This is a genomic window from Serratia quinivorans, from assembly GCF_946227985.1.
Lineage (GTDB): Bacteria > Pseudomonadota > Gammaproteobacteria > Enterobacterales > Enterobacteriaceae > Serratia > Serratia quinivorans_A.
The window spans coordinates 112,362-167,059 of the sequence record NZ_CAMKGL010000010.1 but is presented as its reverse complement, the minus strand read 5'-3'; the positions used below and the strand labels follow the sequence as shown (position 1 = coordinate 167,059).

At 55.4% G+C, this 54,698-nt stretch carries 46 protein-coding genes (1 of these 46 only partly in view); 14 read left to right on the top strand and 32 right to left on the bottom strand.

Annotation, left to right across the window (positions count from 1 at the left end):
• Window positions 1-605 precede the first annotated feature (605 nt).
• The 8 genes from sucD to sdhC form a co-directional block, all read right to left on the bottom strand.
• Window positions 606-1,478 carry a succinate--CoA ligase subunit alpha gene (sucD, locus tag OCH02_RS20820; protein ID WP_012005705.1) on the bottom strand — a complete coding sequence of 291 codons (873 nt, stop codon included), beginning with the start codon at window positions 1,476-1,478 and terminating at the stop codon, window positions 606-608.
• A complete protein-coding gene (gene sucC, locus OCH02_RS20815) occupies window positions 1,478-2,644 on the bottom strand; it encodes an ADP-forming succinate--CoA ligase subunit beta (protein ID WP_012005704.1) in 1,167 nt (388 codons plus the stop codon). The genes sucD and sucC overlap by 1 nt, the downstream gene beginning before the upstream one ends.
• A gap of 238 nt (window positions 2,645-2,882) precedes the next feature.
• Complete coding sequence (gene odhB, locus OCH02_RS20810) at window positions 2,883-4,097, bottom strand: 2-oxoglutarate dehydrogenase complex dihydrolipoyllysine-residue succinyltransferase (RefSeq protein WP_261107665.1); 1,215 nt, start codon at window positions 4,095-4,097, stop codon at window positions 2,883-2,885.
• An 11-nt stretch (window positions 4,098-4,108) separates the two neighbouring features.
• The gene (gene sucA / locus OCH02_RS20805; RefSeq protein WP_261432776.1) at window positions 4,109-6,922 is read right to left on the bottom strand and encodes a 2-oxoglutarate dehydrogenase E1 component; all 2,814 of its coding nucleotides are present in this window, start codon (window positions 6,920-6,922) and stop codon (window positions 4,109-4,111) included.
• Window positions 6,923-7,198: 276 nt separating this feature from the next.
• Window positions 7,199-7,915 (bottom strand): succinate dehydrogenase iron-sulfur subunit, encoded by a 717-nt coding sequence (locus OCH02_RS20800; RefSeq protein WP_012005701.1) that lies wholly within the window; start codon window positions 7,913-7,915, stop codon window positions 7,199-7,201.
• Between the two features lie 16 nt (window positions 7,916-7,931).
• A complete protein-coding gene (gene sdhA / locus OCH02_RS20795) occupies window positions 7,932-9,698 on the bottom strand; it encodes a succinate dehydrogenase flavoprotein subunit (protein WP_261432771.1) in 1,767 nt (588 codons plus the stop codon).
• A 1-nt stretch (window position 9,699) separates the two neighbouring features.
• Window positions 9,700-10,047: a succinate dehydrogenase membrane anchor subunit gene (sdhD, locus tag OCH02_RS20790; RefSeq protein WP_012005699.1), complete on the bottom strand. Its 348-nt coding sequence runs from the start codon at window positions 10,045-10,047 to the stop codon at window positions 9,700-9,702.
• Entirely contained in the window at window positions 10,041-10,430 is a 390-nt protein-coding gene (gene sdhC, locus OCH02_RS20785; protein WP_004949747.1) for a succinate dehydrogenase cytochrome b556 subunit, read from the bottom strand. Before sdhC ends, sdhD begins: the two co-directional genes overlap by 7 nt.
• Window positions 10,431-11,163: 733 nt before the next feature.
• On the opposite strand from sdhC, the gene OCH02_RS20780 reads away from it, so the two are divergent.
• Window positions 11,164-12,456 (top strand): citrate synthase, encoded by a 1,293-nt coding sequence (locus OCH02_RS20780; RefSeq protein WP_153857678.1) that lies wholly within the window; start codon window positions 11,164-11,166, stop codon window positions 12,454-12,456.
• A 105-nt stretch (window positions 12,457-12,561) separates the two neighbouring features.
• On the opposite strand, the gene nei is transcribed toward OCH02_RS20780, so the two are convergent.
• The 12 genes from nei to OCH02_RS20720 form a co-directional block, all read right to left on the bottom strand.
• Window positions 12,562-13,353 (bottom strand): endonuclease VIII, encoded by a 792-nt coding sequence (gene nei, locus OCH02_RS20775; protein ID WP_261432770.1) that lies wholly within the window; start codon window positions 13,351-13,353, stop codon window positions 12,562-12,564.
• 56 nt (window positions 13,354-13,409) lie between these two features.
• The gene (gene pcp / locus OCH02_RS20770) at window positions 13,410-14,054 is read right to left on the bottom strand and encodes a pyroglutamyl-peptidase I (RefSeq protein WP_261432769.1); all 645 of its coding nucleotides are present in this window, start codon (window positions 14,052-14,054) and stop codon (window positions 13,410-13,412) included.
• A gap of 9 nt (window positions 14,055-14,063) precedes the next feature.
• Window positions 14,064-15,083: a DUF979 domain-containing protein gene (locus tag OCH02_RS20765; RefSeq protein ID WP_261432768.1), complete on the bottom strand. Its 1,020-nt coding sequence runs from the start codon at window positions 15,081-15,083 to the stop codon at window positions 14,064-14,066.
• A complete protein-coding gene (locus tag OCH02_RS20760) occupies window positions 15,080-15,811 on the bottom strand; it encodes a DUF969 domain-containing protein (protein ID WP_012005694.1) in 732 nt (243 codons plus the stop codon). The genes OCH02_RS20765 and OCH02_RS20760 overlap by 4 nt, the downstream gene beginning before the upstream one ends.
• Before the next feature lie 111 nt (window positions 15,812-15,922).
• Window positions 15,923-16,660 carry a 5-oxoprolinase subunit PxpA gene (gene pxpA / locus OCH02_RS20755; protein ID WP_261432767.1) on the bottom strand — a complete coding sequence of 246 codons (738 nt, stop codon included), beginning with the start codon at window positions 16,658-16,660 and terminating at the stop codon, window positions 15,923-15,925.
• Window positions 16,650-17,582: a 5-oxoprolinase subunit PxpC gene (pxpC, locus tag OCH02_RS20750; protein WP_261432766.1), complete on the bottom strand. Its 933-nt coding sequence runs from the start codon at window positions 17,580-17,582 to the stop codon at window positions 16,650-16,652. Before pxpC ends, pxpA begins: the two co-directional genes overlap by 11 nt.
• Entirely contained in the window at window positions 17,576-18,232 is a 657-nt protein-coding gene (gene pxpB / locus OCH02_RS20745) for a 5-oxoprolinase subunit PxpB (RefSeq protein ID WP_261432765.1), read from the bottom strand. Before pxpB ends, pxpC begins: the two co-directional genes overlap by 7 nt.
• Window positions 18,233-18,384: 152 nt before the next feature.
• The gene (locus tag OCH02_RS20740; RefSeq protein WP_261432764.1) at window positions 18,385-19,128 is read right to left on the bottom strand and encodes a type 2 GTP cyclohydrolase I; all 744 of its coding nucleotides are present in this window, start codon (window positions 19,126-19,128) and stop codon (window positions 18,385-18,387) included.
• 17 nt (window positions 19,129-19,145) lie between these two features.
• A complete protein-coding gene (locus OCH02_RS20735; RefSeq protein ID WP_261432763.1) occupies window positions 19,146-20,126 on the bottom strand; it encodes an MBL fold metallo-hydrolase in 981 nt (326 codons plus the stop codon).
• Window positions 20,127-20,148: 22 nt separating this feature from the next.
• The gene (phrB, locus tag OCH02_RS20730) at window positions 20,149-21,579 is read right to left on the bottom strand and encodes a deoxyribodipyrimidine photo-lyase (RefSeq protein ID WP_261432762.1); all 1,431 of its coding nucleotides are present in this window, start codon (window positions 21,577-21,579) and stop codon (window positions 20,149-20,151) included.
• A 15-nt stretch (window positions 21,580-21,594) separates the two neighbouring features.
• A complete protein-coding gene (locus OCH02_RS20725; protein WP_261432761.1) occupies window positions 21,595-22,548 on the bottom strand; it encodes a YbgA family protein in 954 nt (317 codons plus the stop codon).
• Between the two features lie 143 nt (window positions 22,549-22,691).
• On the bottom strand, window positions 22,692-22,898 hold the full coding sequence (locus tag OCH02_RS20720; RefSeq protein WP_261432760.1) for a YbfA family protein: 207 nt from the start codon (window positions 22,896-22,898) through the stop codon (window positions 22,692-22,694).
• 445 nt (window positions 22,899-23,343) lie between these two features.
• On the opposite strand from OCH02_RS20720, the gene OCH02_RS20715 reads away from it, so the two are divergent.
• The 6 genes from OCH02_RS20715 to kdpE all read left to right on the top strand — a co-directional run bounded on the left by OCH02_RS20715 (window position 23,344) and on the right by kdpE (window position 31,613).
• Entirely contained in the window at window positions 23,344-23,433 is a 90-nt protein-coding gene (locus OCH02_RS20715; protein WP_004949718.1) for a K(+)-transporting ATPase subunit F, read from the top strand.
• The gene (gene kdpA / locus OCH02_RS20710) at window positions 23,433-25,121 is read left to right on the top strand and encodes a potassium-transporting ATPase subunit KdpA (protein WP_261432759.1); all 1,689 of its coding nucleotides are present in this window, start codon (window positions 23,433-23,435) and stop codon (window positions 25,119-25,121) included. The genes OCH02_RS20715 and kdpA overlap by 1 nt, the downstream gene beginning before the upstream one ends.
• 230 nt (window positions 25,122-25,351) lie before the next feature.
• On the top strand, window positions 25,352-27,421 hold the full coding sequence (kdpB, locus tag OCH02_RS20705; protein WP_261432757.1) for a potassium-transporting ATPase subunit KdpB: 2,070 nt from the start codon (window positions 25,352-25,354) through the stop codon (window positions 27,419-27,421).
• Between the two features lie 144 nt (window positions 27,422-27,565).
• Window positions 27,566-28,135 carry a potassium-transporting ATPase subunit KdpC gene (gene kdpC, locus OCH02_RS20700; protein ID WP_261432756.1) on the top strand — a complete coding sequence of 190 codons (570 nt, stop codon included), beginning with the start codon at window positions 27,566-27,568 and terminating at the stop codon, window positions 28,133-28,135.
• Between the two features lie 76 nt (window positions 28,136-28,211).
• Window positions 28,212-30,905 (top strand): two-component system sensor histidine kinase KdpD, encoded by a 2,694-nt coding sequence (gene kdpD, locus OCH02_RS20695; protein WP_261432755.1) that lies wholly within the window; start codon window positions 28,212-28,214, stop codon window positions 30,903-30,905.
• An 18-nt stretch (window positions 30,906-30,923) separates the two neighbouring features.
• Complete coding sequence (gene kdpE / locus OCH02_RS20690) at window positions 30,924-31,613, top strand: two-component system response regulator KdpE (protein WP_153857690.1); 690 nt, start codon at window positions 30,924-30,926, stop codon at window positions 31,611-31,613.
• A gap of 27 nt (window positions 31,614-31,640) precedes the next feature.
• Here the strand turns inward: kdpE and OCH02_RS20685 are convergent, their stop codons facing one another.
• From OCH02_RS20685 to seqA, 4 genes are all read right to left on the bottom strand, one after another.
• Window positions 31,641-31,940: a DUF3861 domain-containing protein gene (locus OCH02_RS20685; protein WP_135315530.1), complete on the bottom strand. Its 300-nt coding sequence runs from the start codon at window positions 31,938-31,940 to the stop codon at window positions 31,641-31,643.
• On the bottom strand, window positions 31,940-32,596 hold the full coding sequence (locus tag OCH02_RS20680; RefSeq protein ID WP_261432754.1) for a PadR family transcriptional regulator: 657 nt from the start codon (window positions 32,594-32,596) through the stop codon (window positions 31,940-31,942). The genes OCH02_RS20685 and OCH02_RS20680 overlap by 1 nt, the downstream gene beginning before the upstream one ends.
• A 185-nt stretch (window positions 32,597-32,781) precedes the next feature.
• Window positions 32,782-34,425: a phosphoglucomutase (alpha-D-glucose-1,6-bisphosphate-dependent) gene (gene pgm / locus OCH02_RS20675; protein ID WP_261432753.1), complete on the bottom strand. Its 1,644-nt coding sequence runs from the start codon at window positions 34,423-34,425 to the stop codon at window positions 32,782-32,784.
• 77 nt (window positions 34,426-34,502) lie between these two features.
• The gene (seqA, locus tag OCH02_RS20670) at window positions 34,503-35,042 is read right to left on the bottom strand and encodes a replication initiation negative regulator SeqA (RefSeq protein ID WP_261432752.1); all 540 of its coding nucleotides are present in this window, start codon (window positions 35,040-35,042) and stop codon (window positions 34,503-34,505) included.
• Between the two features lie 300 nt (window positions 35,043-35,342).
• Between seqA and ybfF the strand changes: the two genes are divergently transcribed.
• From ybfF to fur, 4 genes are all read left to right on the top strand, one after another.
• The gene (ybfF, locus tag OCH02_RS20665) at window positions 35,343-36,116 is read left to right on the top strand and encodes an esterase (RefSeq protein ID WP_261432751.1); all 774 of its coding nucleotides are present in this window, start codon (window positions 35,343-35,345) and stop codon (window positions 36,114-36,116) included.
• 292 nt (window positions 36,117-36,408) lie between these two features.
• Window positions 36,409-36,696 (top strand): LexA regulated protein, encoded by a 288-nt coding sequence (gene ybfE / locus OCH02_RS20660; RefSeq protein WP_012005675.1) that lies wholly within the window; start codon window positions 36,409-36,411, stop codon window positions 36,694-36,696.
• Window positions 36,697-36,924: 228 nt separating this feature from the next.
• Window positions 36,925-37,464, top strand: a complete 540-nt coding sequence (fldA, locus tag OCH02_RS20655) for a flavodoxin FldA (RefSeq protein WP_012005674.1) — start codon at window positions 36,925-36,927, stop codon at window positions 37,462-37,464.
• A 320-nt stretch (window positions 37,465-37,784) separates the two neighbouring features.
• On the top strand, window positions 37,785-38,231 hold the full coding sequence (gene fur, locus OCH02_RS20650; RefSeq protein WP_012005673.1) for a ferric iron uptake transcriptional regulator: 447 nt from the start codon (window positions 37,785-37,787) through the stop codon (window positions 38,229-38,231).
• A 207-nt stretch (window positions 38,232-38,438) separates the two neighbouring features.
• Here fur and OCH02_RS20645 read toward each other — a convergent pair whose 3' ends face one another.
• The 8 genes from OCH02_RS20645 to nagE form a co-directional block, all read right to left on the bottom strand.
• A complete protein-coding gene (locus OCH02_RS20645; RefSeq protein WP_261432750.1) occupies window positions 38,439-40,400 on the bottom strand; it encodes a TcdB toxin N-terminal helical domain-containing protein in 1,962 nt (653 codons plus the stop codon).
• Complete coding sequence (galE, locus tag OCH02_RS20640; protein WP_261432775.1) at window positions 40,390-41,442, bottom strand: UDP-glucose 4-epimerase GalE; 1,053 nt, start codon at window positions 41,440-41,442, stop codon at window positions 40,390-40,392. The genes OCH02_RS20645 and galE overlap by 11 nt, the downstream gene beginning before the upstream one ends.
• Window positions 41,443-41,491: 49 nt before the next feature.
• Window positions 41,492-42,637 carry an MFS transporter gene (locus OCH02_RS20635; RefSeq protein WP_261432749.1) on the bottom strand — a complete coding sequence of 382 codons (1,146 nt, stop codon included), beginning with the start codon at window positions 42,635-42,637 and terminating at the stop codon, window positions 41,492-41,494.
• A gap of 76 nt (window positions 42,638-42,713) precedes the next feature.
• A complete protein-coding gene (locus OCH02_RS20630) occupies window positions 42,714-45,371 on the bottom strand; it encodes a beta-N-acetylhexosaminidase (RefSeq protein WP_261432747.1) in 2,658 nt (885 codons plus the stop codon).
• Window positions 45,372-45,385: 14 nt separating this feature from the next.
• Window positions 45,386-45,712, bottom strand: coding sequence for a ChiQ/YbfN family lipoprotein (gene chiQ / locus OCH02_RS20625; RefSeq protein ID WP_261432746.1), 327 nt, complete (start codon window positions 45,710-45,712; stop codon window positions 45,386-45,388).
• Between the two features lie 59 nt (window positions 45,713-45,771).
• Window positions 45,772-47,175 (bottom strand): chitoporin ChiP, encoded by a 1,404-nt coding sequence (gene chiP / locus OCH02_RS20620; protein ID WP_261432745.1) that lies wholly within the window; start codon window positions 47,173-47,175, stop codon window positions 45,772-45,774.
• A 579-nt stretch (window positions 47,176-47,754) separates the two neighbouring features.
• Window positions 47,755-49,419 (bottom strand): glutamine--tRNA ligase, encoded by a 1,665-nt coding sequence (gene glnS / locus OCH02_RS20615; RefSeq protein ID WP_261432744.1) that lies wholly within the window; start codon window positions 49,417-49,419, stop codon window positions 47,755-47,757.
• Between the two features lie 251 nt (window positions 49,420-49,670).
• On the bottom strand, window positions 49,671-51,617 hold the full coding sequence (nagE, locus tag OCH02_RS20610) for a PTS N-acetyl glucosamine transporter subunit IIABC (RefSeq protein WP_261432743.1): 1,947 nt from the start codon (window positions 51,615-51,617) through the stop codon (window positions 49,671-49,673).
• 334 nt (window positions 51,618-51,951) lie between these two features.
• On the opposite strand from nagE, the gene nagB reads away from it, so the two are divergent.
• The 3 genes in view from nagB to OCH02_RS20595 are tightly spaced (at most 27 nt apart) and all read left to right on the top strand, a layout consistent with a single transcriptional unit that may run on beyond the window.
• The gene (gene nagB / locus OCH02_RS20605) at window positions 51,952-52,752 is read left to right on the top strand and encodes a glucosamine-6-phosphate deaminase (protein WP_012005664.1); all 801 of its coding nucleotides are present in this window, start codon (window positions 51,952-51,954) and stop codon (window positions 52,750-52,752) included.
• An 18-nt stretch (window positions 52,753-52,770) separates the two neighbouring features.
• A complete protein-coding gene (gene nagA / locus OCH02_RS20600) occupies window positions 52,771-53,910 on the top strand; it encodes an N-acetylglucosamine-6-phosphate deacetylase (RefSeq protein WP_261432742.1) in 1,140 nt (379 codons plus the stop codon).
• A gap of 27 nt (window positions 53,911-53,937) precedes the next feature.
• On the top strand, window positions 53,938-54,698 hold the 5' portion of the coding sequence (locus tag OCH02_RS20595; protein WP_126501385.1) for an N-acetylglucosamine repressor. Its footprint extends 460 nt past the window's final position; the window shows 761 of its 1,221 coding nt (coding positions 1-761); it begins with the start codon at window positions 53,938-53,940; its stop codon lies beyond the right edge, outside the window.

Genomic DNA, 54,698 nt, shown 5'->3' with positions numbered 1-54,698 from the left:
CTGTTGGTCGGAAAAACGCTTCTTCATGGGGATGTCCTCATGTGGCTTATGAAGACATTACTAACATCGGGGTGTACTAATCAACTGGGAGCAGGTCATATGGGTTAGACTTTGGGTTACAGGTCAAATTTTCCCCCAAAGAGGTATTCAGGCGTAATTTGATCTGAAACAATTTAAGCCTATCCGGATTTTATTTCCAGATTCAGCTCACAATTTCTCATAATTATCTTGTGGTTATGTTACACAATGGTTTCGTAGTCTCTGTACGTAGCCTTTGTGTTAAATAGATGTGATATTTAATGATTGTTTGTATTTAAATCGAAGTTGGCCTGTGACTAATGTTAGCTTTAATTAACCTGACTACAGGACAAGCTTAGCTTATTTTTTTACTCTGATAATTTCTGACCATAAAAAAGAAAATTTATTGGTTAAAACCCCCCGCATATACACCAGCCACCTATCCTCATTCCCCCACCTAATGTCTACTGTGCTGACGTTCGTTACCACAAGATTTGGCCAGACGCACTGGTTTACCACAAGCAAAAAAAACGGGGCCAGACGCGTGGTCTGGCCCCGTTTAAATAGGGCTTACTGCAGGCGGTAAATTAGCGATTCAGAACCGCTTTTACTGCCTCGCCGATGTCAGCCAGGCTGCGTACGGTTTTAACCCCTGCCGCTTCCAGCGCCGCAAACTTCTCGTCTGCAGTACCTTTGCCGCCGGCAATGATGGCACCGGCGTGGCCCATACGTTTGCCTTTAGGCGCGGTAACACCCGCGATATAGCCAACCACTGGCTTGGTCACGTGCTCTTTGATATAGGCTGCCGCTTCTTCTTCAGCGCTACCGCCAATCTCACCGATCATGACGATCGCTTCAGTCTGCGGATCTTCCTGGAACAGTTTCAGGATATCGATGAAGTTGGAGCCAGGGATCGGGTCACCGCCAATGCCCACACAGGTAGACTGGCCCAGACCGGTATCGGTAGTTTGTTTTACCGCTTCGTAGGTCAGGGTGCCAGAGCGGGAAACGATGCCCACTTTGCCCGGCAGGTGGATGTGGCCAGGCATGATGCCGATTTTGCACTCGCCCGGGGTGATAACACCTGGGCAGTTCGGGCCAATCATGCGCACGCCGGCTTCATCCAGCTTCACTTTCACGGTCAGCATATCCAGCGTCGGGATGCCTTCGGTAATGGTGATGATCAGTTTGATGCCTGCATCGATAGCTTCCAGAATGGAGTCTTTGCAGAACGGAGCCGGGACATAGATAACGGATGCGGTGGCACCGGTCGCTTCTACTGCTTCACGCACGGTGTTGAACACCGGCAGGCCCAGGTGCTCAGTGCCGCCTTTGCCCGGCGTTACACCACCGACCATTTTGGTACCGTAAGCGATAGCCTGTTCGGAGTGGAAAGTCCCCTGGCTACCGGTGAAGCCCTGACAAATTACTTTGGTGTTTTTATCGATTAAAATGGACATTATTTGCTCCCCACTGCCGCAACAACTTGCTGAGCCGCATCAGTCAGGCTGGTCGCAGCAATGATATTCAGACCGCTGTCCGCCAGTTTCTTGGCGCCCAGCTCGGCGTTATTCCCTTCCAGACGCACCACCACCGGGACGTTAACGCCCACTTCAGCTACTGCGCCAATGATACCGTCAGCGATCAGGTCGCAACGCACGATACCGCCGAAAATGTTAACCAGAACCGCTTTCACCTTGTCGTCAGACAGGATGATTTTGAAGGCTTCGGTCACGCGCTCTTTGGTTGCGCCGCCGCCCACATCGAGGAAGTTGGCCGGTTCGCCGCCGTGCAGTTTAACGATGTCCATGGTCCCCATCGCCAGGCCTGCGCCATTCACCATGCAACCGATGTTGCCGTCGAGAGCAACATAGTTCAGCTCCCACTGTGCCGCACGGGATTCACGCTCATCTTCCTGAGAAAGGTCGCGCATTTCACGCAGCTCAGGCTGGCGGAACAGGGCGTTGCCGTCAGCGCCCAGTTTGCCGTCCAGACAGATCAGATCGCCCTGCTTGGTCACCACCAGCGGGTTGATCTCAACCATGGCCAGGTCACGCTCCAGGAACAAGGTCGCCAGACCCATGAAGATTTTGGCGAACTGGCCGACTTGCTTGCCGGTCAGACCCAGTTTGAAAGCCAGTTCACGGCCCTGGTAAGGCTGTGGGCCTGCCAGTGGATCGATGGTCATTTTATGGATCAGTTCCGGGGTTTCTTCCGCAACTTTCTCGATTTCAACGCCACCTTCGGTGGATGCCATGAACACCACGCGACGGCTGGCACGGTCAACAACCGCACCCAGATACAGTTCTTTATCGATGTCGGTCGCCGCTTCTACCAGGATCTGGTGAACCGGTTGGCCCAGCGCATCAGTCTGGTAGGTCACCAGACGCTTGCCCAGCCAGGCTTCAGCGAAAGCACGGATGTCTTCCTTGCTGTTAACCACTTTAACGCCACCAGCTTTACCGCGACCGCCAGCATGAACCTGACATTTAACCACCCACGGGCCGGAGCCGATTTTGGATGCGGCTTCTTCCGCTTCACGCGGTGTGGTACAGGCATAACCGGTTGGTGCCGGCATACCATACCGAGCAAACAGCTGTTTTGCCTGATATTCGTGTAAATTCATGATGTTCTATCCATTCAGTTCTGAAGGTTTTAGCCGAGCCATTTTGGCGGAAAACCGCATGACTTTAGTCGGCCACATAGCACAGAGTGTGGGCGCGGCGTACCCGTCATACTTGAAGCCGCATCTTTGTTGGCTGCCTTCTCTCACCCCAATCACATAGTTCGCTATGTTCCTGGGGATTCGTTCAGTTGCCGCCGCGATGCAACTCCAATTATTTAAGGTACCGCGCCCATCAGGGTTATACGTCCAGCAGCAGACGGGCCGGATCTTCTAGCATCTCTTTAACCGTCACCAGATAACCCACGGATTCTTTACCGTCGATCAGGCGATGGTCGTAAGACAGAGCCAGATACATCATCGGCTGGATCACAACCTGGCCTTTCACCGCCATTGGGCGATCTTTAATGGCGTGCATGCCCAGGATGGCGCTCTGCGGTGGGTTGATGATCGGGGTAGACATCAGTGAACCGAATACGCCGCCGTTGGTAATGGTGAAGTTACCGCCGGTCAACTCTTCCACAGTCAATTTGCCATCACGGCCTTTGACTGCCAGTTCTTTGATTTTCTTCTCGATGTCCGCCATGCTCATGCTGTCTACATCGCGCAGCACCGGGGTCACCAGGCCACGAGGAGTAGATACCGCAATGCTGATATCGAAATAGTTGTGGTACACCACGTCGGTGCCGTCGATAGAAGCGTTCACTTCCGGGAAGCGTTTCAGTGCTTCAACCACCGCCTTGATGTAGAAGGACATGAAGCCCAAACGTACACCGTGGCGTTTTTCGAAGGCTTCGCCGTACTGCTTGCGCATGTCCATGATCGGCTGCATGTTGATTTCGTTGAAGGTGGTCAGCATCGCAGTGCTGTTCTTCGCTTCCAACAGGCGCTCCGCTACGCGCTTGCGCAGACGGGTCATAGGGACACGCTTCTCGCTGCGACCGCTCAGAGCAGGCTGCGGAGCGGCTTCAACGGCGGCAGGCTTGTCGGCTTTCTTGCCGTTGGCCAGGTGCGCTTCCACGTCTTCACGGGTGATACGGCCACCCACGCCGCTGCCTTTGATGGCAGCTGCATCGAGGTCGTGTTCAGCAATCAGGCGGCGGATAGCCGGGCTGAGTGCGTCGTTGCTCTCTTCTTCCAGGCTGGCGGTTGCGCGCTGGGCTGGAGTGGCTTCTTTAGCCTGGCTTTTTTCTTCGGTCGGCTTGCCAGAGCTGTCGCCTGGACGAATACGGCCAAGGATCTGGCGAGAAAGCACGGTTGCGCCCTCTTCTTCCACGATCGCATCCAGAATGCCTGCTTCGCTGGCCGGAACTTCCAGCACCACTTTGTCAGTTTCGATTTCAACCAGAACTTCGTCACGCTGGACGCTGTCACCTGGTTTCTTGTGCCAGGTGGCGACGGTCGCATCGGCAACCGATTCAGGAAGGTCAGGAACCAGAATATCTACGCTACTCATTTAGCTTTCCCTTAATCTTTAACAATATTCAGCGCGTCATTAACCAGAGCCTGTTGCTGCTTCTGGTGTACGGACATATAACCTACTGCCGGAGAGGCAGAGGCTGGTCGTCCGGCGTAACGTAAAGAAGCCCCGAACGGCACCACTTCACGGAAGTTGTGTTGGCTGCAGTACCAGGCACCCTGGTTCAGCGGCTCTTCCTGACACCAGACGAAATCATGCACGTGAGCATACTTCTCCAGCACCGCCTGAAGGGCCTGATGCGGGAACGGGTACAGTTGCTCAATACGTACGATGGCGACGTCTTTCTGGTCGTTCTTGCGACGCTGTTCCAGCAGATCGTAATAGACCTTACCGGAGCACAGCACCACGCGTTTGACTTCTTTCGGATCCAGATCGTCAATTTCACCAATCGCCGGCAGGAAGGTGCCGTTAGCCAGTTCATCCAGAGACGACGTCGCCAGCGGGTGACGCAGCAGAGATTTCGGTGACATCACCACCAACGGACGGCGCATACCGCGCAGCGCCTGACGACGCAGCATGTGGTAAACCTGTGCCGGGGTAGACGGGATGCACACCTGCATATTCTGCTCGGCGCACAGCTGCAGGTAACGTTCCAGACGCGCAGAGGAGTGCTCTGGGCCCTGGCCTTCGTAACCGTGCGGCAGCAGCATCACCAGGCCACACATACGGCCCCATTTCTGCTCGCCGGAGCTGATGAACTGGTCGATCACCACCTGAGCGCCGTTGGCGAAGTCACCGAACTGCGCTTCCCAGATGGTCAGGGTGCGAGGTTCTGCGGTGGCATAGCCATATTCGAACGCCAGAACGGCTTCTTCAGACAGTACGGAGTCCCAAACCTTGAACTCGCCCTGTCCGCTGTGGACATTGGCCAGCGGCACGTAGACCGAACCGTTTTTCTGGTTGTGCACTACCGCATGACGGTGGAAGAAGGTACCGCGACCGGCATCTTCACCGGAAAGGCGGATTGGAATACCTTCGTCAACCAGGGTGGCATAAGCCAGCGCTTCCGCCGCGCCCCAGTCGAACGCCTTATTGCCTGCAGCCATCTCTGCGCGATCACCGTAGATTTTCGCTACGCGTGACTGCATTTCAATAGCTTCCGGCGCGGTGCTGATGCGACGGGCCAGTTCCTGCAGGCGCTTCATTTCAACCTTGCTTGGGTACTCTTCGTCCCACTCGTGGTTGAGGTACGGCGACCAGGTAAAGGAGTGCAGGTTCATCGGACGCCATTCTTCAACCACGCAATCACCGCGGTCGAGTGCATCACGGTACAGGTTGACCATTTCCGTGGCATCTTCCAGGCTGGCGACTTTTTGTTCGGTCAGCACGTCAGCATAAATCTTGCGCGGCGTTGGGTGTTTCTTGATCTTCTGGTACATCACCGGCTGGGTTGCACTTGGCTCATCGGCCTCGTTATGCCCGTGGCGACGGTAGCAGACCAGATCGATCATCACGTCACGTTTGAAGGTGTTACGGAAATCCAACGCCAGACGGGTAACAAAGGCCACCGCTTCCGGATCGTCAGCATTGACGTGGAAGATCGGCGACTGCACCATCTTGGCGATGTCAGTACAGTATTCGGTAGAACGCGCATCCAGCGGGTTGGAAGTGGTGAAACCAACCTGGTTGTTGATCACGATACGCACGGTGCCGCCCACTTCGTAACCGCGAGCCTGCGACATGTTCAGCGTTTCCTGAACCACGCCCTGGCCGGTAATGGCGGCGTCACCGTGGATGGTGATTGGCAGTACCATGTTGCTGCGCGCTTCGTCCAGACGGTCACGACGGGCACGTACAGAACCCATAACTACCGGGCTGACGATCTCCAGGTGCGACGGGTTAAACGCCAGCGCCAGGTGAACCATGCCGCCTTCGGTTTCTACGTCGGAGGAGAAGCCCTGGTGATATTTCACGTCACCGGTGCCGAGGTGTTCTTTATGCTTGCCGGCAAACTCGTCGAACAGGTCGGCAGGTTTTTTACCCAGCACGTTGATCAACACGTTCAGACGACCGCGGTGGGCCATGCCCAACACCACTTCGCGCGTGCCGTTCTTACCGGCGTGGCGCACCATCTCTTTGAGCATTGGCACCAGCGCATCGCCACCTTCCAGCGAGAAGCGTTTTGCCCCTGGGAATTTGGCGCCGAGGTAGCGTTCCAGACCTTCCGCTGCGGTCAGCTCGTTCAGGAAACGGCGCTTCTCGTCATGGGTAAAGCTGGCGTGCCCCACCACCGATTCAATGCGCTGTTGGATCCAGCGTTTCTCTTCGGTATTGGTGATGTGCATGTATTCCGCACCGATCGAGCCGCAGTAGGTCTGCTTCAGCGCAGCGTACAGGTCGCCCAGCTTCATGGTTTCTTTGCCGATGGCGAAAGAACCCACGTTGAAGGTTTCCTGGAAGTCGGCTTCGGTCAGGTTGTGGTAGGCGGGTTCAAGGTCAGGAACTTGCTCACGCTGCCACAGACCGAGCGGATCGAGGTTGGCATGCTGATGTCCGCGGAAACGGAAGGCGTTAATCAGCTGCAGTACCTTGACCTGTTTGGCGTCGGTGTCTGGATCGTTGATGGTGGTGTTGTAACGCGCGGAGTCTTTCGCCAGGCGGCGGAAGTAGTCACGCGTTTGAGAGTGAAGCTGATCGGGTTTTACACCCGCGGTTGGTAGCTGTTGAAAAATGGAACGCCAGCTATCTTCAACGGAGCCCGGATCGGTTAAGAAGTCTTCATAGAGCTGTTCTATGTAAGACTGGTTCGCGCCCGCCAGATAGGAGGAATCCAGCCAGGCCTTCATTGCGCCGTTCTGCATCATGATCCCTTAAGCTTTGAAGCTTTAGTTTTCGCCGTGGTTAACATAATTACCGTGATGGATACGGTTTGCCGTAGAAACGGTTCACTCGACGTACTTTTAGCCAAAAGAAAGGCACGGTACGTTCTGCTATGGACCTTGCGGTCCCTTACAAGGAACCTCTAAAAACCGGCGGGCGAACCAGGCTGCTTAGCGCCGCAGCCGCGGGTCAGTTTTTAGAGGTTCCCTCCTCGTTGATGTGCGCCGGAAACTGCCCGGCGCAGCATCTCATTCCATTTATGCGCCGCGTTGCAGCAGCATAGACTTGATATGACCGATTGCACGGGTCGGATTCAAGCCCTTAGGACATACACTGACACAATTCATAATGCTATGGCAGCGGAAAACACTGAAAGCGTCGTCCAGATCGTCTAAACGTTCTTCCGTTTCCGTATCACGGCTGTCAATCAGGAAGCGGTACGCCGCCAACAGGCCAGCCGGGCCGATAAACTTGTCAGGATTCCACCAGAATGACGGGCAAGAGGTCGAACAACAAGCGCATAAAATGCACTCGTACAGACCATCCAACTTGGCACGCTCTTCCGGTGATTGCAGGTGCTCACGCGCCGGCGGATTCTTGCCGTCGTTCTGCAGGAAAGGCTTGATCTTTTCATACTGGGTGTAGAACTGCCCCATATCGACCACCAGATCGCGCACTACCGGCAAGCCCGGCAACGGACGGATCACAATCTTTTTGTTGCCTTTGGTCAGCGACGACACCGGTGTGATACAGGCCAGGCCGTTTTTACCGTTCATGTTGATCCCATCGGAACCACACACGCCTTCACGGCAGGAACGACGGAACGACAGGCTTGGATCTTTTTCTTTCAGCTGGATCAACGCATCCAGCAACATCATGTCGCGACCTTCTTCCGCTTCCAGGCTGTAGTCCTGCATGTGCGGAGCGTCATCAACATCCGGATTGTAGCGATAAATTGAAAATTCGAGTTTCATCAATCGATCTCCGCAATTAGTAAGAACGCACTTTCGGCGGGAATGCCGGGCGCAGCTTCGGTTGCATGTTCACTTCACGACGCGTCATGCTTTCCGATTGCGGCTGATACAGCGAGTGACACAGCCAGTTGGCATCATCACGTTCCGGGAAGTCGAAGCGGCTATGCGCGCCACGGCTCTCGGTACGGAAGTTGGCCGACACGGCGGTGGAAAACGCGGTCTCCATCAGGTTATCCAACTCCAGGCATTCGATGCGCTGGGTGTTGAATTCGCTGGAGGTATCGTCCAGACGTGCGTTCTTCAGACGTTCACGGATCTCTTTCAGTTCTTCCAGCCCTTTCGCCATCGCATCACCTTCACGGAATACCGAGAAGTTGTGTTGCATACAGGCTTGCAGCGCCTTGCGGATTTCAACCGGATCTTCACCTGAACGGGTGTTGTTCCAGCGGTTCAGACGATCCAGCGACGCTTCTACATCGGACTCGCTGGCTTCACGGCTGGCGCCCTGCTCCAGGATGGACTCCTGCAGATGCATGCCCGCGGCACGACCGAACACCACCAGATCCAGCAGCGAGTTGCCGCCCAGACGGTTGGCGCCGTGCACCGATACGCAGGCAATTTCACCCACGGCGAACAGCCCCGGGATCACTACGTCTTCGCCTTTCTCGTTCACGGTCAACGCCTGGCCGGTCACTTTGGTCGGAATACCGCCCATCATGTAGTGGCAGGTTGGAATAACCGGGATAGGCTCTTTCACTGGATCGACGTGCGCGAAGGTGCGCGACAGTTCCAGAATGCCCGGCAGGCGGGATTCCAGCACGTCTTTACCCAGGTGATCCAGCTTCAGCTTAACGTGTGGGCCCCACGGACCGTCACAACCACGGCCTTCGCGGATTTCAATCATGATCGAACGGGCGACGACATCACGGCCCGCCAGGTCTTTGGCGTTCGGCGCATAACGCTCCATGAAACGCTCACCGTGTTTGTTCAGCAGATAACCGCCTTCACCACGACAACCTTCGGTCACCAGAACCCCGGCGCCGGCGATACCGGTCGGGTGGAACTGCCACATTTCCATGTCCTGCACCGGCACGCCGGCGCGCAGCGCCATGCCGACACCGTCACCGGTGTTGATATGGGCGTTGGTGGTGGACTGGTAAATACGGCCTGCACCGCCGGTCGCCAGCACGGTGGCTTTGGCTTTGAAGTAAACCACTTCACCGGTTTCAATGCAGATAGCCGTGGTGCCGACCACCGCGCCATCCTGGTTTTTCACCAGATCCAGCGCATACCACTCGGAGAAGATAGTGGTGTGATTTTTCAGGTTCTGTTGATACAGGGTGTGCAGCAGGGCATGACCGGTACGGTCAGCCGCCGCAGCGGTACGTGCCGCCTGCTCGCCACCGAAATTCAGTGACTGGCCGCCGAATGGGCGCTGATAGATGCGACCATCGTCGGTACGGGAGAACGGCAGACCCATATGCTCCAGCTCCAGAACCGCTTCCGGGCCGGTTTTACACATATACTCAATGGCGTCCTGGTCACCGATATAATCGGAACCTTTCACCGTGTCATACATATGCCATTCCCAGTTATCTTCGTGATTGTTACCCAGGGCTACGGTAATGCCGCCCTGTGCAGACACGGTATGGGAACGGGTCGGGAATACTTTGGACAGCAGGGCACAAGAAGAACCCGCTTGAGAAATTTGCAGTGCCGCGCGCATACCTGCGCCGCCTGCACCGATAACTACAGCATCAAACTCTCTGACCGGCAGTTTCATCTTACGCACCCCACACTACGATTGTTCCGTACAGTAAATAGACCAGCAACACGACAACGATCGCCAGTTGCAACACCAGACGTACCGCTACCGGCTTGACGTAATCCGTCAGCACCTGCCACAGACCGATCCAGGCGTGAGCCAGAATCGACAGCAGCGTCAACAGCGTGAACACTTTCGTAATAGAGGTGGCGAAGAAGCCGCGCCAGATTTCATAGGTGAGATCCGGAGCCGTGACAAAGAAGCCCAGGATATACAGAACATACAGGGTGATGACGATAGCGGAAGCACGCAGTAACAACCAATCGTGTACGCCGTTGCGTCCTAATGCAGAAACATTGTTTACCATACGAGGACTCCAGCCAGAACTGACAGCACGACGGTCAGACCGATTGCCACCTGGGCAGAACGGGTACCGGCGGCTAAACTCTCTTCGATATAGCCAAAATCCATTAACAAGTGGCGAATGCCACCGCAAATGTGATAGGCCAGCGCAGTGAGGATGCCCCAGAATATGAATTTGACAACGAAGCTATTCATGATGGCAGCAGCCTGCATGAAACCCTCTTGGGAAGAGAGTGACAGGCCCAGCAGCCAGAGGAGGATACCCACGGCAACGAAGGTAATTACGCCAGAGACTCGGTGTAAGATGGACGCTATCGCAGTTACGGGAAACTGAATCGTTTGCAGATCCAGGTTGACAGGTCTTTGTTTTTTCACGTTTTTGCCCACACAGCTCTTATTATTTTCCTTCCTCCGGCCTGGGCGGGGATCAGACAGCGTTAAGAGCCAAAACCCTCACACGTCACGCGCTCAAACAACAACATCCTCTGTGCTTAAACGGCGCGTAGTTATAACGCTGGGTGCTCCTACTTCAGGGTATCCCGGAGACCTGGCGGCAGTATAGGAGGATCACATTCTGATTACAATTCCCATACAATCCCTTTGGTAACATTTCCCCCGAACAGTGATTTAGATCACGGATTTCACAATTAGCATAAAATTAATTATCTGATTTGACAAGAGATCAACAATTCCATTACATATAGGGGCACAAACGGCCCTATGATGCGCTATAGGTCAGCAGATACACTTCCCCCGATGTTCAGGATGTGCAACAGTGTATTTGAAAGAACCTATCCCAATGGCGGTTTTTGCCGGTCACGTTTGCAGCACATCACCGCAGACGAGAACAAATAAGGCATATAAAACAGTTTATTGGGATAGGTTCAACCACCCCCGAACACGTCGTAGGTAAGATTAACAGAACATAACGAATTCCGATGAATCGTTAACAACTGGTCACCCACCTCGTTCGCCTGGTTAGCACTCTGTACCCTACCCGCGCATTTGCGCAGTCGCTCACAGAGTTAGCGTCCGCTCCATTTTTTGCGGGCAACCTGAGGAGAATTAAGGTATTTCAGTTGTTAGAGGTTTTTAAAATAAGGCGCAAAGGAGACTGTAAATGACTGATAAGAAAGCGACGCTAACCATTAACGATGGCGAAGCTCCAATCGAACTGGGCGTATTAACCCCGACACTGGGCCCCGATGTCCTCGATGTCCGCGCCCTGGGCTCCAAAGGTTATTTCACGTTTGATCCCGGCTTTACCTCTACCGCTTCCTGCGAATCCAAAATCACCTTTATCGACGGTGACAAAGGCGTACTGCTGCACCGCGGCTTCCCGATCGAACAGCTGGCGAAAGAGTCTTCCTATCTGGAAGTGTGCTACATCCTGCTGTACGGCGAAACGCCAACCGCAGAAGAGTTCGAGACCTTCAAAACTACCGTGACCCGTCACACCATGATCCACGACCAGATCACCCATCTGTTCCGTGGCTTCCGCCGTGACTCACACCCAATGGCGGTGCTGTGCGGTGTGACCGGTGCCCTGGCGGCGTTCTACCACGATGCACTGGACGTCAACAACGAGCGTCATCGCGAGATCACCGCGTTCCGCCTGCTGTCCAAAATGCCTACCGTGGCGGCCATGTGTTACAAATATTCGCTGGGTCAGCCGTTCGTTTACCCACGCAACGATCTGTCCTATGCCGGTAACTTCCTGCATATGATGTTTGCCACCCCGTGCGAAGAATACGTGGTGAACCCAGTGCTGGAACGCGCAATGGATCGCATCCTGATCCTGCACGCCGATCACGAGCAAAATGCTTCCACTTCTACCGTACGTACCGCAGGTTCTTCAGGCGCTAACCCATTTGCCTGTATCGCTGCCGGTATCGCTTCCCTGTGGGGCCCAGCACACGGCGGCGCCAACGAAGCCGCACTGAAGATGCTGGAAGAGATCAAAACTGTCGATCACATTCCTGAGTTCATCAAGCGCGCCAAGGACAAGAACGACTCGTTCCGTCTGATGGGCTTCGGCCACCGCGTGTACAAGAACTACGATCCGCGCGCCACCGTAATGCGCGAAACCTGTCACGAAGTGCTGAAAGAACTGAACAAGAAGGACGACAACCTGTTGCAAGTGGCGATGGAGCTGGAACACATCGCACTGAACGATCCGTACTTCATCGAGAAGAAACTGTACCCGAACGTCGACTTCTATTCAGGCATCATCCTGAAGGCGATGGGGATCCCTTCTTCCATGTTCACCGTTATCTTTGCCATCGCCCGTACCATCGGCTGGATTGCACACTGGAACGAAATGCATGACGAAGGCATCAAGATTGCCCGTCCGCGCCAGTTGTACACCGGCTATGCCGAGCGTGACTTCAAGTCCCAGGTGAAAAACAAGTAACGCCGCTTTACCCTAGGTATTGCAGCAAAAAGCCGCCCCGATGGGCGGCTTTTTTTTGCCCTCTCCCCAGGACAATGGGCGGGGTGAGGGCAAACATTGAATAGCCTATTTCTGACACCCTGGGCACCAATAAAAGGGCCTAGAAGACAGCGTCGTGCGCTCGATCATCGCACCGCAACGCTCGCAAGGTTCACCACTGCGGTGGAACACCTTAAAACTGAACAGCGCGCCATGATGGCGGTTCTCATCCACCTGCCCACGCGTCTGATAAGACAAGCGTGGGACTGCCAGTAACGCCTCCGCCAGGCGTTGTAAAACCTTGGGTTCCAGATCCTGTGGCTTATGCTGGGGTGCCAGCTCTGCCTGCCAGAGGATCTCAGCCCGCAGGTAGTTGCCCAGCCCGGCAAGAAACGCCTGATCGAGCAACATACCGCCCAGTTGCCTGCGGCGAAACGCCGGTGACAGCAACCGTTGCTCCACCGCGGCTACCGTTAATGTCATATCCAAAACGTCAGGGCCGATACGTTGCAAAAACGGGTGCTGTTCAATTTCTTCACGCGGCCCGACGGTGATCTCCGAGGCGCTGTACAGCAAAATCGCCCGCTCCGCCGTTTCCAGCCGCACGCGCAGGTCCCGCTTGGTTTCCGGCGTCTCCCCCGCTTTCACCACTTTCCACACGCCATATAACTGGTTATGGCTATACAGCGTCAGACCGTTGGAAAAATGGGTCAGCAGAGCCTTACCCCGTGGTTCAATAGCGATAATACGCTCACCGATTAACCGGTCGCGGTAGTGTTTAAGCTGGGGAAAGGCAAAACCGACTTCGGTCAGTGGTTGGTCGATCACCGCTGCCGCCAGTGCATCTGCCGCCCGGCGAATTTCCGGTCCTTCCGGCATATGAAAACTCCTGAATGGACCCCGGCGCAGCAGGCCGCACCGGGGAATAACTGCGATTAATGCGTCGCGCCGCCGACCACTTTCAGGTCGTGTTCAACCTGTAACGCAATAGAAATGGCCAGTTCCAGGGCGAACAACACCGTGGTCGCCGCCATGCTCGGAGCGCCAGGGTGTGCAGCGGCCTGTTCAGGCAGATAAGGAATATGAATAAACCCACCCTTGATCGCCTGCTGACGGCTTAAACGGTGCAACAGACCGTACATCACGTGGTTACAGACATAGGTCCCGGCCGTTTGCGATACCGAGGCAGGGATACCCGCTTCACGCATCGAGCCCACCATCGCCTTGATCGGCAGCGTGCTGAAATAGGCTGCAGGTCCATTTTCAACAATAGGTTCGTCGATCGGCTGTTTCCCCTGATTATCGGGGATACGGGCATCATCGACGTTGATCGCCACCCGTTCGATAGTGATATCGGTGCGTCCACCGGCCTGGCCGATAGCCAACACCATCACCGGCTGCACTTCATCAATTGCCGCATTCAGTGCTTCCAGCGCTGCGCCAAACACACAAGGCAGTTGGCGGGCAATAATGCGCGCACCGGCCAGTTCCATATCATTGAGTTGTTTTACCACTTCCCACGAAGGATTAACGCGTTCGCCGCCAAAGGGCTCAAAGCCCGTGATCAATACCTTTTGCATGCGTTCTCCTTACAGGAACATCAGGAAATAAAGCAGGAATACGTTGACCAACAGCAGCAGCACCCCAGTCGGGATCTGTGCCTTGATCACCGCATTCTTGTCCGGCAGTTCCAGCAACGCCGCCGGTACAATATTAAAGTTAGCAGCCATTGGCGTCATCAGCGTGCCGCAATAGCCGGAAAACATGCCGATGGCCGCCATTACCGCCGGATTACCACCGTGCTGCAGCACCAGGATCGGGATGCCGATACCGGCGGTGACGATCGGGAAAGCCGCAAAGGCGTTGCCCATGATCATGGTCAACAGCGCCATGCCTATGGCGTAAACCGCCACTGCGATAAAGCGGTTATCTACCGCCAGATACTCCTGGGTAAGATGAGAAATGGCCGTGCCAACGCCGGCAGTGGTAAACAGCAGGCCCAGCGTCGCGAGGATTTGCGGCAAAATAAACGCCCAGCCGATGGAGTCCAGCAGGCGGCGCGCTTCCTGGATCGGCTGCAACGCTTTTTCATGGGTCATTTTCACTGCGATAACCAGACCAAGCAAACAGCCGACGGTCATCGAGAACAGGGTTATCAAGGTGGCGTGGTTGCCGCTGCCGAAGACCGCGGTTTGCAGCACCGGAATATTATTGAACAACAACACGCCCACCACCGTCACCACCGGGATCGCCAGCGCCGGAATAAACAGCCGGTTGCCCAGGCATTTGGCGCTCTCTTCACGCTGCTGCGGGGTACGTTGGTGATAGCTACCCAGACGCACGCCGCCGAAACCGGCGATCAACGCCATGATTACCACCACCACACCGACGATGATATGCAGCATGCGTTTCTCATTGCTACCCTCACCCAGTACGTCGCCCAACAGACTATAGGTCCAGTCACCGACCAGGAAAATCAGGCCGTACAACGCCCAGAACAGGCCCGTGGTGACGCGACGCGGGTTGGCGCGATCGCGGAAAGACATCACCGCCACGATCAACAGCACCACGCCGGCCAGCCAGTAGAGATATTGTTGTTGGAAAGTCATTGGGCATCTCCCTTGGCCTGCAGCGCCGCCTGGTTGAGCTGCGAAAGTTCGGCACTGAGCTGTTTATCCATCCGGTAAAGCCGGAACGCATGGATCAGGAAGGCAAATATGGCGGTAGGAATGCCCCATAAGGCGATATGCAGCGGTTCGGTCTGGATGCCGCCGGATTCCAGCATAAAGTTGTGCATGAAGATGATCGCGCCGAAGGCGACAAAAATATCTTCGCCAAAGAACAAGCCAACGTTATCCGTGGCGGCAGACATCGCGCGCAGGCGGTGACGCGTACGCTCCGGCAGCTCGCCGTAACGATTTTCCGCCGCCCCTTCGGCCATCGGTGCCAACAGTGGACGCACCATTTGCGGATGGCCGCCCAGGCTGGTCAGCCCCATGGCGGCGGTAATTTCACGTACAAACAGATAGACGATCAGCAAACGTCCGGCGGTGGCGCTTTTGATCTTGGCGATCCACGCCTGCGCACGTTCTTTTAGCCCGTGACGTTCCAGCAGGCCAATTACCGCCAATGGCAGCAGCAAGATCAGCGGCAGGTTACGGGTATTGAGGAAGCCTTCACCCAGTTTTTCCAGGATCGTATCCAGCGGCATCAGCGCAGCCAGCCCGGTGATAATGCCGGCGGCAATCACCACCAGCACCGGGTTAAAGCGTAATACAAATCCAACCACGATGGCGGCGATGCCAATCAGTGGCCATAAATTAACAGCCTGTTCCATTATATCTCCCTTTTACCCTTCGCCTTTCAAGCCACAGCGTTGTTAGCTGCAACTCGAAATTCATTGGGTAATATTGTGTTGTGTGTTTGTGTTGTATGTATTTAATTATTTTTATTCTGCGCTGACGCTGATGCCTTCCAGGGCAAAACGTTCGCGCAGCGTGCGCGCATATTCCAGCGCGTGCTCACCGTCGCCATGCAGGCAAACGGTTTCGGCCTGCACTGCGGCCCAAGTGCCGTTCAGGGTGCGAACCCGATGATGCCGCACCATTTCCAGCGTTTGCGCCAATGCCAGTTCGTCGCTGGTAATCAGCGCCCCCGGCTGGCCACGCGGTACCAATGTACCGTCTGCCTGATAGCCGCGATCGGCAAACACTTCCTGCCGTGTTACCAATCCTTGTTCTTCACCGGCACGGATCAGCTCACTGCCCGCCAGCCCCACCAGCCGCAGCGTCGGATCGACCGCTTTAACCGCGCGGGCGATGGCCTGCGCCAGTTCCGGCTCCACAGCCGCCTGGTTGTACAGCATGCCGTGCGGTTTGACGTGGACCATCATCCCGCCTTCGGCGCGGGCGATCGCGGCCAGCGCGCCAAGCTGATAGACCACCTGGGCATAGACCGTTTCCGCCGGTAGCTGCATCCGGGTACGGCCAAAGTTCTCGCGATCGGGAAAACTCGGGTGCGCACCAATAGCGACGCCGTACTGCAGTGCCCAACGCACCGATTGACGCATGGTTTGCGCATCCCCGGCGTGGAAACCGCAGGCAATATTGGCCGAGCTGACCAGTTGCAGCAGCGCCTGATCGTTGGCGCAGCCCTCGCCGAGATCGGCATTTAAATCAACGATCATCTAACCCCCTGGCAATCTGTTGGATAAAGTGCTCCTGCTCGACCCTGGCGCGTTGTGCCTCGGCCAAAGTACAGGGAACAAAGTGGATGGCCTCACCCAGACGGATCTGCGCCAAATGGTAGAGATCGGCCTCGATCACGCAGGCAATGCGCGGGTAACCACCGGTAGTCTGCGCATCGGCCATCAACACGATCGGCTGGCCGTTATGCGGTACCTGTACGACTCCCGGTAACAGACCATGCGATAGCATTTCGCGGTCAGTGGTACGGCTTAACGCATGGCTGCCGTGCAGACGATACCCCATGCGGTTACTCTGCGGGCTCAGTTGCCAGGGGGTGCGCCAGAAAGCCTCTTTCGCCGCTTCGCTGAATTCATCATATTCCGGCCCCGGCAACGCACGGATACGGTTGTTGAACAGCGGTTGCTTCACACCAAAACTCTGCTTTGGCAATGAATGGCTTTGCCCCAGCGGCAGGCTGTCGCCATCTCGCAGGTTGCGCCCTTCCAGGCCACCAAAAGCGGCTTTGTTATCGGTGCTGCGCGAACCGAGTATTTCCGCTACCGCGATGCCTCCGCTGATCGCCAGATAGGTACGCATACCGCGTTTTGGCGTTTTCAGTATCAGCTGTTGGCCCGCACTAACCGGATAGCGCCAGCCGGTCCACAGTGGTTTACCATCGAGTTGCGCATCGCAACCGGCACCGGTCAGAGCGATCCAACCTGATTGAGTAAATTCGGCGCTAAATTGCCCCAGAGTGATTTCCAGTCCGGCGGCACTGGCAGCATTGCCCACCAGCAGGTTGGCGATCCTCAACGCAGGTTCGTCAAGTGCCCCGCCCTGACTAACGCCCAGGCGACGGAAACCGTTACGGCCCAGATCCTGCACCGTAGTGTAAATGCCCGCACGCAGGATCTTCAGCATACGCCCTCCTTCTGTGGCACAAACCGCACGCTATCGCCGGGACGCAGCAAGGTTGGCGGCATTTCATAAGGATTAAACAGCGCCAAAGGAGTACGACCAATCAACTGCCAGCCACCGGGGGTGACCAACGGATAAATGCCGGTCTGGCTGCCACCGATGCCAACGGAGCCTGCCGCCACCGACAGACGCGGTTCGGCGCGGCGCGGCGTCGCCAAACTTTCCGGCATCCCGCCCAGGTAAGAAAAACCGGGCTGAAAACCGAGGAAATAGACCACGTAGGCCGCTGAGGAGTGGCATTCCACGACCTGCTGCGGCGTCATGCCGGTGTGACGCGCCACGTCATCCAGGTCTGGCCCCTCCTGACCGCCATAGATCACCGGAATATCCACCTGGCGTGATTCAGGCACCAGGATTTCCTTGCTGTCCCAGCCCTGTTGCAACAGCGTCAGCATGTGTTCTGCGTCGGCCCGCGGCGTATGCAGCAGCAAGGTAAGATTGTTCATACCCGGTATCACTTCACGCACATCGGGATGATGATTCAGTTTTTCGGCCAGCGCCCAGATCCGCTGCTGGCTTGGCAGCGTCACCGGCGGCGACAGTTCAAGCACTACCGCTCTTTCACCTAACAGGTAACATCGTGCTCGTTGCACCCTTTTCTCCTTATTATTATCGCGATGAAAACACAACAGTTATGCGTGACAGCGCTCTGGCTGTCAATAGAACAACCTTTGAGAAAATAAGGGATTAGGCTATTAAAAGGATTCAGCCACGGTAAAAACCGGGCTGGATCCTGGGGGGATAATCAGGCGGGATTGGGAATATCGATAAAGGTCACGTCAAAGCCATGCTGTTGAGTCAGCCATTCACCGAGCGCCTTAACGCCACCGCGTTCAGTGGCATGGTGGCCGGCGGCAAAGAAGTGAATACCCATCTCGCGCGCGCTGTGGATGGTTTGCTCAGAAACTTCACCGCTGATAAAGGCATCAACACCAAAGCGTGCGGCGCTGTCGATAAAGCCCTGACCGCCGCCGGTGCACCAGGCTACGCGGCGGATATGCGCTGGTGCGTTATCGCCGCAGTGCAGCACGGCACGGCCCAGACGGCTCTCGAGGCGCTGTTGCAGTTCAATACCGGTCAATGGCTGCTCGAATTCGCCGTGCGGCACCAGCGGCTCCACTTCGCCAATCACCCGGATCCCGAGCAAATGTGCCAACTGCGCGTTGTTACCCAGCACCGGATGCGCGTCCAGCGGCAGATGATAAGCGTACAGGTTGATGTCGTTACTCAGCAGCGTTTTCAGCCGGTTGCGCTTCATGCCGCGCACCGAGGGCGCTTCGTTTTTCCAGAAATAGCCGTGATGCACCACGATGGCGTCCGCCTGATGCGCCACTGCCGCATCCAGCAGCGCCTGACAGGCGGTCACGCCGGTAACGATACGCTGCACGTGCGCTCGCCCTTCCACCTGCAGGCCATTCGGCCCGTAATCCTGAAACGCGGCGGTGTTCAATTCTGTGTTGATCAACTGTTCCAGATCGAGGTTACGCATAGAGTTCTCTCTTCAATTCAAAATGTCTGCCGGTCGCCCTGTTCCATCAGGATATATTTCACGCCCAGGCTGTTACCCTGTTCCAACTGCTGTTTGATGGTCGCGCGCACGTCTTCGCCCTGCTTCAGGCTGGGCTTGATATGGCTGATCACCACCGGGAAATCTTTCAGCGAGCCTTCGCCGCCGCTGTACTGAGTCAGATTTTTCAACTCTTTTTGCAGCCACGCCGGCGTCAGGTGGCCATACAGATTTTTATCTTCCACCTCATTGGGATAGGAGGTTTCGATAATCATCCCTTTCAACTTTTTCTGCTCAATCAGCGGCCCCAGCGCACGCCAGGCGCTATCGAGATTACGCGACTGCTCAAGCGCATCCGCCCCGGTATCACCAAAATAGGCGAAAGAGCCGCTGCGATCGGACACCAGCAACATCGAAGAAGGGTAGCGGTCATGACTGAGCGGATACATCACGCCACTCAAACCGGTCATGCCCAGAGTCACACGCTGCTGCGGCCGCACCGTTTGCAGCCGGTAAGTCCCCAGTCGGGAACCGTTGCCGGAATCAGTGAAGTTGGGCCAGGCCTTCCAGTTAAAATAATGATTACGCAGGGTCAAAATGGTATCGACCTGGGCATAGATATTCTTTTTACCGTCTTCCGGCGAGCCAATAATCAGCCCAGCCACGTGGTCCAGATGACCATGGCTGATAAAGTAAGCGCCGATTAACTGGCGGAATATATAGCCCTGCGGGGTATAAGGCGCAGCCAGTTCAGGGGTGACCTGCGGGAAACTGCCCTTTTCCAGCCCTTTGGCAATGCCAGGTAGCAGTGAGCCGGCATCCAGCGCCAGGTACTGCGGCTGGTTGTCGCTGCGGATCAGGTAGGAGGTCAGATTGCCGTCGCTGACGCCGCCGTCCACGCCCAGCGCCACCACGTCAAAGCCGGCCTGCGCCAGGGCACAATAGCCGCTCAGGCACAGGGCCAGCACCTTTTTCATCATTATTTCGCTCCTTGCTGTTGCCTTAATATTCCCCGCGCTTCGCCGCTTCAAAGGCGGCCAGCGTCGCTAGCCGCGCCTGCTTGTGGTCGACAATCGGCAGCGGATAATCCAGCACGCGCTGCTGTTGTTCCGCCCAGCGATGGGGTTGATGAATAGCATTGTCCGGTACATCCGCCAGCTCGGGCAACCATTTACGGATAAAAGTGCCTTGCGGATCAAAACGTTCGCCCTGAGTGGTCGGGTTAAAGATGCGGAAGTACGGCGCAGCGTCGGTGCCGGTTGAGGCTGCCCACTGCCAACCGCCATTATTGGCCGCCAGATCGCCATCCAATAGCTGTGACATGAAATAGCTTTCACCGGCACGCCAGTCGATCAACAAGTCTTTCACCAGAAAGCTGGCGCTGATCATGCGTAATCGGTTGTGCATCCAGCCGGTGGAATTCAATTGGCGCATGGCTGCATCGACAATCGGATAACCGGTGACGCCCTGCTGCCAGGCCTGCAACAGTTCTCGGTTATCCTGCCAGCGTACCCTATCCGTCCATGCGATAAAGGGACGGTGCTTGCATAACGCGGGATAGGCCACCATCAGGTGCCGATAAAACTCGCGCCAGATCAGCTCATTCAGCCAGCCGAAGGCACCACTGTCATGATTTTCCAGCAGCTGCGGACATTCAGCACGCAGGCGGTTAAAACATTGGCGTGGCGACAACACGCCAATCGCCAGATAAGGCGACAGGCTGCTGGTCCCGGCAATGGCTGGCAGATCTCGCTGTTGAAGGTAATCCTGCACCTGCTCACGACAAAAGCTGCGTAGTCGCTGTAGCGCCGCGTCTTCCCCGGCGGGGAAATCCTCGTTCGACTCTGCTGGCGGATAATCAAATGCCGCTGGGGTCGCGGTTACCGGTAATGCGCCGCCTGCCCGTGGTTTAGGCGCAGGCAAGGATTGAACGTCGGATTCAGTCAGACGCTGGATAAAGGCTTTACGAAACGGCGTGTAGATTTTGTACATTTCGCCGCTACCGGTCTGCACGCTCCCCGGCGGTAACAGCAGACTGTCATCAAAGCTCTGGCAAATCACCTGCCCGACCAAACGCTGTTCCAGCCGTTGGTCGCGCTGGCGCTCATTGATTTCGTATTGCCGATTGTAAAACAGCCTATCCACCCGCTGCTGCGCACAATACGCCGTCAGCCAGTCAACCGAGGCAGCAAAATCATCACACTGGTGGTAGCAAAGCGGAATGCCCCGTTCGGCGAGAACCTGCTGCATCTGCAGCAGGTTGGCATGGATAAATGCAGCCTGACGGGGGGCCATTTCGTGCTGTCGCCATTGTTGCGGGGTGGCGATAAACACTGCCAGCACGCGGGCGTCGGGGTCGCTGCAAGCGGCATGCAACGCTTTGTTGTCGGTAATACGCAGATCGTTACGCAACCAGACCAGATGCGTGGTCATAAAACTCCTTGTCAATTAGTGGCCATAACGCAGGCGCAACGCCTCGGGATAGGGTTCGAAATAACGCTGATCGGCCAGATAACGATCGGGGTATTCGGCCATGTAATGTTTGAGCAGGGTAATCGGCGCCAGCAGCGGCTGTACACCCTGTCGATAACGGTCGATCAACTGCGCCAGCTCCTGACGCTGCGCGGAACTCAGGTGACTGCGAAAATAACCCTGTACGTGCATCAGCACGTTGGTGTGGTTGCGGCGCGTCGCCTTATGCGCCAACAGTTTCATCAGCCGGCTGCGGTATTCAATCGCGAACGCTTCCAGCGACGCCCATTTATCCACGTCCGCCACAAAGCGCCCCAGCTCACGGTATTCCGGCTGTGAGTGCGCCAGCAGCGACAGCTTATAACGGCTGTGGAAAGCGATCAGCCCACCACGAGTCAGCCCTTTGCGCCACAGCATGTTCAACTCATACAGCGCGTAAACTCGTTCGACAAAGTTTTCCCGCAGCGTTGCGTCATTCAGCCGTCCGTCCTCTTCCACCGGCAGCCAGGGCATTTGGCGCTGCAGTTCGGCGGTGAACAACCCGACGCCGCTTTTACGCGCGCCTTCACCGCTCTCATCATACAATCGCACCCGTTCCATACCGCAGCTTGGCGAATTGGCGCAAACAATGTAGCCACACAGATGCTGCAAAGCGGCAATACGCTGGGTGGAGAACTGCTGCATCTGGTCGGTCACGTCAATGCTGTCGTCATTGCTGTAACGCAGCGCGATATGATGTTGCTTTTTGATCAACCGCAGCGCCGGGCGCGGGGTCGACAGGCCGATCGCCATTTCCGGGCAAATCGCCTCAAACCGCACGTAAGGTGCCAGTTGTTCCACCGCGAAGGCCAGCCGTTTATGGCCACCGTCAAAACGCACCTTTTCACCCAGCAGGCAGGCACTGATCCCGACCGGAATTTTGTCACTCATATTGGGCTCCCGCAGTATTGGATGATGTTAAAAGTGTAGAGGAATTTCCCTCTGGAGACGAACCTTACCGCCACAATGACTGAACGACACGCATAAAAAAACCCCCGCTGCGAAGCGAGGGTTTCAGGGGACAGCGGCGGCAATCAGTAGAAATCGCAGGCCGCCAGTTCCGCCTGCTGCAGCCAGACCGGTTTATCGCTGGTTTTTGACCAGACACGGTGCAAATAGCTGTAAAAACGGGCGCGGTCACCGCGGAAAAGCATTACCGGTAAAGCCAACACACCTGCCAGGATCACTGCGCTGCGACGCAGGAGAATCCGATGCAATGAATAAGCTGGGTAGATAGACATGCGAACCTCCTTAAAAACGCCCGGCCGTTGATTTGTCTTGTAAACAGCACTGGCGTAAACCATTAAAACGGGATGATTTGGTAACTGGACAAAATTTTAGCGCAATTGATGAAAGTTTACTACTCATCCGACCACTAAATAGGTCAAAAAATCGCAAACAAATACGCCATTACGTAATTTTGTTACACCAAGGTTAAAAATTAACTAACCATTGGTTACATTGTGGATATTTATCACCTGTTTATACCCATAGCGTTTCCGCCGCTGAGCAAGCCTGCCCCAAACGCGCCCTCCGTTCACCACGCCCTCATTAAAAAGTCATTTTTTGCTGTAATTTCAGCCATTTTTATACTTTTTTTACACCGGCCGTCGCTATTTTTTCATCTTCTTTCTACCGCCCTCCCTACACTCGCCATATCAAAAACTACACCTCTGGAGGTGTCCTGTGAGTATCAGCGTTATTGGTGGTGCGCTGTTGGTCCTGCTGCTGTTGGGCTATCTGGTTTATGCCCTGTTCAATGCGGAGGATTTCTGATGGCAGCTTCAGCCTTTTTATTGATTGCCAGCTTTATGCTGGTGCTTTTGCTGCTGGCCCGGCCGTTAGGCAGTTTCCTGGCGCGTCTGATCGAAGGTGAACCTTTACCGGCTCTGCGTCGGGTGGAAGCCGCCGTCTGGCGTTGCTGTGGCAATACCACCGCTGAAATGAACTGGTGGCAGTACGCGCTGGCAATCTTGTGGTTTAACCTGCTCGGTCTGGCGCTGCTGTTTGCGCTGCTGATGGCGCAAGGCTCGTTGCCGCTAAACCCGCAGGGTTTCCCTGGTCTGTCGTGGGATCTGGCGTTCAATACTGCCGTCAGCTTTGTCACCAACACCAACTGGCAGGCCTACAGCGGTGAAAGCACCCTCAGCTACCTCAGCCAGATGGCCGGGCTGGCAGTGCAGAACTTCCTGTCTGCCGCTACCGGTATCGCCGTGGCCTTTGCGCTGATCCGCGCCTTCACCCGCCGTTCCAGCGCCACCATTGGTAATGCCTGGATCGACATGTTCCGCATCACGCTGTACGTGTTGCTGCCAATATCGCTGCTGATCGCGCTGTTCTTCGTCAGCCAGGGCACGCTGCAAAACTTCCTGCCTTACCTGCATATCAGCACGTTGGAAGGCGCGCAGCAGACGCTGCCAATGGGGCCGGTTGCCTCGCAGGAAGCGATCAAGATGCTCGGCACCAACGGCGGCGGCTTCTTCGGCGTCAACTCGGCTCATCCGTTCGAAAACCCGACCGTGCTGACCAACTTTGTGCAGATGTTGGCGATCTTCCTGATCCCTTGCGCGCTGTGCTTTTCCTTCGGCCAGGTGGCCGGTGAGAACCGTCAGGGTCATGCGCTGATCTGGGCGATGTCGCTGATCTTCATCGTGGCCGTCGTCGTGGTGATGTACGCCGAGCTGGCGGGTAACCCGCACCTGAGCGAATTGGGCAGTGCCAGCAACATCAATATGGAAGGCAAGGAATCGCGCTTTGGCATTCTCGCCACCAGCATGTTCTCGGTGGTCACCACGGCAGCGTCCTGTGGGGCCGTCAACGCCATGCATGACTCCTTCACCGCGCTGGGCGGCATGGTGCCGATGTGGCTGATGCAGATTGGTGAAGTGGTGTTCGGCGGCGTCGGTTCCGGCCTGTACGGCATGCTGCTGTTCGTACTACTGACGGTGTTTATCGCCGGGCTGATGATTGGGCGTACCCCGGAATATCTGGGCAAAAAAATCGACGTCTATGACATGAAAATGACCGCGCTGGCGATCCTGGTCACGCCGACCCTGGTGTTGCTGGGCAGCGCACTGGCCATATCCACCGACGTAGGTCGCGCCGGCATTCTTAACCCGGGTGCGCACGGTTTCAGCGAAGTGCTGTATGCCCTGTCCTCCGCCGCCAATAACAACGGCAGCGCCTTTGGTGGGCTGAGCGTCAACACGCCGTTCTACAACCTGCTGTTGGCCTTTGCCATGTTCGTCGGCCGTTTCGGGGTGATCCTGCCGGTGCTGGCAATTGCCGGTTCGCTGTGTGCCAAGAAACGCCAACCGGCGGGCAACGGCACCCTGCCAACCTACGGGCCGCTGTTTATCGGCCTGCTGGTCGGCACCGTGCTGCTGGTGGGCGCATTGACCTTCGTACCGGCGCTGGCGCTGGGACCGGTGGCTGAGCATTTGCAACTTTGGTTGACCAAATAACAGGCGCATTCCCGTCGCCTTTCGAGCTGCAGCGTTGTTACCTGCTTTACAAGACCCATCCGTGGGCCTTGCCCCTTCGGGGCCGCTGCAAGCAGCGTTCAAATCTGTTCCCGACAGATTTGTCGCTCACCCCAGTAACTTACTCAAGTAAGCGCCTGGGGATGAGCGAGCTGGCCGCCTAGCTGCAACTCGAAATCCATAGGGAATGAAATAAAGAGAGAGAATAAAAGATGACTCGCAAACAACGCGCGCTGTTTGAACCGGCACTGGTCCGTACCGCGCTGATCGATGCGCTGAAAAAGCTGGATCCGCGCACCCAGTGGCGTAACCCGGTGATGTTCGTGGTGTATATCGGCAGCATTCTGACCACGGCCATCTGGCTGGCGATCCTCGCCAAACAGACCGACGGCAGCGCCGCCTTTACCGGCAGCATCGCTATGTGGCTGTGGTTTACCGTGCTGTTCGCCAACTTTGCCGAAGCGCTGGCCGAGGGGCGCAGCAAAGCTCAGGCGGAAAGCCTGAGAGGCACCAAGAAAACCAGTTGGGCGAAGAAACTGGCCGCGCCGCGCCGCGAGGGAGCCACCGAGAAAGTCTCCGCCGAGAGCCTGCGCAAGGGTGACGTGGTACTGGTCGAGGCCGGTGACACCATTCCCTGCGACGGCGAAGTGCTGGAAGGTGGCGCATCGGTGGATGAAAGCGCCATTACCGGTGAATCCGCACCGGTGATCCGTGAGTCCGGCGGCGACTTCTCATCGGTCACCGGCGGCACCCGCGTGCTGTCCGACTGGCTGGTGGTGCAGTGTAGCGTCAACCCGGGCGAAACCTTCCTTGATCGGATGATTGCCATGGTCGAAGGCGCAAAACGCCGCAAAACCCCGAACGAGGTGGCGCTGACCATTCTGTTGGTGGCCCTGACCCTGGTGTTCGTGCTGGCGACCGCCACGCTGTTCCCGTTCTCGCAATACAGCGTCGACGCCGCCAACGGCGGTTCGGTGGTCAGTATCACCGTATTGGTGGCCCTGCTGGTCTGCCTGATCCCCACCACCATCGGGGGTCTGCTATCCGCCATCGGCGTAGCCGGGATGAGCCGGATGCTGGGTGCCAACGTCATCGCCACCAGTGGCCGTGCGGTGGAAGCCGCCGGCGATGTGGATGTGCTGCTGCTGGATAAGACCGGCACCATCACGCTGGGTAACCGTCAGGCTTCCGAATTTCTGCCGGCGCCTGGGGTGAAAGAGCAGGAACTGGCCGACGCCGCACAGCTGTCTTCACTGGCGGATGAAACGCCGGAAGGCCGCAGCATTGTGGTGTTGGCCAAACAGCGCTTTAATCTGCGCGAACGTGACCTGCAGGCGCTGAACGCCACCTTCGTGCCCTTCTCCGCCCAGACGCGCATGAGCGGCGTCAACGTGCAGGACCGCATGATCCGTAAGGGCGCAGTGGATGCCATTCGCCGTCATGTGGAATCCAATCAGGGCCACTTCCCGCAGGCGGTAGACGACCTGGTGGCCAGCGTGGCACGCACCGGCGGTACGCCGTTGGTGGTGGCCGAAGGGCCACGGGTGCTGGGGGTGGTAGCACTGAAGGATATCATCAAAGGCGGCATCAAAGAACGCTTTGTCGAACTGCGCAAAATGGGCATCAAAACGGTGATGATCACCGGCGATAACCCGCTGACCGCTGCCGCCATCGCCGCCGAAGCCGGGGTGGATGACTTCCTGTCGGAAGCGACGCCGGAAGCCAAGCTGGCGTTGATCCGCCAATACCAGGCAGAAGGCCGCCTGGTGGCGATGACCGGCGACGGCACCAACGACGCCCCGGCGCTGGCACAGGCCGACGTGGCGGTGGCGATGAACTCGGGGACCCAGGCCGCCAAAGAGGCGGGCAACATGGTCGATCTGGACTCCAACCCGACCAAGCTGATTGAAGTGGTGCATATCGGTAAGCAGATGCTGATGACCCGCGGTTCGCTGACCACGTTCAGTATTGCCAACGATGTGGCCAAGTATTTCGCCATCATCCCGGCGGCGTTCGCGGCAACCTATCCGCAGTTGAATGCGCTGAACGTGATGCATCTGCACTCCCCTGCTTCCGCCATTATGTCGGCGGTTATTTTCAACGCCCTGGTGATCGTGTTCCTGATCCCGCTGGCGCTGAAAGGGGTGAGTTACAAGCCGATGAGCGCCGCTGCGCTGCTGCGTCGTAACCTGTGGCTTTATGGCGTGGGCGGTCTGCTGGTGCCCTTTGTCGGTATCAAGCTGATCGACCTGCTCCTGGTCGCGCTGCATATCGCTGGTTAATCATGAATACCCAAAATAATTCGAGTTGTATCACGGCGGCAACGGAGTAAATCCCCAAGAGCTTACTCCAGTAAGTGACTGGGGTAAGCGAAGGCAGCCAACAAAGATACAGCTTGAAGTATGAAGGGTTAAGAGGAAATGAACATGTCTTATTTACGACCTTCACTGGTGATGTTGATCCTGCTGACGTTGATTACCGGTATCGCCTACCCGCTGCTGACCACCGGGCTGTCGCAGCTGTTGTTCTCCGGCGCGGCTAACGGCTCGCTGCTGTACCAGGGCGACAACGTGGTAGGTTCGGCGTTAGTCGGCCAAAACTTTACCAAACCCGAGTATTTCTGGGGCCGCCCTTCTGCCACCGCTGATTCGGCCTATAATGCCATGGCGTCTGCCGGCAGCAATCTGGCCGCCACCAACCCGGCGCTGGATAAAGCCATTGCCGAACGTGCGGCGCAGCTGCGCCAGGCTAATCCGGCGATGAAAGGCCCGATCCCGGTCGATCTGCTGACCGCGTCCGGTAGCGGCCTGGATCCGCAGATTTCCCTCGCGGCGGCACAGTATCAACTGGCCCGGGTGGCTGCGGCGCGCCAACTGGCACCGGAGCAAATCGCCAAACTGATTGATGAAAATATCGATCAGGCCACTCCCAACTTTATGGGTGAGTCGGTGGTGAACGTGCTGAAATTGAATCTGGCACTCGACGCGTTGAAATAATGCCTCGCGTGTTAAAGGATAAGTAACGGGTTCGGCGTGCCGGACCCGCTTTACGTTGCTGCAAAAAGGAACTCCGATGGTGGAAGAGGAACAACAGCGCCCCGACCCTGATAGCCTGCTGGCGCTGGCCAATGAAAAACCCCGTGGCCGCCTGAAGGTGTTCTTCGGCGCCTGCGCCGGGGTAGGCAAAACCTACGCCATGCTGCAGGAAGCCCAGCGGCTGCGCGCCCAGGGGCTGAACGTGCTGGTCGGCGTAGTGGAAACTCATGGCCGCAGCGAAACCGCCGCGCTGCTGGACGGGCTGGATTTGCTGGCACAAAAGCGCATTCAGTATCGCGGCAGAATGGTGCAGGAGTTTGATCTCGACGCCGCACTGGCTCGCCACCCGGCATTGATCCTGATGGACGAACTGGCGCACAGCAACGCTCATGGCTCGCGTCATCCGAAGCGCTGGCAGGATGTCGAAGAGCTGCTGGATGCCGGTATCGACGTACTGACCACCGTCAACGTACAACATCTGGAAAGCCTGAACGACGTGGTCGGCGGCGTGACCGGGGTACGGGTACGTGAAACCGTGCCCGATCACGTGTTCGACGAAGCCACCGAGGTGGTGCTGGTTGACCTGCCACCGGACGATCTGCGCCAGCGTCTGAATGAAGGCAAGGTGTATATTCCCGGTCAGGCCGAACGCGCCATCGAGCACTTTTTCCGTAAGGGCAATCTGATCGCCCTGCGCGAACTGGCACTGCGCCGCACCGCCGATCGGGTCGATGACCAGATGCGCGCCTTCCGGGATACCCAGGGCCGTGAACGCGTGTGGCACACCCGCGACAGTATCCTGCTGTGCGTCGGCCATAACAGCGGCAACGAAAAGCTGGTGCGTATCGCTGCCCGGCTGGCAGCCCGCCTGGGTTGCCACTGGCACGCGGTCTATGTCGAAACGCCCAAGTTGCACCGTTTGCCAGAGAGCCATCGCCGGGCAATTTTGCGGGCACTGCGGCTGGCGCAGGAATTGGGGGCCGAAACCGCCACCCTGTCCGAACCTGATGAAGAACGCGCAGTGCTGCGTTACGCCCGTGAGCACAACCTGGGCAAAATCATTATTGGCCGCCGCAGTGAACAACGCTGGAAACTGCGCGGCAGCTTTGCCGATCGCCTTGGCAAGTTAGGCCCTGACCTCGATCTGGTGATTGTCGCACTGGAAAACGACAGCCTCCCGCAGCCAGGCAAAGAGCACGACAACCGTAACTTTAGCGAGAAATGGCGCATCCAACTGCGTGGCTGTGCCGTCGCCGTCGCACTCTGCGCCCTGATCACCCTGCTGTCCCAGTGGCTGCTGCCGGGCTTCGACCAGGCCAATCTGGTGATGGTCTACCTGCTTGGCGTTGCCATTGTCGCGCTGTTCTTTGGCCGTTGGCCATCGGTGCTGGCGGCGGTAATCAACGTCGCCAGTTTTGACCTGTTTTTCGTCCAGCCCGAATGGTCGTTTGCCGTCAGCGATATGCAGTATCTGTTGACCTTCGGCGTGATGCTGACGGTGGGTATCACTATCGGTAACCTGACCGCCGGCGTACGTTATCAGGCTCGGGTGGCGCGCTACCGCGAGCAGCGGGCTCGTCATCTGTATGAGATCTCCCGTGGGCTAAGCCAGGCACTGACCACCGCAGATATCGCCAAAACCAGCCGCCACTTCCTTTCCAGCAGTTTCCAGGCCAAAACCGTGCTGCTGCTGCCACAGGAAGACGGCAAACTACAGCAAATGGTCGGGGAAACCGGCGGGCTGCTGTCGGTGGATGAGGCTATTGCACGCTGGAGTTTCGATAAAGGCATGCCGGCCGGGGCCGGTACCGATACCCTGCCCGGCGTTCCCTATCAGTTGCTACCATTAACTACGTCGAAGCAAACCTTTGGCCTGTTGGCCATCGAGCCCAGCAACCTGCGTCAGCTGATGGTGCCGGAACAGCAGCGGCTGCTACAAACTTTTGCGGTACTGATTGCCAGCGCGCTGGAACGCTTGCATCTGGCGCGCAGCGCCGAGGAAGCCAAGCTGGACGCCGAACGCGAACAACTGCGCAACTCGCTGCTGGCGGCGCTGTCCCACGATTTACGCACTCCGCTGACGGTGCTGTTCGGACAGGCGGAAATTCTGACGCTCGATCTGGCGGCGGAAGGCTCCAACCATGCGCCCCAGGCCAGTCAGATCCGCCAGCAGGTGCTGAGCACCACCCGGTTGGTGAACAACCTGCTGGATATGGCGCGCATTCAATCCGGTGGTTTTAATCTGCGTAAAGAGTGGCAATCGCTGGAGGAGATCGTTGGCGCATCGCTGCACATGCTGGAACCGTTGATGACTCAGCATCAAATCAAGGTTGAGCTTCCAGCGGAGCTGGTATTGGTTAATTGCGACGGCAGCCTGCTGGAGCGCGTGTTCACTAACCTGTTGGAAAATGCCAATAAATATGCCGGCTACGATGCTACTATCGGTATTCGTGCCCATACTCTGCCAGAGTGGCTGGAAGTCGAAGTCTGGGACGATGGGCCGGGCATTCCCGAAGGGAAATTGCAGCTTATTTTCGATAAGTTTTCCCGCGGTAATAAAGAGTCGGCGATCCCCGGCGTGGGCTTGGGGTTAGCGATTTGCCGTGCCATTATTGAAGTGCACGGTGGCCGTATCTGGGCCGAAAACGGTGCCAATGGCGGTGCCCGTTTCCGCTTTGTGCTACCGCTGGAGAAACCGCCAGAAATAGACAGTGAAGCCTTTGATCTTTAATCAAGTTCCGGGAGTCTTGTGAGCAGCACGCCAACCAATATTCTGATTGTTGAAGATGAGAAAGAGATCCGGCGTTTCGTCCGTACCGCCCTGGAAAGTGAAGGCCTGCGGGTGTTTGAAAGCGAAACGCTGCAACGCGGGCTGATTGAAGCCGGCACGCGTAAACCGGATCTGATTATTCTCGATTTGGGGTTGCCGGACGGCGACGGGCTTAACTATATCCGCGATTTACGCCAATGGAGCGCCATTCCGGTCATCGTGTTGTCGGCACGCAACGCTGAGGAAGACAAAATCGCCGCGCTGGACGCCGGGGCGGATGACTATCTCAGCAAACCATTTGGTATTGGCGAATTGCTGGCGCGCGTGCGGGTCGCGTTGCGACGTCATTCCGGTAGCCTGCAGGAAAGTCCGTTGGTCAGCTTCTCAGAAATCACCGTAGATCTGATTAATCGCCGGGTGCTGCGCCAGGGTGAGGATTTGCATCTGACGCCAATAGAGTTTCGACTGCTGGCCGAGCTGCTGGCCAACTCCGGCAAGGTGTTGACCCAGCGTCAGCTTCTGAGCCACGTGTGGGGGCCGAACTACGTCGAACACAGCCATTATCTGCGAATTTATATGGGCCATCTGCGGCAGAAACTGGAGGCCGACCCGGCCCGGCCAAAACACTTGCTGACCGAAACCGGCGTCGGTTACCGCTTTATGCCTTGAGGTTAATGGCCGCAGCATGCGGCTCCCCTACGCGTTAGGGCCTTTCTTTAATCCCATCATAAACTCCTTGAATGCCTCACGCAGCGGTGCAAATACCGGATGCTTGCGGTTTTCGATCATCACTTCGGAAAACAGCTTAAGGCCAACGGCAAAGGCCGCACTGTTGTTCTCGCCAAAGTTCAAATCCTCACGCGCTTTGATGCGCTCAACTATACCGAGAATATCGTCGTGGTTTTCTACTTCAAAACTCAGTGGCGCTTTCTCTACGGGCTCGCCTTTACGATCGCTCAGGGCTTCAACGGTAATGCGAAAACGGTGGCCTGGCATCAGTCATTCTCCTGTGCTGTCGGGGCAATGTTCATTTCACTTTCAATCGCCGCCACGGCGGTCAGCAGCGCCGCATTAATGTTCTCAACCTGCTGCGGTGAAAGATCCGCACGCATCACGTTGCCGCGCAGCAAACTGCGCAGGCGGTTCATGGCTTCGGAGATACCTTCAGCCAGATTGCCGTGATGATGATGACCGCGATCGGCACCTGCCAAACGGGCCAGGATCACGTCGACAACGGCCTGGTGCTTTTGCAACTCATTCTGGCCCAGTTCGGTGATCTGATAACTTTTGCGGCCGTTGCTGCTGGTAATTGGCTCGAGGAAATCCTGCTCTTCCAACAGCGTCAGGGTCGGGTAAATCACCCCCGGGCTTGGCACATACAGACCGGAAGAGGCCTCATCAATGGCCTTGATCAGTTCATAACCGTGGCTCGGTTTGCGTGCCACCAGCGCCAGCAGCACCAACCGCAGGTCCCCATGTTCAAACATGCGGTGACGCCCACCCCGCCCTCCGCGTCCGCCCCGGCCATGCTCTTCGCCGTGATCGCCGCCAAAGTGATGACGTCCGCCGCGGCGGCGATGATGATGACAGTGCCCTTCTTCGTACTCAGGGTGACCGCCGTGACGACGGTGTGAATCTAAACGGTGAAACATAGCTATACCTCTCAATAGACAGTGAGTTAACGAGGTGATTTAGATATATCTAAACGACTTCGATATAGCTAATTTAGATCGATATATCTAAATGCGCAAGCGCGGCTTGTTAAATAGATATATCTAAATCGCAGGCATAAAAAAAGCGCTGTAAAAACAGCGCTTTCATCGGAGACGGGAAAAAACTACTTGGCAGAGGCCAGCACTGCGCTGACGATTTCTACCGCTTCGTGCTCGATCTTTTCGCGATGCTCAGCCCCCAGGAAGCTCTCACAATAAATCTTGTAAGCCTCTTCGGTACCGGAAGGACGCGCAGCAAACCAGCCATTGTCAGTCATCACTTTCAACCCGCCAATGGGTGCGCCATTGCCCGGTGCTGCGGTCAGACGGGCGGTGATCGGATCCCCCGCCAGGGTATCGGCCTTGACCATTTCCGGCGACAGCTTGGACAACGCGGCTTTCTGCGCTGAGGTTGCCGGCGCCTGAATGCGGTTGTAGCTTGGCGCGCCAAAGCGTTTGGCCAGATCTTCGTAGTGATTTTGTGGGTTTTCACCGGTGACTGCGGTGATTTCCGCCGCCAACAGACACATGATCATGCCGTCTTTATCGGTAGACCAAGGTGTGCCGTTGAAACGCAGGAAGGATGCCCCGGCGCTCTCTTCGCCACCAAAGCCCAGGCTGCCATCATACAAACCATCGACAAACCATTTGAAGCCCACCGGCACTTCCACCAGTTTACGGCCCAGGGAGGCAACCACGCGGTCAATCATTGCGCTGGAAACCAGCGTTTTGCCCACCGCCACATCGGCCCCCCACTGTGGACGATGCTGGAACAGGTAGTTGATGGACACCGCCAGATAATGGTTCGGGTTCATCAGGCCCTTCGGCGTAACAATGCCGTGGCGGTCGTAATCCGGATCGTTGGCGAACGCCAGATCGAACTTGTCACGCAGCGCCAGCAAACCGCCCATCGCCGGAACCGACGAACAGTCCATGCGGATCACACCGTCGTGGTCCAGGTGCATAAAGCGGAAGGTCTGATCGATAGAGTCGTTCACCAGCGTCAGATCCAGCTTGTAATGCTCGGCAATACGCTGCCAGTAGGCAATGCCGGAACCGCCAAGCGGATCGACACCCAATTTCAGGCCGGCGCGCTGGATAGCAGGCATATCGACGATATCCACCAACCCTTCGACGTACGGCTGTACCAGATCTTGTGCATGCACACGGCCGCTGTTCCAGGCCTTGTCCAATGACTGACGCTGAACGCCTTGCAGCTGCAATGACAGCAGTTCATTGGCGCGCTTTTCAATCACGGAGGTCAGATTGGTGTCGGCCGGGCCGCCGTTGGTCGGGTTATATTTGATGCCGCCGTCTTCCGGGGGATTGTGAGACGGGGTAATAACGATACCATCGGCCAATGCCCCACCGTTGCGGTTATGGCACAAAATGGCATGGGATACCGCAGGGGTTGGCGTGAAGCCGTTATTTTCCTGCACGACAACATCGACGCCATTGGCGGTCAACACTTCAAGCACAGAAATAAAGGCAGGCTCGGACAGCGCATGGGTGTCCTTACCCACGTAGCATGGGCCGGTCACCCCTTGCTGATGACGGACTTCCGCAATCGCCTGCGCAATAGCGAGAATATGGTTTTCATTAAAGCTATGACGCAGAGCGCTGCCGCGGTGGCCCGAAGTGCCGAACTTCACCGCGTGTGCTGCATTGCCGGCTTCAGGTTGCAGTACATAGTACTGCGACGTCAGCTGGGCTACGTTAATCAAATCGCTTTGTTGAGCCAGCTGCCCGGCACGTGGATTATTCGCCATCGACATATCTCCCTCATCCCTGTCCTGCGGCCTGGCAATATGTCGCTCACGGCCACCATGACGGGCTGTTCGCTAAATTAGATAGTGCCGCAAACTTTTTCTGTCAGTTCCGCGGGGAACTGCATAGCCTGCATGATGTGTTCCACCATGCTGCGTTTACGACCGGTATTGGTATTGGTGATCACCCAGTACGGGGTGCCTGGAACGTGCTTGGGTTTGGTGTGCGTTCCGTTCGCCAGCAGGGTTTGCTGATCGCCGGCGAAATAGGTGCGGGTACGGCCATGCAACGCCTCGGTCGCCGTGGCAAAACCGGCCGCATCGAGGGTATACAGGGTGGAAAGTACCAGCATAAAACGGTTCACCGCTTTGTTCTGCTCGGCATACTCATCCGACAGCAGCAGCTCACGCACGGCCCGTACGCGATCGCGCGGGCGCTGCGCGGCAACAATTTTATCCTGCTCAGCGCTCTGGGCACTGGCTGCCGGCACCGCACGTAACGGCTGACCTGCGGTAAACTTCAACATGCGGCGCAAAATATCGGACGCGCTCTCACCAATATGTTGCGTGTGGCTGGCAATATAACGGTAGAGCTCTTCGTCGACTTCAATAGTTTTCATCTTTATCCAGTACTGTTTTTTTCTACTTAGAACCTGAAGCCAGATCCTGCATTCAAGCCATGGGATTATAAGGTTAAAAGCGCAGATGCGAACATCACAATGTGCCTCAACACGGCAAAAGCAGACTATTACCTAAAGCCTGCCTGGCATTGGATCTGCCAAACCCGCACCTTACCATGAAAAATCCGCGTTATACCCTATGGATTTCAAGCCGCAGCGTTGTTACCTGTGGCTTGAAAGGCGACGGGTATTTTCATCGTGTGTTTTAATCATGATACCCTAATCTGAATCTCACTCAGTATGAACTTTGCCATGAAATTACATTATCAACTGCTGGCCTGCGAGTCCGATGCTCTGCCGGTTGTCCTGATCCACGGGCTGTTCGGCAATCTGGACAATCTGGGCGTGCTGGCTCGCGATCTAAACCAACAGCACAGCGTGATTAAAGTCGATCTGCGCAACCATGGTCTGTCGCCACGTTCAGAGGTGATGAGCTACCCGGAAATGGCAAAGGACCTGCTGGCGCTGCTGGATGATTTGCAACTGGACAAGGTGATTGTAATCGGCCACTCGATGGGCGGCAAAGCGGCGATGGCACTGACGGCAATCGCACCTGAGCGAGTGGAGAAACTGATCGTTATTGACGTGGCACCGGTGGATTATCAAACCCGTCGCCACGACGAGATTTTTGCCGCCTTACAAGCCGTAAGTGCGGCCGGTATCACCCAACGCCAGCAGGCGGCGGAATTGATGCGCAGCTACCTGAAGGAAGAAGGAGTGATCCAGTTCCTGCTGAAATCCTTCCACCAGGGCGAATGGCGCTTTAACCTGCCGGTGCTGATCGAGCAATACGAAAATATCACCGGCTGGCAGGAGGTTCCCGCCTGGCCGCATCCCACCTTATTCATTCGTGGTGGCTTGTCGCCCTACGTGCAGGACAGCTACCGCGCAGATATTGCCCGCCAGTTCCCTCAGGCTCGCGCACATGTGGTCGCCGGCACCGGGCACTGGGTTCATGCGGAAAAACCGGAGGCGGTGCTGCGCGCTATTCACCGTTTTCTCGGCGAAGCCTGAGCTGACCGACTCTTTACACTCGTGCGTCCAGCCGCCTAAAACAGCCACCTGGCGAAAAAACGCGCTAAAGATAACGGCTTAGCGCGTTTTCGGCTCAGTTAAGCATTGTCGTTGCTCCACCTGCTGGGGTAATATGGCGCGCTATAATTTTGCCGCCGTGTCGAGCGTGTTGATTAACGCCTGGCTGGGGGTGAATTTGGGTTAGGGTTTATTAGCCCGAAGTGTGTTAACCGAACCATCCAGAAGCGTCTACGCGCTTTTAGATGCAAACTCCCTTGCAGTACCGCTACCTATGGCAAAAGAACAAACGGATCGCACGACGCTGGATCTGTTCGCAGATGAACGCCGTCCGGGGCGCCCGAAAACCAACCCGCTATCCCGAGATGAACAGCTTAGAATCAATAAGCGTAATCAGCTTCGACGCGATAAAGTCCGTGGCTTACGGCGTGTGGAACTGAAGATCAACGCGGATGCGGTGGACGCCCTGAACAAACTGGCGGAACAGCGGAATATCAGCCGCAGCGAGCTTATTGAGCAAATGCTGTTGGCACAACTGGCGGACGACCAGCCAGAACATTGATCATTGCAGCCGCACATGCGGCGCGGCGTTAAGGATGACGCCCGATCAACATCATTTTATTCCACCCGGTATCGCATAAACGTGATAAAACCCCGGGGTAAATTTCTGGCATGATACGCAATTACCGGTGAGGACTCCCCTTGCCATGGCATCATTTTAATCGGTGTTATCGTGGTCAGCGCTAACATCGTGTAATGCAATTTATTGAATTTAAAGGTTATACGCGATATGGCTAATGTAGGCATTTTCTTTGGCAGCGACACTGGCAATACCGAAAACATTGCCAAGATGATCCAGAAAATTCTTAAGCAACAGTTCGGTGACGATGTGTGCGAAATTCACGACATCGCCAAAAGCAGCAAAGAAGACCTGGAAGGTTTCGATATTCTGCTGCTCGGTATCCCAACCTGGTACTACGGTGAAGCCCAGTGTGACTGGGATGACTTCTTCCCAACGCTGGAAGACATCGACTTCAACGGCAAGCTGGTAGCCCTGTTTGGCTGTGGCGATCAGGAAGACTACGCAGAATATTTCTGTGATGCGATGGGCACCATCCGCGACATCATTGAACCGCGTGGCGCTGCCATAGTCGGCCACTGGCCAACCAAAGGCTATCATTTCGAAGCCTCAAAAGGTTTGGCAAGCGACAGCCACTTTATTGGCCTGGCGATTGACGAAGACCGTCAACCTGAACTGACCAATGAGCGTGTTGAAGGTTGGGTAAAACAAATCGTCGAAGAGCTGAGCCTGGCCGAGATCGTCGGCTAACGCCAAAGGTTGAACAAAAGCCCTGCAAAGTGCATAGTGTTGCCGGCAGGGCCATCATTGGCAGTACTGATTACTGCAATCGAAGATACATATTTGTAACTTCCCACATCGTCAAGGTAGACTGAGTTATCGGTTTATCCCGCCCATCAAGACGTTGCGTGTGCAACATGCAATAGTGCAATTATATCTTTGTTAACAACCGGCGGTTTCTATTTAGGTCAACCGGTTCTATAATGAGACGCAATTAACTCTTTGTGCCGACCGATGCCACAGGCGAGAACGCCTCAACTTGATTAGCATAGTAACAGGACTGAATCCGCATGACTGACAACAACACCGCATTGAAGAAGGCCGGCTTAAAAGTCACGCTTCCGCGACTCAAAATCCTGGAAGTACTGCAAAATCCGGAATGCCATCACGTCAGTGCGGAAGATCTGTACAAAAAACTGATAGATATGGGCGAAGAAATTGGCCTGGCTACAGTTTACCGCGTACTGAACCAATTTGATGATGCAGGCATTGTGACCCGTCACAATTTCGAAGGCGGCAAGTCCGTGTTCGAACTGACCCAGCAGCATCACCACGATCACCTGATCTGCCTGGACTGCGGCAAAGTGATCGAATTTAGCGATGAATCCATCGAAGTTCGTCAGCGTGATATCGCCAAGCAACACGGTATCAAGCTCAGCAACCACAGCCTGTACCTGTACGGCCACTGTGAAGCAGGTGACTGCCGCGAAGACGAAACTCTGCACGATAAAAAATAATGCCCTCAACCAGCATTAAGAACCGCCTTAACGGCGGTTTTTTTATGCCTGCAGCCCGATAATGAAGAGATAAAAAAATCCCCGGACAGGCCCGGGGAAAGTTCACAGCTTGAAATACAACAATTGCAGCGGCACTTCTTTCCGGCTTCCCACTTACACTCACTTCACCGTCAACTCACCCGCCGACACGCGGATGGGCAAACCTCTTCACAGCTCATACTCAAGAAACAGCAACCGATCAAAGAACAACGACCAGGCGTGATCGAATACACCGCGAACACGGAACCCCTTGTTCAGATAAATTTGGCTGGCATCACTGCGTTGCCATACGCACAGCACGATATTTTTCGCCTGGTGCTGTTGCGCTCGCTGCTTTATCAGCGCAAACAACTGGTTAAAATGCCCTTGCCCGCGGAATTGACTTTCGATTGCCAGACTGCAGATGAAATAATCGTCTGCAGTGCAAAGACGTTGGACAAAACTGTCATAAGCCTCATCAAGCGGCCTTATTTCATCGCGATAATGATAATCCGCTTCTATGCCATACAGTTCGCTAATGGTAGCCGCATTAAAAAAGCCGACAAACTCTCCACGCCGATCGTAAGCTACCGTGATCAACCCCAGATAAGGCTCAATATTTTGCGCCAACTGCAATGACACCAGATCCAGCCCGGCTCGATTGCCGATAGAGCAGTATTCGAGGTAACTGGTGGTGAAGATTAGCTTCGCCATGCGAGTCTTATCGACTTCACTCGCCTGTCGTCCAGGTAGAAAGTGCAATGCCCCGCGCGGCTCCGGCAACACCGCATCGCCCACCCCAGCGGTCGGACACCAGTAATTCCCCGCCATAATCTGCCGCCGGTTATCAGCTATCAGGTATTCACCAAAAAGCCGATTTACCCGATCCAGCTGGTGGTCATGAGAAAGCACTGAATAATAATGGTAATGGTCAATATCGGAGCGGATCTGCGCCGGATAAGCCATACGCGGTACTTCATCAACGGTGAATATCTCTGCATAGCGAGCCAGGTCCAGCGGCTGCTCAAGCTGCCAATCCACCTGTTCCAGCCGGCTGACACAGTGCCGGTAGCTGTGCTGTTCTTCCTGCGACAGCGGAAACCGCTCATTGGTGATCACATCTTCCAACAGACGCATACCGCGAATACCACAGCTGACAGCCTGCGGAATAGCGTTATACATGACGCCATAATCTCTGCAGAAGCGATCGTGGCTAAGGAAGGCGCAACCGATATGGCGACTCCACAGCTGATAAAAGGGATCAAACAATTTCCGTTCATAAACCGAATTCTTGTCCGGCACTTCACCGCTTTCCGCCGCATAGATCTGATCCAACCCCGCCAGCATCCGGCACAGCGAAATGTCCCCTTTGCGGCTGATGATCATTCCGGTTTCGTCGAGAAACAGATTCAGCCAACTGACGTGGCTAACCTCGCCTCCGGGCAGAAACTGAAGATAATCCGGCACCTCGGGCTTGATCAGAAACAGCGTCGCCGACCGGTGGGGAATAGTGTCGATATCCATATACACCCCCCCCATCTCTATCAAAATCAGAAAACGGAAGTAGTCGGAAAGCGTGGCGTAATAGCGCTTATCGTGCAGTTGATAGATAAAGCACAGGTTGTCGCCCCCCTTTTTTTGCGCCAGCTCAAGGAGAGAATGTACCTGCAGGCGATGGTTGACCGCATCATACTCCCCTAGGTATCCGCCTTTGCTCGTGGATGCGGGGTTGAAATATGCATCCCTTGCCAGTTGCCGCACGTCCCAAACCCATAACATGCCGACCCACTCATTCCCTTCGGCGTTATTCACCGCCTGCTGCGCATCGCCCCACTGGGAGATAACCTCTCTGGCATCGTCAGGTATGGCGCCCCCCAACCAGATACGGTGCAGCAGTTTTTCACTCGCAGCCAGCGGGCGAGTGGGCACGCAAAATAATGAAGAACAGCGGGCGGCATCGAATAAATGCCCATGCGCAGCCCGCCACTCACGCAGTTGCGCGACCCCACGCTGATAGCTTTCCAGCCGCGCTGGTGAGCTCTGGCGCTGATATTTGACGAACTCAAATTTCAGATCGTTGATTCGGGCTTCATATTCGGCACGGAACAGATCATCCTGCAGAACGCCAAAATGCCCGTCGTTAAGCTTCATCGGCCAGCATCCTTATTGAGGGTGTCGTTGCACAACGGCCATAACCCTGCGGATTTTTGCTCTGCCAGGACCAGGCATCACGCACCATTTTTTCCAGGCTGTGTTTGGCTTGCCAACCCAGTTTTTCTGCCGCCAGCGACGGATCGGACCAACACTCGGCAATATCTCCCGCCCGCCGGGGATTAAACTGATAGGCGATCTTGAACCCGCAGGCGCGTTCGAACGCCTGAATAATCTCCAGCACCGAGTAGCCTTTACCGGTGCCCAGGTTATAGACGTTAAAACCTGGCTGCAGATTATCCAGCGCTTTCAAATGCCCTTCGGCCAGGTCCATAACGTGAATGTAATCACGTACCCCGGTACCGTCGCTGGTGGGGTAGTCGTTGCCATACACCGGCAACACCGCGAGTTTGCCAATAGCCACCTGGGCCAGATAAGCCAGAAGATTATTGGGAATGCCAGCGGGATCCTCACCAATCAAGCCGGACTCGTGTGCCCCGGCCGGATTAAAGTAACGCAGCGCGGTGATCGCCATCTGCGGTTCAGTGGAGGCAAACTCCGCCAGGATCTGCTCGACAATCAGCTTGGAGGTTCCATAAGGATTGGTGGTCTGCCCAATACGGCAATTCTCCGTCAGCGGGGTATATTCCGCCGGTCCATAGACAGTGGCCGAAGAGCTGAAAATAAACTGCTTAACGCCGGCATGGCGCATTCTGTCCAGTACGATCAATGACCCGGAAATATTATTTTGATAATACTTCAGCGGCTCTTCGGTAGATTCCCTGACAGACTTTAACCCCGCAAGATGAATAACCGCATGAATATCATGCTGCCGGAAGATATGATCCAGCAAATGATGTTGCTGGATATCTCCCTGATAAAAAATCACTTTTTTACCGGTTAATCGCTCGACCCGAAATAAAGACTCTGGCGAACTGTTGGACAGGTTGTCCAGTACGACAACGTCCTCCCCCCTTTCCAATAGTGCCAATACCGTATGCGAGCCGATATAACCGGCGCCGCCCGTCACCAATATAGCCATCATATTTCCTTGTTTATGCTTAAAAATAAACGATTCACTCAGAAACCACCTAAACTTCCCGGGTTTTAAAACCGACAGGTAAAGCAATACAAAGCAGTAATATGGCTAACAGATAAACGGAGGAATGCGGCCCGTATTCGGTCAGGATCCCTTGTAATATTCCGGCCAGGATCACACCGGTGGAAATACTGTTGGTGAATAAAGTGGTGGCCATGCCCGCCCGCTCCGGCATCAAATCCTGGAAATACAGCATGCCGACGGTGGCGATAATGCCGATGAAAATCGCGTTAAACAGCTGTAAAACCAGCAAGCTGGCGGTTGAGGTAAACCACAGAATCCCGGCATAAAACAGTATGCCGGCCACCATCGCCCCCGCCATCATCAGGCGCTTGCCCACCCGGTTTACGTAACGCCCTACCAGGATCATGATGGGGATCTCGATCGCGGCGGCGATGCCCATCATCCAGCCGGTCAGACTTTGCGACAACCCCAACTCGGCAGTGATATACAGCGGCACATCAATCAGATACATGGCGCTGCAGGTCCACATCAATACCGAGGCGAAAAACAACCGGCTAATATCTTTATCGAAGACCGTTTTTTGCGGTATGGCGATTTCATTACCCACAGGTGGGCGAGCGACCTCGGGTAATATCCACCAGGCCAGCAGCGATACCAGCAAGAATATACCGGCAGCAAACATAAACATCGCCGTGAAGCCATAATTCACCACCAGCATAAAAGCCAGTGGCGGGCCAAAAACCCAGGCCAGAGAGAGCTGGGCGCGCATAATGGCGCTAAACATCGCGACATTTTGCGATGACCGTTCCCCATATTCACGCGCCAGAGCGAATAATTGCGGTATCGCCGTATTGGCGATGGCGGTTAACAGCACGCCTGCGCTAATTAACGTCAGGTAATTGCGATTAAAAGCAAATAACAGACAATTGCCCGCCGCCAATAAATAACAGATTAAAATCAAATGACGCCGGTCACGCTGGCGATCTGATTTTTTTGCCAGCAAAAAGCTGACAATAATGCCGACCCCGGCATTTACCGCATAAAAAAAACCGACCCATAATGACGTCACCCGAACCTCGGTGGTGAGGAACAGGCTCAGGGTCGGTATTTGCAGTGCCCCGGCAATGCCAGAAAAGAAAGCAACGACCATAAAGGTCAGCCGTATCGAATTCATCGCTGATTACCGCCGGTCGCTGCTGTTAATAGTCAATAACGGCCCACCAGCGAACAGACGGGCCGCGGTTCAGGAGTTACACTTTCTCGGCGCGGCTATAACGCTTGCCGTCCGGGCTGACCGCACGGATCAGTATCTCACCGCTGACACCAGGTTTGGCCTTGGCATCGTAACGCTGCCATTGCTTGCCACCGTCGGTGGAATATTCAATGCCCAGACCCGGCAACGAGATATTGGCCTCCAGCTTGCCACCGGCTACGCTGGCCCCCGGCACCGGCAGCCGATAACTCACGCCGCCCTTGTCCAGTTTTGCCAATTCACGCTGGCCAAGAATATTGGCAAAGCGCAACCAGTCGCGATCCAGTTTCCCGGTATCGATAAAGTGGGTTTCACCGCCTTTGTATTCACGCCCCGCCTGATAATCCTGTTCCCAGTCGGCCCGGTGCCATGCACGTTCGGCCACCGACAGTGAACGCGGGAAGATCATGTATTCCATTTGCGGGTCGGTGCGCTGAGTTTCACTCCACATCTGGGCAGAGATACCGTAAGCGCCCGGCCATGGCTTGTCGCTCTTGGCGGTAAAGTGATTGCCATCGCGGTCAACCGAGGTTTCGGCGTTCTGCGGCAGGTTGTTCGGGGCAAAGCTGAACATTTTCTGCTCGTCGCTGAAACGGGTGCCCCAGTAATAACCGCGCTCGTCCGGGTTCACCTCATACGGGAAGTCCATGTAGACGTAATCCGGGTTGGAAAGGATCACTTCGTAACCTTTGTTGGCCCAGTCGTTAGCGCTATCAAAACCGCCCCAATACAGCGTATCCCAGAAGTTCACCCCAACACGTGGAGTGGCGAAGGCCTTGGCGTTTTTCGCATCTTTCAGGCCGTCCTGCCAGGCCTGCATTCTGTCGATGCCATGCGCCTTCACCAGTTGACTGACTTCCACGCCAAAGTAGCTTGGCAGATGTTCCATATCGGCGACTTTGCCGTCTTTGATCATCTTTTGGCACACCTGGGATTTTGCCCAAGGCTTATCTTCTTTGCTCTGATCGATGATGCCTTTGCCTGCTTCAGGCTTGGTCAGATCGGTATAGCCTGCCCCCAAGCGAATGTTTTTCGCTTCGTCGCCGCCAAAGTGCCAGGTGCGCAGCGGCTGCCCGGCCTCTTTGTGCATCTGGGCAATCTCACCCATCACCTTGTCAACAAAGCGCCTGGACGAATCCAGACAAGGGTTAAGGTAACTTTGACGATTAAAATACTGCACCGAGGTGGTATTGGAGGTATCGGTCGGATCCACCAGGCGGAACTCATTAGCCTGCTGTTCTTTACCGGCGGCATGCAGCTTTTTATAGCGCGCCTCCATCGAGACCACGGCGGCACGGGCATGTGCTGGCATATCGATTTCCGGGATCACTTCAATCTGGCGCGCCTGGGCGTATTTAATAATCTCAATGTAATCCTGACGCGAGAAGAAGCCGCCATACACCTCTGGCCCCTGTCCGTACTGTGGCAACAGGCAGGTAGTTTCGCTCAGGTCATGGCAACGCCGCCCCCCGACTTCGGTCAGTTCCGGCAGGCCTGGGATAGCAATGCGCCAGCCTTCGTCGTCGCTCAGATGGAAGTGGAATTTATTGAGCTTATAAGCCGCCATCTGATCGAGCAGGCGCAGTACCGCATCTTTCTGATGGAAGTTGCGCGCCACGTCGAGGAAGATGCCGCGATACTGGAAGCGTGGTGCATCCTTGGCCTCCAGAGTGGCGATTTTAGCGCTGCCGTCGGTCGGTACCAGCGACAAAATAGACTGCAGGCCATAGAACACCCCGGCCTGATCGAAGCCGATAACCCGCGCTTCCTTATTGCCAATTTTCAGCTCATAGGCTCCTGGCACTGCCAGTTCACCTTTAAATTTGCCCGGCTGAATATCGGTTTTGATCGGGTAGCCCGCCGCGTTATGGGTTATGCCCAACAGTGCAAAACGTTGGGTGGCTGCGTCCGCCGCCGGTTTGGCCAGCGCACTCAACTCCAGCGCCACGCCGTTGCTCAGACTCACGTCTTGCGGATGCACTTTCACTTGCAACGGCGTCGGTACGATCTGGCCGCGCAGCGAAGCGGCAGGCAAGGTTTTAAGCTCGGCGTTTTTGGTAAAGCGGGAGGCCGGGGTCATCAGGATATTATTGTCATCCTTGATGCGCTTCCATTGGTCGCCGCTAAAGGGCGTCACAAACTGGCTGAGATCTTCGGTATCGGTATTAACCAGAATTTTTGGCTGGGCATCGCCCGAAGTGGCGTACCAGCGTGGTACAAAGTCGGTTTTAAACAGTTGCCAATATTCGGCAATAATCGGGATCTCAACCGTTTGACCTGCCGGGAAGCCAGTAAATTTATCGGTCGGCTCCAGTTTGTAGAGGTCACCGGTCAGGTGGGTAATGTTGAACTGATCGTTATCCACCCGCATGGTCTGACGGGCGCTGTGGAAGTAAATCGCCCAGTCGTGCCCCTTAATCTCCTGATGATCGTTGGTCAGGCTGATCAATACCTTGTTGCAGGCCGCCCAGTCGGCACCCAATTTACCGCAATCCAGGCCGCTGTCGGCAGCCCGGTTATCGACCATTTTCAAATTCAATTTTAACTGGCTAAGTTGATCCACCAGCGGTTGATTGGCCAGCGCATTCCCCACGCTGCCAAATAATCCAACGGTTGCCGTTAATGCAGCAAGCGTACTCAATTTGAATTTGTTCATGTTTAACATCATCCTTAATTATTGTTATCGTGGATCTCTTGCCAAATTTTGCCGCACTTGGCGTCATAAGCCTGGCCGTTACCACTGTGTACCGCCTGAATGCAGTTCTGGTAATCCATCACACGCACCGTTTCTTTTTCGGCAAACTGCTGGTGCTGCTTCTCTTGTTTCAGCACGTTCAATACCGCCTGGCACGACTGCAGTTTTTCCGGTGAGCCTTCAGCGGTATTAATGCAGGCGCTGTAGGCCTGTTTCAGTTTGGCGTCTTCCGGCGGTGCGACCGGCTGCACACAGGCACTCAGCGTGACCACCGCAGCCAACATCAGCATGATTTTTTTCATCAAGATTTTCCCGTTAAGTGTCAAAAACGCTGTCCCCGGCGCTGCCGCCGGGGAACGCATCAGAAGATGGTGAATGGCGCGATAACCATGAATTTGACGTCTTTCTCATCCTGGAAGATGTTGCCGTAACCGCCACCCCAGCTCGGGATGTTGGTGTGGTTGTCATACTGGGTGTAGTGCAGTTTCAGCAAGGTGCCTTTGGCGCGACCTTCCTGAATGGTGTACAGCGCGTCCAGGCTCCAGGCGCTCTCTTTGAGACGCTGGCTCTGGTCATACATTGGGTTGGTGCTTGGCTTGGCGTCCCAGGCGTAAACGTAAGAACCGCCCACGGCCATGCCCGGCAGGTTCCAGTTGCTCAGATCGTACATTACCCCGGCGTAAACCGCTTTTTCGCCGTTGGCGTTGAAGTCGGAACGGTTATCCCACCATACGTCGAGACGACCATTGGAAGAGGCATAGGTTGGGGTCATGCGTTGCAGGAAGTAGCCCTGGTTGCCCTCGGCCTTGACCATGGTCCCTTCCAGACGCCAGTTAAATTGGCCGGTGGTGTAACCGAAGGTCAGCGCTTGCAGCCAGGCCAGACCGTCGTAAATGCTGTTCGGGTCATTTTTGTCGCTAATACGATCTTCCGTGCCATAGAACTGGTAGCTGGTGGTCAGCGGGTTGCCCACCAGATCGAATTTGTAAGATGCCTTGGTGAAGTACTGATTCACATAGCCCTGGGCCTGACCAAAGGCCGCTTCCAGCACTAAATCATTTTTGAAGTCATACTTGGCACCCAAAGAGTGCAGGTAGGAGACGCCGGTTTTTTTGTCGTTCTGGCGGAAGTCATCCATCTCGATATGCCATGGAGCCTTGTACTTATTCGTCCACATGTAGGAGAAGCTCAACGCACCGGCATCACCGTAGTCAAACTTGGCACCGGCCTCCGCCCCCTGATAGGTGCCGGGCATAAAGCTCCAGTGCGGTGCCAGCAGCGTTTGCCCGCTTGGCTGGATATAACCGGCGCGTGCCCAGACGGGGCCATACTTGAATTTACCGGCGGCTTTGTACAGGCTGATGCCGCCTTTGTCGCCGGAATAGTCTTCATCATAGGTACGGTTTTTGGAGGAGAACGCGATTTCATTCGGATGACCGCTGGCGCTGGATTCGGCCAGCTCAATGGCGGTAAAGGCCCCCACATCCATACCAAACATGTCCCAGGCATAGCCTGAGGCGAAATCCAGGCTCAGGTTGGCGGTCGAGTGTGACAGATTGGTAGTGTATTTATTGTAATCGTCACTGGTCGGGTTGAGATCTTTACGGTCACGTTCACGCTGCCAGTAATACACACCGCCGGTCATCGTGGAATCATCGATAAATCCTGCGGCTTTCGCCTCAGGGGCCATGGCAAACCCTGTTCCCAACAGCGCACCCGCGACTGCGAGCGCCAGCGTTTTACGCTGAGCACCGTGCGTACCCATAATGAAATTCCTCTTTGACTTAAACTTTAAAAGTTGCAGTCGCCCGTGTTCACCACTGCCCTGCACGACCGCTAATAAAAACCCAATCGGGTAAAAAATATTGCTGACGGGTTAAAATCCCACAGCACTTATTGCTACAGACAGACTATTTTTCGCGACGCGAATTATCAAATGAATTATGAGAGAGATTTGTCAAAGTATGACAAAGAGCACATATCGATGAGATTATGTTACGTGGCTATGCAAAGAGGCTGTCGAATAAAAAATTCAATAAAATCAGAATAAACTTTAATACCAGGTCAATCAGAGACGATTAATGGTTTCAGCCTAAGCAAAAAGGTCAGCCAAAAGAAAAAACATGAGAGCGCTCTCTAAATGACATTAATTCGCATCACGAATATATAAGACAATGTTATATGACTAATGATTTTTATCAAGAAATTGCTGATACAACCGCCGGATTAAAATTTAAAAATAGATTGGGGAATTAAAAGCATTAACGGGGAGAAAAAGCGGGCTTGCGGACAAAAAAAAGCGCAACCGAAGTTGCGCTTTATCGCATTAGCTTTTGATCAGCACTCAGGCGCCAATTTTTGCCCAGGTATCGCGCAGGCCCACGGTGCGGTTAAACACCAGATGCTCGGCCGATGAGTCACGGCTGTCAGCACAGAAATAGCCTTCACGTTCGAACTGGTAGGCTTTTTCCGGCTGTGCGGCCGCCAGGCTTGGCTCAACAAAGCCGCGCTTGATAACCAGTGACTCCGGGTTAATGGTGGTGAGGAAGTCCTCTGCCGCCGCCGGGTTTGGCACACTGAACAGACGGTCATACACGCGAATTTCCGCCGGCAACGCGTGCTCGGCAGACACCCAGTGGATCACGCCTTTCACCTTGCGGCCATCGGCAGGATCCTTGCTCAGGGTATCGGGATCGTAGCTGCAGAAAATAGTGGTGATCTCACCTTCAGCGTCTTTCTCAATGCGTTCCGCCTTGATCACATAGGCATTGCGCAGGCGAACTTCTTTACCCAGCACCAGGCGCTTGTACTGCTTGTTGGCTTCTTCACGGAAGTCGGCGCGATCGATATAGATATCACGGCTGAATGGCACTTCACGGCTGCCCATTTCCGGCTTGCTCGGGTGGTTAGGCATGCTGACCATTTCCACGCCGGTGGTCAGGTTTTCAATGACTACCTTCACCGGATCCAGCACGGCCATCGCACGCGGTGCGTTCTCGTTCAGCTCTTCACGAATACAGGCCTCAAGCGCCATCATTTCGACGTTGTTATCCTGCTTGGTCACGCCGATACGCTGGCAGAATTCGCGGATTGACGCAGCGGTATAACCACGGCGGCGCAGGCCGGAAACGGTCGGCATACGCGGGTCATCCCAACCCTCAACGATTTTCTCGGTCACCAACAGGTTCAGCTTGCGCTTCGACATAATGGCGTACTCAAGATTCAGGCGCGAGAACTCGTACTGACGCGGATGACAAGGGATGGTGATGTTATCCAGCACCCAGTCATACAGACGGCGGTTGTCCTGGAACTCCAGCGTACAAAGCGAATGGGTGATCCCTTCCAGCGCATCGGAAATGCAGTGGGTGAAATCGTACATCGGGTAGATGCACCATTTATTGCCGGTCTGGTGGTGTTCTGCAAATTTGATACGGTACAACACCGGATCGCGCATGACGATAAACGAGGAAGCCATATCAATCTTGGCACGCAGGCAAGCGGTCCCTTCGGCGAATTCACCGTTGCGCATTTTTTCAAACAGCGCCAGATTCTCTTCCACGCTGCGGCCACGGTACGGGCTGTCTTTACCCGGTGCCGTCAGGCTGCCACGATATTCACGGATTTGCTCAGGCGACAGTTCGTCGACGTAAGCCAGGCCCTTGTTGATCAGCTCCACCGCATAGTTGTGCAGTTGATCGAAGTAATCCGAGGAGTAACGAACGTTGCCGCTCCACTCAAAGCCCAGCCACTCGACGTCATGTTTGATTGACTCAACGAACTCGATGTCTTCTTTCACCGGGTTGGTGTCATCAAAACGCAGGTTGCATTGGCCCTGGTAATCGCGAGCGATGCCGAAATTCAGGCAGATGGATTTCGCATGGCCGATATGCAGATAGCCATTTGGCTCCGGCGGGAAACGGGTATGGACTGACGTGTGTTTCCCGGACGCCAGATCTTCATCAACGATCTGACGGATAAAATTGGTTGGGCGGGCTTCAGCCTCACTCATTTCACTATTCCTCAATGCAAAGCGCTACTCATAACCGCCTATGTTCCAACAAGCCACGCCCGGAAACAACCGTTTGTTTTACGAAAAATGCGGAGTATTGCACCACGATGGATCGCAGCACCCTATCAGGGCCCCCTTTGCCCTTCATTACCCATAAAAAAGCGGGAAGAGATTGCTCTCTTCCCGCCAAAGGTAGGGTGCGTTCCGTCATGACTCGTTAAACACCCTGGGTACTACTCAGGTAAAACGGTTTATTTCTGGATCTCGAACAGTTTGGTCTGGCCGGCGACCACAGAACCGGTCGCCAGCGCCGTCAGACCGGCGTAATCGTCAGAGTTGCTGACCACTACCGGGCTTATCATCGAGCGGGCATTGGCGTTCAGGAACTCCAGATCCAATTCAAGGATTGGCTGGCCGGCTTTCACCTCAGCCCCCTCTTCAACCAGACGTTTGAAGCCCTGACCGTTCAATGCCACGGTGTCGATCCCCATGTGCACCACAATCTCCGCGCCCTTGTCGGTTTCCAGACAGAAAGCGTGGTTGGTGTTGAAGATTTTAACGATGGTGCCATCTGCCGGCGCGACTACGGTCTTGTCGGTCGGGCGGATAGCCAGGCCGTCGCCTACCGCTTTGCTGGCAAAGGCTTCGTCAGGCACCTGATCCAGGGCCACGATTTCACCGGTCACCGGAGCCACCAGCGACTCGAAGGCCACCTTCGGCGCATTAGGCACAGCCTGCGATTTAACTGCATTCACGCCAGGAGCCGGCGCCACTTCTGCCGCAGGCACCGGGCCGGTAGCAATCACCGCACGCATGCCGTCAGCAATGGCTTCGGCTTTAGAGCCCACGATAACCTGAACGGTTTGTTTGTTCAGTTTCACCACGCCTGATGCACCCAGGCGTTTACAGCTGGCATCCAGCACTTTAGAAGAGTCTTTAACGGTCAGGCGCAAACGGGTGATACAGGCATCAATGCCGGTCAGGTTGTCAGACCCCCCGATGGCACCAATATAGCTGCGGGACAGTGCACGCAGGCCTTCATCGGTATTGCTGTTGGCTTCAGGTGCGACGACATCGTCGGACGCATCTTCACGGCCTGGGGTCTTCAGGTTGAATGCGCGGATAATGATAGAGAACAGGACGAAGTACACCGCGAAGGCGACCAGACCCATCAGCACAAGCATCCAGACGTTCTTGCTGGCTGCCGGCAAGTTGTACATCAACACATAGTCGATGGCACCTGCAGAGAAGGAGAACCCGGCGTGAATACCCAGCAAGGTGGCTACAAACAGGCTGATACCGGTCAAAATGGCATGGACCAGATACAGCAGCGGAGCCAGGAACATGAACAGGAATTCAAGCGGCTCGGTCACACCGGTCAGGAATGCGGTCAAAGCAACGGACAGCAGCATACCGCCAACCATTGGGCGACGTTCTTTCGGCGCAGCGAAGTACATGGCCAGTGCCGCACCCGGCAAACCGAACATCATGATCGGGAAGAAGCCGGACATGAACATCCCGGCAGTGCCGTCACCCGCGTAGAAGCGGTTGATGTCGCCGTGGAAGATGGTACCGGCAGCGTTGGTGAACTCACCAATCTGGAACCAGGCAATGGTGTTCAGAACCTGATGCAGGCCGGTTGGGATCAGCAGACGGTTAACAAAACCGAAAATGCCGGAACCGACAGCGCCCATCGAAACAATCCATTCACCGCCTGCGTGGATCGCATTTTGTACCGGTGGCCAGATATAACCAAAGATGGCAGCAAGAATTAAACAGAAAAAGCCGGTAGCGATTGGGACAAAACGCTTACCGCCGAAGAAGGAGAGGAACTCGGGCAGCTTGATGCCGGACCAGCGGTTATAGACCGCACCGCCCACCAGGCCGGTAATGATACCCGCCAGCACACCCATATTGATCGCCGGGTTAATGGTGACCATCGCCTTGGTCAGGATGAAGTAACCCACCGCGCCCGCCAATGCGGCTGAACCGGCATTGTCTTTCGACCAGGTTGCCGCCACACCGATAGCAAAGATTAACGCCAGGTTATCGAAGATTGATCCACCGGCCTGTGCGATGAATGAAATATTCAGTAAGTCAGGCTGACCGAAGCGTAGCAAAAGCGCCGCAACGGGCAGTACTGCGATTGGCAGTTGCAACGACCTGCCCAATCTTTGGAAAAAGCCGAGTATGTTCACCTTAATATTCCCCCTAATGCCCTTTTATGAGCTTTATCATATTTTACGCAAGCGCCATCACACACTGCGATTAACTCTGGACGAACGACAACACGTGGAGTGTAAAAAAATTATTTCGTATCGCAAATTAAAACCTCCTTTTTTGTGATTTACATCACCAAAAAGCAGTCTTAAGCTGCCACATTGCTAGCCATCACACAAAACTTATTTTATCATTAAAAAAATCATTGAACCTGAAGCATCACGTGAGAATCATAAAGCTGGGTTAGGCTTAAGACTCTCGTTCAGGCTCGAACCAGTATAGCTTTAGTTTACTTACCCCAAGAGGTGTTAGATGAGACTTATCCCACTGAAAGATACTGCACAAGTCGGCAAATGGGCCGCCCGCCATATCGTCCAGCGCATCAACGCATTCAAGCCTACTGCGGAGCGTCCGTTTGTGCTCGGCCTGCCAACCGGCGGTACCCCGCTGGAAGCCTACAAACATCTGATTGCGATGCACAAAGCAGGTGAAGTAAGCTTTAAGCATGTGGTGACTTTCAACATGGACGAATACGTTGGCCTGCCGCAGGAACACCCGGAAAGCTATCATACCTTCATGTACCGTAATTTCTTTGATCACGTTGATATCCCAAGTGAAAATATCAACCTGCTGAATGGTAATGCGCCGGACGTTGACGCCGAGTGCCGCCAGTACGAAGCGAAAATCAAATCCTACGGCAAAATCAACCTGTTCATGGGTGGCGTTGGCATCGACGGTCATATCGCGTTTAACGAACCGGCTTCATCGCTGGCATCCCGTACTCGCATCAAAACCCTGACCGAAGATACCCGCATCGCCAACTCCCGCTTCTTCGGCGGTGATGTCAGCCTGGTGCCAAAATTTGCCCTGACCGTGGGCGTGGGCACGCTGCTTGATGCAGAAGAAGTGATGATTCTGGTGACCGGCCATGCCAAGGCACAGGCGCTGGAAGCCGCAGTGGAAGGCAATATCAACCACATGTGGACCATCAGTTGCCTGCAGTTGCATGCCAAGGCCGTTGTGGTGTGCGATGAGCCATCCACCATGGAACTGAAAGTCAAAACCGTTAAATATTTCCGCGAGTTAGAAGCGGAAAGCGTTAAGAGTCTTTAATTCTTGCAGGGGGCTACGATGTTCGCTTTAACCCACGGCCGCATTTATACCGGCCACGACGTACTTGACGACCACGCAGTTATTATCGCTGATGGGCTGATTGAACGAGTCTGCCCGCTGGCTGAACTGCCGGCCGGCATTGAAACGCGCGATCTGGGTGGCGCTATCCTGGCCCCCGGTTTGATCGACGTGCAGCTTAACGGCTGTGGCGGCGTGCAGTTTAACGATTCGCTGGAGGCCATTTCGGAACAGACGCTGGAAATTATGCAGCGTGCCAACGAAAAATCCGGCTGTACCAGCTATCTGCCGACGCTGATCACCAGCAGCGACGAATTTATGAAGCACAGCATCGAAGTGATGCGCGCTTATCTGAAGAAACATCCCAATCAGGCGCTTGGCCTGCATCTGGAAGGGCCGTACCTTAGCCCGCTGAAGAAAGGCACCCATAATCCGGCGTTTATCCGCAAACCAACCCGCGAGATGATCGACTATCTGTGCGCCAATGCCGATGTGATAACCAAAGTCACGCTGGCGCCGGAAATGGTGGAGCCGCACTTTATCAAGCAATTGACCGAAGCTGGCATCGTGGTGTCCGCCGGTCACTCGAACGCCACCTACGATCAGGCCCGTATCGGCTTTGCCGCCGGTATCACCTTCGCCACTCACCTGTATAACGCCATGCCGTATATTACCGGGCGTGAGCCAGGGCTGATGGGGGCGATTTTCGACACGCCGGAAGTCTATACCGGCATTATCGCCGACGGCCATCACGTGGCCTGGGCGAGTATCCGTAACGCCAAGCGCATGAAAGGTGATAAATTGGTGCTGGTCACCGACGCCACCGCGCCGGCAGGTGCCGATATCGACCAATTTATTTTTGCCGGTAAAACAATATACTATCGTGATGGGCTGTGCGTGGACGAAAACGGCACCCTGAGCGGCTCAGCGCTGACCATGATTGACGCGTTAAAGAACAGCGTTGAGCACGTCGGTATTGCATTGGACGAAGCACTGCGCATGGCGACGCTGTATCCGGCGCGCGCTATCGGCGTGGACCACCGTTTAGGCACTATCGAACCTGGTAAAGTGGCGAACCTGACGGCCTTTACCCGTGATTTTAAAGTCACCAAAACGCTCGTTAACGGTAACGAGGTTTAATTTAATGAACAGCGAGTAAAATTATTGATGAGTACTGGCGGACAGGCACAGATAGGGAACGTTGACTTAGTCAAGCAACTCAACGGCGCAGCGGTTTACCGCCTGATCGACCAGCAGGGTCCGATTTCGCGCATTCAAATAGCCGAACTGAGCCAGCTAGCGCCCGCCAGCGTCACTAAAATTACTCGCCAGCTGTTGGAGCGCGGGCTGATCAAAGAAGTCGATCAGCAAGCCTCCACCGGCGGCCGCCGCGCCATTTCCATTGTCTCCGAAACCCGGCATTTCCACACCGTGGCCGTGCGCCTCGGTCGTCACGACGCTACCATCACCCTGTACGATATGAGCGGCAAATCGCTCGGTGAAGAACACTACCCGTTGCCGGAACGCACCCAGGAGACGCTGGAAAACGCGCTGTTTATCGCCATTGCCCAGTTTATCGAAAACTACCAGCGCAAGCTCCGTGAGCTGATCGCCATCGCGGTGATCCTGCCTGGCCTGGTTGACCCGGCGCTGGGCGTAGTGCGTTACATGCCGCACATCAGCGTCAACAACTGGGCGCTGGTCGATAACCTGCAGCAACGTTTTAACGTCACCAGCTTTGTTGGCCACGATATCCGCAGCCTGGCGTTGGCAGAGCATTACTTTGGCGCCACCCGCGACTGCGAAGACTCTATTCTGGTGCGTCTGCACCGTGGCACCGGCGCCGGCATTATCGTCAACGGCCAGATTTTCCTGGGCAATAACGGTAACGTCGGTGAGATTGGCCATATTCAAATTGACCCATTGGG

Bases quoted from the DNA above. Each gene is read 5' to 3' on its own strand.
- seqA (WP_261432752.1), bottom strand. From the start codon at position 35,042: ATGAAAACTATTGAAGTCGACGAAGAGCTCTACCGTTATATTGCCAGC.
- OCH02_RS20800 (WP_012005701.1), bottom strand. From the start codon at position 7,915: ATGAAACTCGAATTTTCAATTTATCGCTACAATCCGGATGTTGATGAC.
- pxpC (WP_261432766.1), bottom strand. From the start codon at position 17,582: ATGCTGAAGATCCTGCGTGCGGGCATTTACACTACGGTGCAGGATCTG.
- OCH02_RS20760 (WP_012005694.1), bottom strand. From the start codon at position 15,811: ATGGAACAGGCTGTTAATTTATGGCCACTGATTGGCATCGCCGCCATC.
- chiQ (WP_261432746.1), bottom strand. From the start codon at position 45,712: ATGAAAAAAATCATGCTGATGTTGGCTGCGGTGGTCACGCTGAGTGCC.
- chiP (WP_261432745.1), bottom strand. From the start codon at position 47,175: ATGGGTACGCACGGTGCTCAGCGTAAAACGCTGGCGCTCGCAGTCGCG.
- kdpA (WP_261432759.1), top strand. From the start codon at position 23,433: ATGGCAGCTTCAGCCTTTTTATTGATTGCCAGCTTTATGCTGGTGCTT.
- OCH02_RS20740 (WP_261432764.1), bottom strand. From the start codon at position 19,128: ATGCGTAACCTCGATCTGGAACAGTTGATCAACACAGAATTGAACACC.
- glnS (WP_261432744.1), bottom strand. From the start codon at position 49,419: ATGAGTGAGGCTGAAGCCCGCCCAACCAATTTTATCCGTCAGATCGTT.
- sucA (WP_261432776.1), bottom strand. From the start codon at position 6,922: ATGCAGAACGGCGCAATGAAGGCCTGGCTGGATTCCTCCTATCTGGCG.
- nagB (WP_012005664.1), top strand. From the start codon at position 51,952: ATGAGACTTATCCCACTGAAAGATACTGCACAAGTCGGCAAATGGGCC.
- fldA (WP_012005674.1), top strand. From the start codon at position 36,925: ATGGCTAATGTAGGCATTTTCTTTGGCAGCGACACTGGCAATACCGAA.
- OCH02_RS20725 (WP_261432761.1), bottom strand. From the start codon at position 22,548: ATGAGTGACAAAATTCCGGTCGGGATCAGTGCCTGCCTGCTGGGTGAA.
- sucC (WP_012005704.1), bottom strand. From the start codon at position 2,644: ATGAATTTACACGAATATCAGGCAAAACAGCTGTTTGCTCGGTATGGT.
- OCH02_RS20735 (WP_261432763.1), bottom strand. From the start codon at position 20,126: ATGATGAAAAAGGTGCTGGCCCTGTGCCTGAGCGGCTATTGTGCCCTG.
- sdhA (WP_261432771.1), bottom strand. From the start codon at position 9,698: ATGAAACTGCCGGTCAGAGAGTTTGATGCTGTAGTTATCGGTGCAGGC.
- kdpC (WP_261432756.1), top strand. From the start codon at position 27,566: ATGTCTTATTTACGACCTTCACTGGTGATGTTGATCCTGCTGACGTTG.
- kdpB (WP_261432757.1), top strand. From the start codon at position 25,352: ATGACTCGCAAACAACGCGCGCTGTTTGAACCGGCACTGGTCCGTACC.
- OCH02_RS20635 (WP_261432749.1), bottom strand. From the start codon at position 42,637: ATGAATTCGATACGGCTGACCTTTATGGTCGTTGCTTTCTTTTCTGGC.
- sucD (WP_012005705.1), bottom strand. From the start codon at position 1,478: ATGTCCATTTTAATCGATAAAAACACCAAAGTAATTTGTCAGGGCTTC.
- pgm (WP_261432753.1), bottom strand. From the start codon at position 34,425: ATGGCGAATAATCCACGTGCCGGGCAGCTGGCTCAACAAAGCGATTTG.
- nei (WP_261432770.1), bottom strand. From the start codon at position 13,353: ATGCCGGAAGGACCGGAAATTCGCCGGGCGGCAGATGCACTGGCGGCA.
- phrB (WP_261432762.1), bottom strand. From the start codon at position 21,579: ATGACCACGCATCTGGTCTGGTTGCGTAACGATCTGCGTATTACCGAC.
- OCH02_RS20680 (WP_261432754.1), bottom strand. From the start codon at position 32,596: ATGTTTCACCGTTTAGATTCACACCGTCGTCACGGCGGTCACCCTGAG.
- fur (WP_012005673.1), top strand. From the start codon at position 37,785: ATGACTGACAACAACACCGCATTGAAGAAGGCCGGCTTAAAAGTCACG.
- OCH02_RS20780 (WP_153857678.1), top strand. From the start codon at position 11,164: ATGACTGATAAGAAAGCGACGCTAACCATTAACGATGGCGAAGCTCCA.
- odhB (WP_261107665.1), bottom strand. From the start codon at position 4,097: ATGAGTAGCGTAGATATTCTGGTTCCTGACCTTCCTGAATCGGTTGCC.
- pcp (WP_261432769.1), bottom strand. From the start codon at position 14,054: ATGCAAAAGGTATTGATCACGGGCTTTGAGCCCTTTGGCGGCGAACGC.
- kdpD (WP_261432755.1), top strand. From the start codon at position 28,212: ATGGTGGAAGAGGAACAACAGCGCCCCGACCCTGATAGCCTGCTGGCG.
- ybfE (WP_012005675.1), top strand. From the start codon at position 36,409: ATGGCAAAAGAACAAACGGATCGCACGACGCTGGATCTGTTCGCAGAT.
- OCH02_RS20685 (WP_135315530.1), bottom strand. From the start codon at position 31,940: ATGCCAGGCCACCGTTTTCGCATTACCGTTGAAGCCCTGAGCGATCGT.
- OCH02_RS20630 (WP_261432747.1), bottom strand. From the start codon at position 45,371: ATGAACAAATTCAAATTGAGTACGCTTGCTGCATTAACGGCAACCGTT.
- ybfF (WP_261432751.1), top strand. From the start codon at position 35,343: ATGAACTTTGCCATGAAATTACATTATCAACTGCTGGCCTGCGAGTCC.
- pxpA (WP_261432767.1), bottom strand. From the start codon at position 16,660: ATGATCGTTGATTTAAATGCCGATCTCGGCGAGGGCTGCGCCAACGAT.
- OCH02_RS20720 (WP_261432760.1), bottom strand. From the start codon at position 22,898: ATGTCTATCTACCCAGCTTATTCATTGCATCGGATTCTCCTGCGTCGC.
- galE (WP_261432775.1), bottom strand. From the start codon at position 41,442: ATGGCTATATTGGTGACGGGCGGCGCCGGTTATATCGGCTCGCATACG.
- sdhD (WP_012005699.1), bottom strand. From the start codon at position 10,047: ATGGTAAACAATGTTTCTGCATTAGGACGCAACGGCGTACACGATTGG.
- OCH02_RS20765 (WP_261432768.1), bottom strand. From the start codon at position 15,083: ATGACTTTCCAACAACAATATCTCTACTGGCTGGCCGGCGTGGTGCTG.
- OCH02_RS20645 (WP_261432750.1), bottom strand. From the start codon at position 40,400: ATGAAGCTTAACGACGGGCATTTTGGCGTTCTGCAGGATGATCTGTTC.
- nagA (WP_261432742.1), top strand. From the start codon at position 52,771: ATGTTCGCTTTAACCCACGGCCGCATTTATACCGGCCACGACGTACTT.